Below are 54606 nucleotides of genomic sequence, written 5' to 3'. Positions count from 1 at the left end.
CCCCACGGAGCCCGGCACCACTGAAGACAGACCCACCGAGGACGACACCCCCACGTCGGCCTCGGCTACACCGCCGAAGAACGCGCTGGACGCGTACTTCAAGATCACTGCTCGGGGATCGACCTTCGGCAACGAGATCCGCGGCGGCCTCACCACCTTCATGGCGATGGCCTACATCGTGCTGCTCAACCCGATCATCCTCAGCGGCGCCGACGTCAACGGCCTGAAGCTGGACCACGCCCAGCTCACCACCGCGACCGCGCTCGCCGCCGCCGTCACCACGATCCTGATGGGCGTGGTCGGCAACGTCCCCCTCGCGGTCGCCGCGGGCCTCTCCGTCTCCGGCGTGATATCCGCCCTGGTCGTCCCGCACACCACCTGGCCCCAGGCCATGGGCCTCTGCGTGATCTACGGCCTGCTGATCGTGCTGCTGGTGGTCTCCGGCCTCCGCGAGAAGATCATGAACGGCATCCCCCTGCCGCTCAAGCACGCGATCACCATCGGCATCGGCCTCTTCGTCGCGCTGATCGGCCTGGTCAAGGCCGGCTTCGTGCACACCGGCGGCCCCACCCCGCTCGCGCTCGGCCCCTTCGGTGAACTCGCCGGCTGGCCCGTGCTGGTCTTCTGCCTCACCGTACTGACGATCTTCGTCCTGCTGGCCCGCAACGTCCGCGGCGCGATCCTGATCGGCATCGCCGGCGGCACCGTGGTGGCCTTCGTCATCAACGCGGTCGCCGACCTCCCGGCGAAGACCTGGGTCAGCTCCGCTCCGGTGTGGCCGGGCAGCCCGGTCTCCGCCCCCGACTTCGGCCTCTTCGGCCACGTCGACCTGTTCGGGGCCTTCGGCGGCAACGGGCTCGGCGCGATCAGCGCCTCGGTCGCCGTCTTCACCCTGGTCCTGGCCGGCTTCTTCGACGCGATGGCCACCATCATCGGCGTCGGCACCGAGGCCGGCCTGGCCGACAAGCAGGGCCGGATGCCCGGTCTGTCCAAGGCGCTGTTCATCGACGGCGCCGGCGGCGCGGTCGGCGGTCTGGCCGGCGCCTCGGGACAGACCGTGTTCGTCGAGTCGGCCACCGGTGTCGGCGACGGCGCCCGCACCGGCCTCGCCTCGACCGTCACCGGCGGCGTGTTCGCCCTGATGCTGTTCTTCTCGCCGCTCGCGGCGATCGTCCCCACCGAGGTCGCCTCCGCCGCCCTGGTCGTCATCGGCTCGATGATGATGAGCCAGGCCCGGCACATCGACTGGTCCGACCGCGAGGTCGCCATCCCGGCTTTCCTCACCTGCACCCTGATGCCGTTCACCTACAGCATCACCGCCGGTGTCGCCGCGGGCGTCATCTCGTACTCCGTCATCAAGGCCGGCACCGGCAAGTGGCGCGAGCCCGGCCCGCTGATGTGGATCCTGACCGCCGTCTTCGTGGTCTACTTCGCGCTCACCCCGATCAAGTCCTGGTTGGGCGTGCACTAGCAGCACCGCCGCCGTACGGGAATCGTTTCCCGTACGGCGGCACCTCCCGTTCCGTCTTCCGAGGTGTTAAGGAGCTCCCCGACATGCACGACATCGCCGAGCAGCTGCAGGCCTGGCACGCGTCCGGGCGTTCCTTCGCCGTGGCCACGGTGGTCGGGGTCTCCGGCAGCGCACCGCGCGACCCGGGCGCCGCACTGGCCGTCGACGCGGCCGGCGAGGCGATCGGCAGCGTCTCCGGCGGCTGTGTCGAAGGGGCCGTCTACGAGCTCTGCCAGGCCGCCATCGAGTCCGGCGAGCCGGTGCTGGAGCGGTTCGGCTACAGCGACGAGGACGCCTTCGCGGTCGGCCTGACCTGCGGCGGCGTCCTGGACGTCTTCGTCCAGCCGGTCGTCCCCGGCGCCGACGCCGCGCTCGACGCCGGCATCACCTACATCGCCTCGGGCACCCCGGTCGCCCTGGCCCGGGTGATCGAGGGCCCCGGCGCGCTGGTCGGCGCCACCGTCGCCGTCACCGCCGACACCCACCACGGGGCGCTGTCCCCCGCGCCCTCGACCGTGGCGGCGCTGGAGCGCGCCGTGGTCGCCGAGGCCCGGGCCATGCTCGACGCCGGGCGCACCGGCCGGCTGGTCCTCGGCCTGGACGGACGCCCCTGCGACGAGCGGGAGCAGGGCACCGCCACCTTCTTCGTCGAGTCCTACGTCCCCGCGCCGCGGATGATCGTCTTCGGGGCGATCGACTTCGCCGCCGCCGTGGTGCGGATCGGCAAGTTCCTCGGCTACCACGTCACCGTCTGCGACGCCCGCCCGGTCTTCGCCACCGAGCGGCGCTTCCCCGAGGCCGACCAGGTGGTGGTCGACTGGCCGCACCGCTACCTGGACTCCCAGCTCGACCGGATCGACGGGCGGACGGTCCTCTGCGTCCTCACCCACGACGCCAAGTTCGACATCCCGCTGCTGGAGCGGGCGCTGCGGCTGCCGATCGGCTACGTCGGCGCGATGGGCTCGCGCCGCACCCACCGGGACCGCAACACCCGGCTGCGCGAGATCGGCCTGACCGAGGCCGAGATCGGCCGGCTGCGCTCGCCGATCGGCCTGGACCTCGGCGCCCGCACCCCCGAGGAGACCGCCGTCTCGGTCGCCGCCGAGATCGTCGCCCACCGGCGGGGCGGCAGCTGCCTGCCGCTGAGCAGCGGCGACGGGCCGATCCACCACGACCTGGCCCGGGCCGAGGCCACCGAGGACGCGCACTCGCACGCGGCCTGACCGCGCCCCGGGGCCGTCCTTCGGCGCACCACGTGCCTTCAGCGCACCACGTGCTCGACCTCCCGGATCAGCGGCGGTGCGGTCGGGATGCCGACCTCCTGGAGGATCGGCATCAGCACCGCCGCGAAGTGCTCCAAGGCCTCCCGGGACTCCCACACGTCGGTGACGTGCCACCCGCCGTCCGCCGTCGGACCGGCCACGTGCACGACCAGCCCGCGCACCGGCCAGTCCGAGGGCGCGTTCAGCCCGGCGCCGCCGGTCAGCCGGTCCACCGCCTCCTCGTACTGGGCCCGGGTGACGCCGGGGAATTCGAAGGTCGCGATGATCGCCATGGGCTGCTCCCGCCTGGTCGGCTCCGTCGCCTCCCATGCAGCCCCGCCCCCGGCCGCGCGGCCATCCCGGCGCCACCACCCGGGTGACGTTGCGTGGCCACTCCGAGCGCGGGACGCTGGAGTTCAGGACTCGCCCCGAGCCCGGGGAAGGAGCACGGACCATGCGCGCCCTGCTGGAAATCACGATGGACACCGAGACCGCCAACAAGGTGATCGCCGACGGCGCCGTCGCCGAGAAGTTCGACCGGATCATGGACGCCCTCAAGCCCGAGGCCGCCTACTTCTTCGCCCGCGGCGGCCGGCGCAGCCAGATCGTCGTCATCGACATCGCGGACGAGGCGTCGCTGCCCGCCGTCTGCGAGCCGTTCTGGCTGGAGTTCAACGCCGAGGTCGACGTCCACCCCTGCATGAACGTCGAGGAACTGCGCACCGGCCTGGGCCGGCTCGGCCGCTGACCTACTCCGAGAGCGCCAGCCGCACACCGAAGCCGACCACCACCGCACCGGTCACCCGGTCCAGCAGCCGGCGCGCGGCGGGCCGGCTCAGCCAGCCGCGCACCACCCTGGCGAAGCCCACCAGCACCGCCGACCAGAGCAGCCCCTCCAGCACGTGGACGCCGGTCAGTGCCACCCCGGCGGCGAAGTGCGGGGCACCCGCCGGGATGAACTGCGGCAGCACCGCGACGTAGAAGACACCGACCTTGGGGTTGAGCAGGTTGGTGAGCGTCCCGCGCCGCCAGCCGGACCGGAAGCCGCCGTCGGCCGGTGCCTGCTCCGGTTCGGCCCCGCCGCCCCGGTTGCGCAGCATGCCGATCCCCATCCAGACCAGATAGGCCGCCCCGGCCCAGCGCAGGACCTCGTACGCCAGCTGGGAGGCGGTCAGCAGCGCCGTCACCCCGGCCGAGGTGAGGGTGCCCCAGATCAGGGTGCCGGTCTGGATGCCGAGCACCACGCCCCAGGCCTGCCGGCGCTCCCCCAGGGCGGAGGTCCGCAGCACCAGCGCGGTGTCGAGTCCGGGCGTGAGCGTGAGCAGCCCGACCACGAGGGCGAAGGACCACAGGGCAGTCGTCATCTCCATGGGCCCTGATCGTAGGGCCTCGGCCGGCCCGGGCGGGCCGGCCGCCGGGTCACAGCGGCCGTACCCGCTCGGCCACCCACCGCCCCTCCTGCTCGGTCGGGTCGTACTGCACCCGCCGGCCCTCGGTGAGGACCCGGTCGCCCTCGCCGACGATCGAGTCGAAGTAGACGTACAGGGCGGGCCCGTCCTCGTCGGGGGTGATCAGGCCGTAGCCGTGGTTCGCGTGGTAGGACTGCACGGTGCCGGTGGCCATGGGGGTTCCCTCGCTTCCGCTGGGTGATGGACCTCATGGCTACCAAACGCCCGGCCCGGATCGGGAGCGACACTCCCTAGGACCGACCCGACCGGAAGGGGTGGACGCCATGCGGGCCGCACGGGCCATCTCCCTGCTGTTGCTGCTCCAGGCCCGACGGACCATGACCGGGGCCGAGCTGGCCGCCGAGCTGGAGGTGTCCGAGCGCACCGTCCAGCGGGACGTCCTGGCGCTGGCCGAGGCGGGCGTACCGGTCTACGCCGACCGCGGCCGGGCCGGCGGCTACCGACTGCTGGACGGCTACCGCACCCGGCTGACCGGGCTGGACCGGGCCGAGGCGGAGGTGCTGCTGCTCGCCGGGCTGCCGGGCCCGCTGGGTGACATGGGGCTCGACGCCCCGGCGCTGGCCGCCCGGCTGAAGGTGCTGAGCGAACTCGGCGAGGCGCCCGCCAGCGGGGTGCGGCGGTTCCACCTGGACGCGCCCGGCTGGTTCCGCACCGCGCCCGCGCCGCCGCTGCTCGCCGAGGTCTCCCGGGCCGTCTGGGGCGAACGGCTGCTGCGGGCCGGGTACCGGCGCGGCGCGGACACCGTCGAGCGGACGCTGCGCCCGTACGGGCTGGTGCTGAAGGCGGGCGCCTGGTACCTGGTGGCCCGGCCGGACGGCGCGGACGGCGCGGACGGCGCCCGGGTGTACCGGGTGGACCGGCTGGTCACCGCCGAGCCGCTGGACCGGCCGTTCGACCGGGACGAGCGGTTCGACCTCGCCGCGTTCTGGGAGGCCAAGGCCGAGGAGTTCGCCCGCTCGCTGCTGCGGGAGAGCGTCCTGGTCCGGCTCAGTCCGCTCGCGGTCGAGCGGCTCCCGCACCTGCTGGAGCCGCACGCCGCCCGGCTGGCGCTGGCCACCGCCGGGGAGCCGGACGGCGAGGGCTGGGTCACCGTCCGGCTCCCGGTCGAGTCACCGGAGGTGGCCTACGACGAGCTGCTGCGCCTCGGGCCCGAGGCCGAACTGCTCGAACCCCCGGCGCTACGGCGGCGCCTGGCGCAGGCCGCGGCCCGCACCGCCGCGCGCTACGCCGCTCAGCGGTAGCCGGCCGGGTCGAGCGGGCCGCCGGCCGTCTCCGCGTCCACCAGGAAGCTCCAGGCGTCCGGGCGGCTGCCGTCCAGGTCGGTGAAGCCGTACTCCTTCGCCAGCGCGCCGCTGGAGAGCGAGGTGCCGTTGAAGCGCGCCACCCCGGGGTCGCAGGCCAGCGCCACCACGGCGCGGCCGACGTAGCCGGGCGACTCCGAGATGCCGAAGTCCGGCTGCTGCCCGGTGGCGTCGCGCCAGGTCTCCTCGGTCACGCCGAAGTGCTCCAGCATCATCTCGGAGCGCAGCCAGCCGGGGGTGAGCGCGACCGCCGTCGCACCGCGCGGGCCCAGCTCGTGGCCCAGCGCGAAGGCCATCCGCAGCACCGAGGACTTGGCGAGGTCGTAGAACAGGGAGTTCCGGTAGCGGGTGGCGTTGTAGTCGGCGGTGCCGTCGGTCATCTCCACCACCAGCCCGCCCGGGCGGCGCAGCAGCAGCGGCAGCAGGTGGTGGTTGGTGATCGCGTGCGTCTCGACGGCCAGGCGCAGCAGCCGCAGTCCGTTGTCCAGGTCGTGCTCCCAGACCGGGCGCTCCCACTCGAAGAGGTTCTCGCCGCCCCAGATGTCGTTCACCAGGAGGTCGAGACCGCCCTGCTCGGCCTCGACCCGCTCCGCCACGGCCGCCACCTCGGCGGGCACGAGGTGGTCCGCCCGTACCGCGATCCCCCGCCCGCCGGCCGCGGTGACCAGCGCCGCCGTCTCCTCCAGGGTCTCGGACCGCCCGTACTCCGACCGGTGCCCCTCGGCACTGCGCCCCGTCGCGTAGACCGTCGCCCCGGCGGCCCCCAGCTGCACCGCGATCCCCCGCCCGGCCCCCCGGGTCGCCCCGGCGACCAGTGCGACCTTGCCCTTGAGCGGCTGTGTCATGTCGTGCCCTTCCGTGGTGCCTGCTTCGACACCACCGATGCTGCCGTGGAATCCCGACACCTGCTGTCGGGATTCCCGAAAGGAGGATCCTCGGGCCGGCCCCGGCCGTCGCGCTGTCCTGCCCGAGATCACTGTTGACACCCTGGATGCGGCGCGAGCCGTCCGGGCTCGTCATCGCGGTCTCGGTCTGGACCTCGCGGATGCTGTCACTGTCGCCCTGGCCGCGGAGTACCGCACCAACGCGATCCTGACCCTCGATCAACGCGACTTCCGCGCGGTCCGGCCTCTGACCATGCACAAGTCGTTCAAGATCCTGCCCCACGACATGTGAGCCGACGCCCGTGGCCCTGCGGTCCTCGTACCGAAGCGTCGAGGATCGCAGGGCCACGGGCCGCTGCCTCAGGTCACGTTGAGGCGGGCCGCCAGGCGCAGCAGGCCCGGGGAGAGGCGGCTCAGGAAGCGGGCGGCCTTCGCCTCGGGGGTGACCGGGACGACCGGCTTGCCGGTGCGGACGGCGTGCAGGATCGCGGCGGCGACCTTCTCGGGCGGGAAGCCGCGGCGGGCGTAGAGCCTGGCGGCGCGGGCCTGCTTGGCGGCCTGCTGGTCGGCGGTGGTGGCGGAGAAGGTGGAGGTGCGGGTGATGTTGGTGTTGACGATGCCGGGGCAGATGGTGGAGACGCCGATGCCGTGCCCGGCGAGTTCGGCGCGCAGGCAGTCGGAGAGCATGAAGACGGCGGCCTTGCTGGTGGCGTAGGCGGTGAGCGCCTTGGACGGCAGGTAGGCGGCGGCCGAGGCGAGGTTGACGATGTGCCCGCCCTCGCCGCGGTCGGCCATCAGCGTGCCGAAGGCCCGGCAGCCGTGGATCACGCCCCAGAGGTTGACGTCCAGGACGCGCTGCCACTCCTTCTCGGTGGTCTCCAGGAACGTCCCGGAGTGGCCGATGCCGGCGTTGTTGACCACCACGTCGGGCACGCCGTGCGCGGTGGCGACCGTCTCGGCGAAGGCGTCGACGGCGGCGCCGTCGCTGACGTCGACGCGGTAGGCGTGCGCCTGCGGGCCGATCAGGGAGGCGAGTTCGGCGGTGCGCCGGGCCGCGTCGAGGTCGAGGTCGCAGACCACCACCCGGGCGCCGTCCTCGGCGAAGGCCAGCGCGGTGGCCCGGCCGATGCCGCTGCCGCCGCCGGTGACGACGACGAGCGGGCCGGCGGCGGCCCGGTCCGGGGCCTGCCCGGCGTCGACGCCGGCGGTGAACTCGCGGACCATCCCGGCCACGGCGGTTCCCTTCTCCAGGAGGGCGGACCAGTGGGTGGCGTGCAGGGAGCGGCGGGTCAGCTTCGGCACCCAGCGCTCCAGCCCCTCGGAGAGGTACTCGCCGACGTAGTGGTCCCGGGTGAGGGTGATCAGCTGGACCGGCACCTCGGTGGGCCGCTCGCGCGGGTTGCGCAGGGTGGGGCGCATGTTGGCCCGGTAGAGCTCGATGCCGCGCACCGCGTCGCGCCGCAGGGTGGGCTGCGGGTGGCCGGGGCGCGGGGTGACGCTCTCCAGGTCCCGCAGCACCCGGGGCCAGGCGCGGGCCAGGCCGAGCCGCCAGAGACCGGGGGCGAGGAAGGGCAGGTGGAAGGCGGTGATGTACCAGGAGTGCGCGCCCTGCGCGAGCAGTTGCTTGAGGTGGCGCGGGGTGGGGCGGCGGTAGCGCTCGCGCATCCAGTACCCGATGTGGTCCAAGCAGGGGCCGGACATGGTGGTGTAGGAGGCGATCCGCTGCTCGGCGCCGGGCGCGGTGACGGCCTCCCAGGACTGCAGCGAGCCCCAGTCGTGGGCGACCAGGTGCACCGGGCGGTCGGGGCTGACCGCGTCGGCCACCGCGAAGAGGTCGGCGGCCAGGTGTTCCAGCCGGTAGCCCTCGCGCGAGACGGGCACCCCGGACTCGCCGGCGCCGCGCACGTCGTAGCGGACCACGTGGTGGTCGCGGGCGAGGTCGGCGGCGATGTCGTCCCAGACCACGTGGGTGTCCGGGTAGCCGTGCACCAGCAGGACGGTCGGCGCGTCGGGGTCGCCGTCCTCGAAGACGGCGAGCGGCAGCCCGCCGGAGTGGACGGTCCGGCGGCGGGTGGTCGTCATCGGGTCGCCTCCTGGGCGGTCGCCTCGGTGTGGGCCGCGGTCCAGCGCCGGACGTGCGGCAGGTCGTCGTCGAGCCAGTGGGCGTCGTCCTCGGTGACCACCAGCAGCTCCTCGAACTTGATGCCCACCGAGCGGAAACCGATGTGCGGCTCCACCGCCCACAGGCCCGGGGTCGGCGCGTGCCGGGACGCCCGGCCGTCCGCCCAGAGCGGGGACCGGCCCTGCAGGCGCTCGCCGATCAGCTCGCGGCCGAGCGTCTGGAGTGTACGCACCCCGAAGCCGAAGAGGTTCACGCCGGCCGGACCGCGGCTGGTCGTCCGGGTGACCTGGTGGCCGATCACCCGGCCCGGGTAGACCCGGTGGCGGTTGTCGTAGCCGTGCGCGGCGATCTGGGCGTCCACCGCCGCGTACACCTCGTCGAGCGGCCGGCGGGCGCGGACCTCGGTGAGGATCAGCTCGCGGTAGACCTGGAGGTCGGCGGCGAGCCGGTCCCAGACCGGGTTCTCGCCGACCTTGCCGCCGTAGCCGATGTCGGCGGTGTAGCCGTCCACGATCGGCGCGCAGTCCAGCACGTAGGGCATGCCCTCGGCCAGCCGGCGGTTGCCGGCGAAGAACTGCAGCGGGGTGTGGAAGTGCCGGAAGGCGGTGCGGTCGCCGAACCAGGCGAAGGGGACGTGGAAGAAGTCCTGCACGCCGGCGGCGACCAGGCTCCGGCGCAGCCGGGCGGTGGCCTGCCGCTCGGTGACGCCCGGTTCGATCCAGGCGGCGACCTCCTCGGCGCAGTGGTAGGCGAGTTGCTGGACCTCGCGGAAGCGGTCGAGGTCATGGTCGGTGTACGGGAAGACGGGGGTGCGGGGCACGGCGGGGCTCCTCTGCTAGGGCGCGTCTTGTGCATCAGGTCGGACGGGGCAGCGGCGTCCGGGTGCGTGCATCGCAAGGCGGAGGCCGGGGGAGAGTCCGTGCGGTGGGGGCACCTCCCGGCCGGAGGCTGGGGGCGTGCGTGCCCGGACGCCGCTGCCCCGGGCTGATCCACATGACACGCCCTAGAGGTCCAGGACGAGGGTCTCGCCCTCGGCGGCCCGGGAGACGCAGGGCAGCAGGGCGCCGGCGGCGCGCTGCTCGGGGGTGAGGCGGCGGTCGCGGTGGTCGGCGGTGCCGGCCAGCAGCCGGACCTCGCAGGTGCCGCAGAAGCCCTGGTGGCAGGAGTACGGCAGGTCGGGCCGCGCCTCCCGGAGCACGTCCAGGGCCGAGCGGTCGGCGGGGACGTCCAGGGCCGGGCCGTCCGCGCCGAGGCGGACGGCGAACGGCTCGCCGTCGGTGATCGGGGCGGCGCCGAACCGTTCGAAGTGCAGGGCCCCGGCCGGCGATCCGTCCAGCGCCCGCTGGACGGCGGCCAGCATCGGGGCCGGGCCGCAGCAGTAGACGGCGGCGCCGCGCGGGGCGTACGCCAGCAGCTCGGCTCCGGTGGGCACGCCGTGCTCGTCGTCGGTGCGCAGGTGCACCCGGTGCGGGTCGAGGGCCCGCAGCGCCTCCGCGTAGGGGAGGGTGTCGGCGCTGCGGCCGACGTGGACGAGGTGCCAGTCCAGGCCGTGGCGCCGGGCCTCGTGGACCATCGGCAGCAGCGGGGTGATCCCGATGCCGCCGGCCAGCAGCAGGACGGCCGGCTCGGCGCAGAAGGCGAAGCCGTTGCGCGGGCGGCGGGCGGTGAGGCGGGCGCCGGGGTGCAGCTCGGCGTGGACCTCGACCGACCCGCCGCCGCCCCCGGGCAGCCGGCGGACGGCGATCCGGTAGGCGGTGCGGTCGGCCGGGTCCCCGCAGAGCGAGTAGTGGCGCTCGCGGCCCGAGGGCAACGCGAGGCGCAGGTGCGCGCCGGGCTGCCAGGGCGGGAGCGCTCCCCCGGAGGGGTCGCCGAGCAGCAGCTCGACCACGTCGGTGGCGATCACCCGGCGGGCGGTGACGACGAGTTGCAGCGGCGGGGTGGGGCGGCCGAGCGGGCGCCGGGGGTTGCGGCGCAGCAGCGGACCGCCCAGGGCGGGGCTGTAGCGGTCGCCGAAGGCGGTGAGGCGCCGCATGAACCGGTCCGCGTGGGGGCGGCCGTAGAGGTCCGGGGGCGGGTTGTGCAGGTCCATCCGGGCGACTCTCCTGGCGTCAGTGGGCGGCGGCGCGGGCGGCCGGGGAGGTGGCGAGGTAACCGAGGGCCTGGCTGGACGAGCCCTCCTGGGTGGGGTGGTAGCCGGGCCGCAGGTAGCGCAGGCCGGAGCGGAGCGAACGGACCGGGTCGGGCAGCAGGCCGCGCTTGGCGAGCCGGTGCGCCTCGCGCCAGCTGGGGCGGAGCCGGCCGTCCAGGGTGGGGTCGGCGGCCAGCAGGAAGCGGGCCCCGCGCACCCAGAGGTGGACCAGCAGCGGCCCGGAGACGGCCATGCCGCGGACCCGGCGGCCGTAGCCGGGGTCGAGGTGGACCATCAGGTCGTAGGCGACGCTGCGGTGCTCGACCTCCTCGGCGCCGTGCCAGCGCAGCAGGTCCAGCATCGTCGGGTCGGCCTTCGCCCGGTCCAGGCCCGGGGAGTTGAGCGCCCAGTTGCCCAGGAAGGCGGTGAAGTGCTCGATCGCGGCGACGAAGGCGACCCGCTCGATGATGTTCTCGCGCTGCCGCACGGGCGGCAGGCCGGGCTTCTCCCCGAGGACGCGCTGGAACAGCCAGGTGATCTGGCGGACGTAGGGGCGCGGGTCGAGGCCCTGGGCGAGCAGGTGGTCCAGCACCTCCTGGTGGGCCTCGGCGTGGATGGCCTCCTGGCCGATGAAGCCCAGGACCTCCTCGCGCAGTTGGTCGTCCCGGATCAGCGGCAGCGCGTCCTTGAACACCTTGACGAACCAGCGCTCGCCCTCCGGGAGCAGGAGGTGCAGGACGTTGATGACGTGGGTGGCCATCGGCTCGTCCGGGATCCAGTGCAGCGGCAGCCCGGCCCAGTCGAAGCGGACGTCCCGGGGCTCCAGGACGAGGCTGTCGTGGACCCGGGCGGCGGGGGCGGCGACGGCGGGAACGGGTGTGGTGGTGCGGGGCATGGAGGCCCTCCTGACCTGGGGGCGGGGTGGCTCGGCTCGCGCGGCTCCAGGCAACTTACTCGCGGGTAGAGCCTGCTACAAGGGGTTCGGCACCTCTTATCGACATCGTGTCTAATAGGTGATGTGCACCGGGCGGCGGCCCGGGAAACGCGAAAGCCCCGCCGAATCCGACGGGGCTTGCGGGCGCGGCCGAGCGCGGCCGGTCAGGGCGGGTCACGGCCGGCCAGGACGGCGCGCGGCCGGTCAGACCGGCTCACGACCGGCCGGGACGGCGCACGGCCGGGACCGCGGGGTCAGACCGCCATCGCGAGCATCAGCGGCGCCGCCCGGGCGGCCAGCAGCTCGGCGGCCGCCTTGAGCCGGTGCACGTTGCCGACCGGCATCGAGGTGGCCAGGCAGCCGACCGTGCTCCCCGCCGTCACCGGCACGGCGGCGCAGACGGTGCCGAGCGCGTACTCCTGGATGTCCAGCACCGGCACGGTGGCCGGCTGGCGCTCCAGACGGTGCATCAACTGGTCGGCGTCGACGACCGTCCGCGAGGTGAGCCGGGCGACCGGGTGGCGGGAGAGGTGGTCCCGGCGGGCGTCGTGGTCGAGCTGGCTGAGCAGGCACTTGCCGATCGCGCTGGCGTGCGCGGTGGCCCGGAAGTCCACCCACTCCTGCACGGCCGGCGCGTGCTCGCCGGCGGCCACCGCCTCCACCGACAACTCGCCGTCGTGGTAGCGGGTGAAGTACACCGCCGCGCCCAACTCGTCCCGCAGCTCGGCGAGCTTGCGGTCCAGCCGGGCCCGCACCAGCTGCTCCCGGTTGCGCTGCCCGAGCAGCGCGAAGGTGCCGCCGAGCACCCAACCACCGTCCTGGCACTGGAGGTAGCCCTCGATCTCCAGGATCTCGGCGAGCCGGCGGACGGTCGGCAGGCCCAGGGACGTCTCCCGGGCGAGGGAGACCAGGGTGGCACCGCCGGGGTGCCGGTCGACGGCCTCCAGCAGTCTGAGGGCGTGCTGCAGGGAGGTGAACGGACCGGGCACGCCCTGGTCCAGCGTGGCGTGGCGACCCGGGGCTGGTGTCGACATGTCGTCCCCTTCCGATGTCCCCCACGGAGTTACCCGCGGGTGTTCTCCAGCCTAACCACCCCGGGGCCCCGGCAGTTGCCGCTCCGCGGATATTCGTGCAGGTACGGTAAAAGAACTTGACCGGCACGGGTACGGGGTGATGGGCGCGGACAGCACAACGGCCCCTCCCCCACTGCCCTGGGGGGAGAGGCTCGGTGTGCGGCCGCCGGGGTGCGGGCCCCGGCGGCCGGTGAGGGTGGTTCGGAAGGGGACGGTGGGTCAGCCCTCGTCGCCGGCGCGGAGCTTGGCGACGGCGGCCTCCAGGCGGGCGCCGTACTCCTCGTCGGCCGCGTGGAAGTGGGCGAGGTTCTTCTCGACGATGTCGTCGCGCGAGACCTGCGCCAGGAAGCCGGCGATGTTGTCGATCAGGCGGGTCTTCTCGCCGGCCGACATCAGCCGGTAGAGCTCGCCGGCCTGGAAGAAGTCGTCGTCCTTGGTGTGGGCCGGCGTGGTGTAGGTGCCGGTGTGGCCGTTGACCGCGACCGGCGCGGCGAGCGCGCTGTCGGTCTGGGCCGGGCCGTCGTACGAGTTGGGCTCGTAGTTCTTGCCGCGGCCGGACTTGTTGACGGCGGCGAAGCCGTCACGGCCGTAGTTGTTCGCCTCGGTCGCCCGGGGGGCGTTGACGGCGAGCAGGGTGTGGTTGACGCCGAGGCGGTAGCGCTGGGCGTCCGCGTAGGCGAACAGGCGGCCCTGGAGCATCTTGTCCGGGGACGGGCCGATGCCGGGCACGAAGTTGTTGGGCGAGAACGCGGACTGCTCGACGTCGGCGAAGACGTTCTCCGGGTTCCGGTTCAGCACCAGGCGGCCGACCTTGACCAGCGGGTAGTCGGCGTGCGGCCACACCTTGGTGAGGTCGAAGGGGTTGAAGCGGTAGTCCGCGGCCTCGGCGACCGGCATCAGCTGGACGTAGAGCGTCCAGCTCGGGAACACGCCGCGCTCGATGGCCTGGTGCAGGTCGCGCTGGTGGCTGTCGGCGTCGGCGCCGAGCACCTCGGCGGACTGGCCGCCGTCCAGCGAGCGGATGCCCTGGTTGGTCTTGAAGTGGTACTTCACCCAGAAGGCGTCGCCCTGCTCGTTGACCCACTGGTAGGTGTGCGAGCCGTAGCCGTTCATGTGGCGGTAGGAGGCCGGGATGCCGCGGTCGCCGAAGAGCCAGGTGATCTGGTGGGTGGAGGCCGGCGAGTGGGCCCAGAAGTCCCAGACGTTGTCGGCCTCCTGGACGCCCGTGAACGGGTCGCGCTTCTGCGAGTGGATGAAGTCCGGGAACTTGATCGGGTCCTTGATGAAGAACACCGGGGTGTTGTTCCCGACGAGGTCGTAGTTGCCCTCCTCGGTGTAGAACTTCAGCGCGAAGCCGCGCGGGTCGCGCACCGCGTCGCTGGAGCCCAGGTTGCCCGCCACGGTGGAGAAGCGCAGGAACAGCTCGGTGCGCTTGCCGACCTCGGAGAGGAAGGCGGCCCGGGTGTACTGCGAGACCTCGTCGGTGACCTCGAAGTAGCCGTAGGCGCCGGAGCCCCGGGCGTGCACGACGCGCTCCGGGATGCGCTCGCGGTTGAACCGGGCCAGCTTCTCCAGGAGCTGCTGGTCCTGGATGAGCAGCGGGCCGTACTCGCCGGCCGAGGCCGAGTTCTGGTTGTCGGCGACGGGCGCGCCGGACTCCGTGGTCAGGATCTTGGACATGGAGGGTCCTTCAGGGTCGATAAGGCGTGCGTGGAGAGAGGGGTGACGGCGGTTCAGATGCCGAGCAGGCGCCAGACGGCCGAGCGGCGGCGGGAGGAGTGCTCGCCGTCCGGTCCGTCGCCCGGCCGCAGCGCGGCGACGGCGGCGGTGGCCGCGGCCCGGTCCGCCAGCGGGCGGGCGGCGGTGAGCGCGGCGGCCTCCTCGCCGGTGAGACCGGCCTCGGTGAGCGCGGCGACGGCCTCGGCGGCCGGGACGGCGTCGAACCAGCGCAGTGCGAGGGCCGCGCGGCCGGCCTCGGTCAGGCGGCCGGTGAGGCGCAGGCGGGCGAGGCCGCCGTCCGGGTGGACGTTGATCCGCACATGGGTCACCGGGCGGCCGACGTCGAGCCGGAAGCGGTGCCGGGTGTCGGGCTGGAGGCGGGTGCGGGGCAGGATCTCGAACCAGCCGTCACGGTCGGCGCCGGGATCTCCGCCGGCCGAGGCGTCGTAGCCGGCCAGGTCGGCCCAGCCGGGGGCGTTGGCGACGAAGTGGGTGGTATCCACCTCGGCGGCCAGGACCTCGCCGCCCCCGGCCAGGGCGATCTGCACCCAGTCGTTGGCCTTGTCGCGCCGACGCCGGGTCTCCCAGCCCTCGCCCATGACGGAGGCGCGACCGGGAGCGTTCAGGTTGTGCGGGGAGGAGAAGTAGCGGTCGGACGCCGCCTCGGCCACGCCGCCGTACTCCTGGGCGGCCAGGTCGAAGGTGAGGCCGTCCAGCTCGCGCGGGTCGGGCAGCACCTCGCCGTGCACCCGCAGCCGGGCGACCCCGCCGTCCGGGAAGATGTTGAGGCGCACGTGGGTGAAGCGGGTGTCGTTGCGTATCGCGAACTCGTGCGCGGTGTTGCCCTGGAGCGGGGTGCGCGGCAGCAGTTCGACCCACTCGGCCGCCGCGAGCTCGGCCGGCGACGGGTGCCCGGGGACGGCGGCGGCCTCGACCGAGGCGCTCTCCGGGTAGTTGCCGGTGAAGTGCGCGGTGTCGACGATCAGACCGCGGATCACGCCGCCGACGCCGAGCCGGACGACCGCCCAGTCGTGGTCCTCGTCCGTGGGGTGCGGCTGGTCGGCGCCGACGCCGCGGCGGCGCCTGGACTCCCAGCCGTCCATGATCTGGCCCTTGTGGCCGAAGGTGTGCGCACGGAACTCGGCGGGCTTGGCGACCAGCAGGTTCTCCGCGTCCGCGAAGGTGTCCTCGTTGGTGGCGACGACGCCCGCGCCGAGCAGCCGCGACGCCAGGTCGACCAGCTCGGTGAACGGGGCGCTCGGGGTGTTGACGGTGCTCACTGGGTCTCCTGGTGACGCGTGATCAGGCGGCCGAAGGGCTCGGCGGCGGTGTCGACCACCCGGCCGCGCAGCCAGGTGGTGCGGACGGCGCCGGTCAGCGTGCGGCCCGCGTAGGGGGTGACGGGGTTGCGGTGGTGCAGCTCGGCGGCGTGCACCGCGAACGCGCCGTCGGGGTCGAAGGCGACCAGGTCGGCGTCGTGGCCGACCGCGATGGCGCCCTTGGTGCCGGTGAGGCCGACCAGGGCGGCCGGGCCGCTCGCCATCCAGCGGACCACGTCGGACAGGGTGTGGCCGCGGCGGCGGGCTTCCGTCCAGATCGCCGGCAGGCCGAGCTGGAGGGAGGCGATGCCGCCCCAGGCGGCCGCGAAGTCGCCGCTGCCGCCGAACTCGGGCAGCAGCTTGAGGTCCGGGGTGGAGGGCGAGTGGTCCGAGACGACCGCGATGAACTCCCCGGCGGCCAGGGCCGCCCAGAGCGCGTCGCGGTTGGCCTCGTCGCGGATCGGCGGACAGCACTTGAACGCGGTGTCGCCGTCCGGCACCTCCTCGGCCGCCAGGGTGAGGTAGTGCGGGCAGGTCTCGGCGGTCACCCGGACGCCGTCCGCGCGGGCCTGGCGCAGCAGCGGCAGCACCGCGGCGGAGGAGACGTGCAGGATGTGGACCCGGGCGCCGGTGCGCCGGGCGGTGTCGAGCAGCCGGGCGACGGCCGCGGTCTCGGCGCCGTCGGGGCGGGAGGCGAGGAAGTCGCGGTAGTGCACGCCGGGTTGCTGGGGGGCCGCGGCGAGCACGGCCGGGTCCTCGGCGTGGATGATCGCCAGCGCGCCGATCCGGGCCTGCTCGGCCAGCGCGGCCTCCAGGTCGGCCTGCTCGACGTGCGGGAACTCGTCCACCCCGGACGGGGCCAGGAAGCTCTTGAAGCCGAACACGCCCGCGCGGTGCAGTGGTTCGAGGTCCGGGACGTTGCCGGGGACGGCGCCGCCCCAGAAGCCGAGGTCGACCCAGGCCTGGCCCTCGGCGGTCTTCCGCTTGGCCTCCAGGCCGTCCACCGTGGTGGTGGGCGGGATCGAGTTGAGCGGCATGTCGATGATCGTGGTGACGCCGCCGGCGGCCGCGGCCCGGGTGGCGGTGGCGAAGCCCTCCCACTCGGTCCGGCCGGGCTCGTTGACGTGCACGTGGGTGTCGACCAGACCGGGGAGCAGGGCGGTGTCGCCGAGGTCGGTCACCGGCCGGTCGCCGGCCGGGAGCGTGCCGTGCTCGGCGATCCGCTCGATCGTCCCGTTCCGGATCAGCACGTCGGCGGGACGCTCGCCGTCCGGCAGGACGACCCGGCGGGAGCGGATCACCACCTCGCTGAAGGACGCCTCGCTGGGGGGCATGGGGGACCTCCGAAACCTGGGTACGAGTGGGGTGTGCCGAAGGAATGCCCGGAGCCTAGGGCCGCCTTCAACAAAACGTCAATGTAGGAAGATACGAGAGCCGGACGGCCGCTCAGCCGCTCAGCAGCGCGGCCGCGAGCCGCTCCCCCGCGACCTCGGCCAGCTCCGCCGCCCGGGTCATGCTGTCCCCCGGCTGTTCGGCCAGGTCGGTGAGCGCGTAGGCGGCGGCGAAGCCGGCCGCCCGCCACTCGCGCTCCGACAGCTCCAGCCGTCCGGCCACAGCGGCCACCCGAACCCCCGCCCGGGTGGCCGCCGCGGCAACTCCGGCGGGCGCCTTGCCGTGGAGCGTCTGAGCGTCCAGGCAGCCCTCGCCGGTCACGACGAGGCGTGCCCCACGCACGGCCTCGTCGAAACCCAGCAGTTCGAGCATCAACTCGATGCCGGGTCGCATGGTGGCGCCGAGCAGGGCGAGGGCGGCGAAGCCCACCCCGCCCGCGGCCCCGGCGCCGGGGGCCTCCCGGTAGTCCCGGCCGACGGCCGCGCCGACCACGTCGGCGAAGCGGGCCAGCCCCTCCTCCAGGACGACCAGGTCGTCGCCGTCGGCGCCCTTCTGCGGCCCGTAGACGGCGGTCGCGCCGCGCGGGCCGAGCAGCGGGTTGTCCACGTCGCAGGCCACCACGACCTCGACGCCGGTGAGCACGTCCGCCACCGGTCCGAGGTCGATCCGGGCCAGCTTGCGCAGCGCCCCGCCGCCGGGCGGCAGCTCGCCGCCGTCGGCGTCCTGCAGGCCGACGCCGAGCGCCTGGACCATGCCCGCGCCGCCGTCGGTGCAGGCGCTGCCGCCGAGGCCGAGCACGATCCGCTTGGCCCCCAGGCCCACCGCCCGGCCGATCAGCTGGCCGACCCCGTAGGAGCCGGCCGCGAGCGGGGCGGTCCGGCCGCCGGGGAGCCTGGCCAGCCCGGAGGACTGCGCCAGCTCGACCACGGCGGTGTCGCCCCGGACGGCGAGCGCGGCGTCCACCGGCAGACCGGTGGGGCCGGCCACCTTGGCCGGGATCCGGGTGAACCCGGCCGCCAGCGCGGCGGCCAGGGTGCCCTCGCCGCCGTCGGCGACGGGCAGTTCGCGGATCTCGACACCGGGTGCGGCACGGCGGATGCCGGCGGCGATCCGGGCGGCGACCTCGGCGCCCTCCAGGGTGCCCTTGAACTTGTCGGGAGCTACGACCACATGGCCCTGGGTGGGGGTGGCGGGCATGGTGCGGGCCTCACTTCCGGACGGTTCTGGCGCTGGTTCGTCAAGCATGTGCCCCGTGGGGCCGGGGTGCGGCCCCCTCCCCGCCGTTCCCCTCGTCCCGCTTCCGACGTACGAGAGGCTCCCCTCGGCGAGGGAGGGGGCCGGGCGGCGCGTCGGCACGACCGAAGTGCCCCCGACAGGGAGTGCGCGCCGCCGTTTGGTCGATCGGCAGGAGGCGGATGAGCCCCGGCCCGCCTGCCGATCGGGTCTGGCCTCCTGGTGGCGCGGGCACGACCGGATAGGTACACGCCACCAGGAGGAGTCAGTGGTACCGCGAGATCTAGACCTCGCGGCCGGAGAGCCGCTCGACGCCGCGCAGCAGCGCCGAGTGGTCCAGCGAACCGTCGCCGTTGGCACGGGCGGAGGCGACCAGCTGGGCGACCACGGCGCCGACCGGCAGCGCGGCGCCCACGGCGCGGGCCGCGTCGGTGACGATGCCCATGTCCTTGTGGTGCAGGTCGATCCGGAAGCCCGGCGCGAACTCGCGGTTCAGCATGTTCGCCTTCTTGCGGTTCAGCACGGTGGAGCCGGCCAGGCCGCCACCGAGCACGTCCAGCGCCGCGGCGAGGTCGACACCGGCGTTCTCCAGGAACACCACGGCCTCGGCCAGCACCTGGATGTTGACGGCGACGATCAGCTGGTTGGCGGCCTTGACGGTCTGGCCGGCGCCGGCCGGGCCGACGTGGACGACCGTGGTGCCCAGCACGTCGAACAGCGGCTTGGCCTCGGCGAAGTCCTCGGCCGCGCCACCGACCATGATCGACAGCACCGCCTCGACGGCGCCGGCCTCGCCACCGGAGACCGGGGCGTCCAGGGTACGGACGCCCTTCTCCTTGGCGGCGGCCTCCACCTTGATCGAGGTCTGCGGGGTGATGCTCGACATGTCGATGACGAGCGTGCCGGGCTGCACGTTCTCCAGCACACCGCCCTCGCCCAGGACGGCCTGCTCGACGTGCGGGTCGGCCGGGACCATGGTGATGACGACCTCGGCGTCCTTCACCGCGTCCGCGATGCTGCTCGCACCGTGGCCGCCGGCCGCGACCAGGGCGTCGATCTGCGGCTGGGTGAGGTTGTAGCCGGTGACGTGGTGGCCGGCCTTGACGAGGTTGGCGGCCATCGGGCTGCCCATGATGCCGAGGCCGATGAAGGCGATCTTGCGGCTCATCGCGTCGTTCCTTTGTACGTGGAGGGGTGGGGTCGGGGGCTACTTCGCGGCGCGGTGCTCGCGCGGCAGCCACTCGAAGGCGTCGGCGCCGACTCCGCCGGCCGGGCGGTACTCCAGGCCGATCCGGCCGGTGTAGCCGGCGGCGGTCAGCCGGGCGAAGAGGTCCTCGAAGTCCAGCTCGCCGGTGCCGGGCTCGTTGCGGCCGGGGGTGTCGGCGATCTGGACGTGGCCGAAGCGGTCGGCGTAGGTGTCGATGACGGCCGCCAGGTCCTCGCCGTTGCGGGCCAGGTGGTAGAGGTCGCAGAGGAACTTCGCGTTGCCCAGGCCGGTCGCGGCGTTGACCTTGTCGACGACCTCGACCGCGGCGGCGGCGGAGACCAGCGGGTAGTCCGGGGACTCCGGCTTGTTCAGCGCCTCGATCAGCAGGACCGCGCCGATCTCGTGGGCGGCCTTCGCGGCGACGACGAGGTTCTCCAGCGCGAGCGCGTCCTGCTCGGCCGGGTCCACGCCCTCGATCCGGTTGCCGTAGAGCGCGTTGAGCGCCGTGGTGCCGAGCGAGGCGGCCAGCCCGGCCGCGACCGGGACGTTGGCGCGGAAGCGCTCCTTCTCGGCCGGGACCGAAACGGTGCCGCGGGCGCCCTTGGTGAGGTCGTCCAGGAAGTTGAGGCCGGTGAGCTGCACGCCGGCGTCGCCGAAGGCCTTGCGGAGCGCGTCCTGCTCGGCCTCGGACGGGGCGTGCTCCTCGCCGAACGGCCACCACAGCTCGGCGGCGGTGAAGCCGGCGGCGGCAGCGGCGGCCGGGCGCTCCAGGAGCGGGAGCTCACCGAACAGGATCGACAGGTTGACGGTGAAGCTGTGCGCGGCGGCGGCAGTCACGTCAATCACCTCACATCTCTCTTCCGTCTGTCCGCAACTTCCACGATCCGGAAGAGCGATTCTGCTTGGTGGAAGCATGTCCGGCCCGTCGAGCGAGTGTCAAGAGCGCCGCAACAATTTGTTGAAGAGGCCGAAACCGACCCCCCGCCCGGCGGCCGCCCTGTTCGATCGACCAGCCTCCGACCGTCCGATGACCGGGCGCACCCCCGCTCGCTACAGTGAGCAGGTGCGATTGATGGTGGAGTTCACGACAGAACCGTTCGAACTGGACACGTTCCCGGAGCACGCCGTGGCGGCCCGGAAGGTGGTCGACGAGGCCGGCCTGGCCGTCGCGGTCGGCCCCTTCGGAACCGGCGCGGAGGGCGAGGCCGACCAGGTCCTGGCCGCCGTGACCAAGCTGCTCCGGGAGACCCTGGACGCCGGCGCGACCCGGATCTCGGTCCAGGTCAGCGTGCTCGGCGAGGGGGGCGGTACGCCGTGACCGAGCACGTGGACCACCCGCTCGCCGCGGCCGTGAAGCCACTGCTGGACGCCGTCGGCGCGACGCCCGTACCACTGGCGGAGGCGAAGGCCGAGGACGTCCTGCTGGAGTGGGAGGGCGTCCCGGCCCTGGCCGTCCGGCTGCCGCACCTGAGCAGTGCGCTGGACCGGCTGCTGGCCGAGATGACCCGCCAGTTCGACGGCCGCCCGCTGGCCGAGCTGGACCGCTGGGAGAAGCAGCGCGTGGTCGCCCTGCTGGAGGAGCGGGGCGCCTTCACCGTCCGCCACGGGGTGGAGACGGTCGCCTCGGCGCTCGGCGTGAGCCGCTTCACCGTGTACAACTACCTCAACCGCCAGGACGGTACGAAGTCCGGCTGAGCCTGCGACACCCCGGTCCCGCCGAGGCGGCCGACCGGGTGTGCCCCGCCGGCCCGGCCAGTCTTCACCAGCCCCCGGCGGGGCACACTTGTCTCATCGCACACGAAACGGCCCGGCAACCGGGGGCGGTTCAAAACGTAACCACCAACCGTTCAACAAAGTGTTGACGGCCCGGTTGGGTGGATCTAGCTTGTGCGGGTGGCACCACTCTTCAGGAGGTCCACCCGTGACCAACCACCCCCACACCCTTGACGCCCTGGCGGCGGCCGACGCCGCCGAGCTGCGAGGGATCCTGCTGGAGGTCTGCTCCAGCCCCACCTGGGCCGACGCCGTGGCGTCGGCCCGGCCCTGGTCCGACCGCACGGCCCTGCTCGACGCCAACGCGTCGGCCATGGCCGCACTGACGGTCGCCGACCTGCACGACGCGATGGCCGGCCACGCCCGGATCGGCACGCCCAAGGCGGGCGACGCCACCTCCGAGCGCGAACAGGCCGGCATCCGGGGAGTGGGCACCGCACTCCTCGACGAGCTGCACGAGGCCAACGCCGCCTACGAGGCCAAGTTCGGCCACGTGTTCCTGATCTGCGCCACCGGCCGCACCGCGGACACCATGCTCGCCGCCCTGCGGGAGCGCTACCCCAACGACACCGCCGCCGAGGCGGAGATCGTCCGGGGCGAGCTGCGCAAGATCAACGACATTCGGATCAACCGCCTGCTCAACGAGAACTGACGTCTCGTCACGTAGGTTCGACGCATCGTCACACCTGCCATCAGTAAGGTCACTTCACCCATGACTGGCATCTCCACCCACGTGCTCGACACCAGCCTCGGCCGCCCGGCCGAGGGTGTCCCGGTCGAGCTCGCACTGCACACCGAGGGTGGCTGGAAGGTGCTCGGCACCTCCGCCACGGACTCCGACGGCCGGGCCAAGGACCTGCCGGCCGCGGAGGCGGGCTCGGTCGTCCGGCTGCTCTTCGACACCACCGCGTACTACGCGCGCACGTCGCAGGAGCCGCCGTTCTTCCCCGAGGTCTCGATCGTCTTCACGGTCGCGCCCGCGCAGCACCACTACCACGTGCCGCTGCTGCTGAACCCGTTCGGATACTCGGTCTACCGCGGAAGCTAGACCGCTTGATTGATTGGGAGCCTGTCATGGCCCACGTGCTCGGTCAGAACCAGTACGGCAAGGCGGAGAACCGCATCGTCCGCGTCTACCGTGACAGCACCCGTCACGAGATCAAGGACCTGAACGTCTCGGTCGCCCTCTCCGGCGACCTCGACGACGTCCACCTCACCGGCTCGAACGCCAACTGCCTGCCCACCGACACCACCAAGAACACCGTCTTCGCCTTCGCGAAGGAGTACGGGATCGAGTCCGCGGAGCAGTTCGGCATCACGCTGGCACGCCACTTCGTGGACAACAACGAGCCGATCCACCGCGCCCGGATCCGGATCGAGGAGTACACCTGGGACCGGATCCGGACGCCGGACAACTCGGCCCGCTTCATCGGCTCCGAGGAGGTCGGCCACTCCTTCGTCCGCCAGGGCCAGGAGACCAGGACCAGCGAGATCGTCTACGACGGCGAGACCGTGCAGGTCATCTCGGGCCTCAAGGACCTCGTGGTGATGAACTCCACCAACTCCGAGTTCTGGGGCTACATCAAGGACAAGTACACCACCCTCCAGGAGGCCTACGACCGCATCCTCGCCACCCAGGTGACGGCGCGCTGGAAGTACGGCTTCGACGGCCGGGACGGCGAGGCCCAGCCCAACTGGAACCGCTCCTACACCCATGTGAAGCGGCACCTCCTGGAGGCGTTCGCCGAGACCTACTCCTACTCGCTGCAGCAGACCCTGCACTCGATGGGCACCCGGGTCCTGAACAACCGCGCCGAGGTGGACGAGGTACGCCTGGAGCTGCCCAACAAGCACCACTTCCTGGTCGACCTGGAGCCGTTCGGCCTCAAGAACGACAACGAGGTCTACTACGCCGCCGACCGGATGTACGGCCTGATCGAGGGCACCGTGCACCGCGAGGGCGTCGTCCCGGTGATCCCGCTCGCCTGACCCGCCCCCACCCATGAACCCCGCCCGGCATCACCGCACCCTCCGGCCTCCCACGGCCGGCTGGTGCCGGACGGTCCGCAGTACCCGCAACTCCTGCACCAGAAGTTTCTCCACCCCCCACCCACCGGAGATCGTGCCCGCCTCGCGGCGGCCGGCCCGGGGTGCTGGAGAAGCGTCCCGAGGGATCCTTGCTCCGCCGTCCCGCCCTCGGGGGATCTCCAGCGCCGCGGGCGCGCCGAGAGCCAGGGCACAAGAGGGGCTCGACATGGCACTCCGTTCCACCCGCACCACAGACGGCGGTTCCACCCCTGACAGACCCCCCGGTCCGGACGGTGTGTCAACCAACCTCCCCGACACCCCTTCCGGGCCGGGAGTCCACCCCGTGGACGAGCTGCTGCCGCCGGTGAAACTGATCTCCACCGGTCTGCAGCACGTCGCCGCGATGTACGCGGGAGTCGTTGCTCCCCCTCTCATCGTCGGCGCCGGCGTGGGGCTCTCCCCCACCGAGCTCGCCCTGCTCATATCGGCCAGCCTGTTCACCGCCGGACTGGCCACCCTCCTGCAGACCCTCGGCATCTGGAAGATCGGCGCGCGGCTGCCGTTCGTGAACGGCGTCTCGTTCGCGGGCGTCGCGCCCATGATCGCCATCGCCAAGGAGCACGGACCGAAGGACGCCCTCCCGGTGATCTTCGGAGCGGTGATCGTCGCGGGGCTCCTGTGCTTCCTCGCGGCGCCGTACTTCTGCAAGCTGATCAGGTTCTTCCCGCCGGTCGTCCAGGGCACCGTGATCACCCTCATCGGGGTGTCCCTGCTGCCGGTGGCGGTGAACTGGGCGCGCGGCGGCTCGCCGGGCGCCCCCGGGTACGGCTCCATGCGGGCCATCGGCCTCGCCGCGATCACCCTCCTCGCGGTGGTGCTCTGCAACCGGCTGCTGCGCGGCTTCTGGCAACAGCTCTCCCTGCTCGTCGGGCTGGCGATCGGCACCCTGCTCGCCTTCCCGCTGGGCCTCGCCGACTTCGGCGCGGTACAGGACGCGAAGGTCTTCGCGCTCCCCTCCCCGTTCCACTTCGGCGCCCCCGTGTTCGACGCGGCCGCGATCGTCTCGCTCTGCATCGTCATGGTGGTCTCGATGACCGAGTCCACCGCCGACATGCTGGCGCTCGGGAAGATCGTCGACCGCGAGGCCGACGAACCCACGCTCGCCGCCGGCCTGCGGGCGGACGGGCTGGCCACCGCGCTGAGCCCGGTCTTCAACGGCTTCGCCGCCAGCGCCTTCGCCCAGAACATCGGGCTGGTGGCGCTGACGAAGATCCGCAGCCGCTTCGTGGTCGCGGCCGGCGGAGGCATCCTGATCCTGCTCGGGCTCTTCCCGGTGCTCGGGTCGGTCGTCTCCCTGGTGCCGCAGCCCGTCCTCGGCGGTGCCGGGATCGTGCTCTTCGGCACGGTCGCGGCGAGCGGCATCCGCACCCTCGCGGAGGCCGGCATGGAGTCCAGCTCGAACACCATCCTGGTGTCGGTCGCCCTCGGCGTCGGCATCATCCCGATCGCGGTGCCGACCTTCTACGACGCGTTCCCGGAGGCCGTCCGCACCCTGCTGCACTCCGGGATCTCGGCCGGCAGCGTGATGGCCGTCCTGCTCAACCTGCTCTTCCACCACGTCGGGGTAGCCCGCCGGTCGCCGGCCGACGGGACACCCGCCACGACGGTGCCGACGGCGACACCGTCCTGACCGGTTGACGGGGGGCGCGTGCCGCTCATCGCGCGCCCTTCGTCAACCCTCCCCCCATAGGAGTAACACCATGGCAGTCCAGCCCCCGCCCGCCGACCAGCGGATCGTGATCGAGAACGTCGCGATCGCGACGGTCGACGCCAACGACACCGAGTACGCCCGCGGCCACGTGGTCGTCCTCGGCAACAGGATCGAGTCGGTCGGCGACGGCCCCGCCCCGCAGTGGCTGGACAACGTGGTGCGCCGGATCAACGGCGAGGGCCACCTCGTCACCCCCGGACTGGTCAACACCCACCACCACTTCTACCAGTGGATCACCCGCGGCCTCGCCCAGGACAACATCCTCTTCGACTGGCTGGTCGCCCTCTACCCGACCTGGGCCCGGATCGACGACAAGCTGGTGCACGCCGCCGCCCAGGGCTCGGCCGCCGCGCTGCTCAAGTCCGGCTGCACCACCGCCGCGGACCACCACTACGTCTTCCCGAAGGACGGCGGCGACATCCTCGGCGCCGAGATCGAGGCCGTCCAGGAGCTCGGTATGCGCTTCACCGCGCTGCGCGGCTCGATGGACCGCAGCAAGAAGGACGGCGGCCTGCCGCCGGACCACGCGGTCGAGAACACCGAGGAGATCCTGATCGCCTCCGAGGCGGCCGTGGACCGGTACCACGACTCCTCCTCCGACTCGATGCTGCAGATCGCCATCGCGCCCTGCTCGCCCTTCTCGGTCTCCACCGAGCTGATGCGCGAGGCCGCGCTGCTGGCCCGCCGCAAGGGCGTCCGGCTGCACACCCACGGCTCCGAGACCGCCGAGGAGGAGGCGTTCTGCAAGGAGCTGTTCGGCATGGGCCCGACCGACTACTTCGAGTCGGTGGGCTGGCTGGGCGAGGACGTCTGGATGGCGCACTGCGTCCACATGAACGACTCCGACATCGCCAAGTTCGCCGAGACCGGCACCGGTGTCGCGCACTGCCCGTCCTCCAACGCCCGTCTGGCCGCCGGCATCGCCCGGGTGCCCGACATGCTGAAGGCCGGCGTCCCGGTCGGCCTCGGCGTGGACGGCACCGCCTCCAACGAGTCCGGCGAGCTGGGCACCGAGCTGCGCAACGCGCTGCTGATCAACCGCCTGCACGGCTACCCGACCGCGCTCACCGGCCGCCAGGCGCTGCGCCTGGGCACGATGGGCGGCGCCCGGGTGCTCGGCCGGCAGAACGAGATCGGCTCGATCGAGGTCGGCAAGCTGGCCGACCTCGCCCTGTGGAAGATCGACGGCATCATGCACTCCTCGATCGCCGACCCGATCGCCGCCCTCACCCTCGGCGCCCTGCCCCCGCTGGCCGCCCTCTTCGTCAACGGCAACGCCGTCGTCGAGAAGGGGCAGCTGACCACGGTGAACGAGGACCGGATCGCCCAGGCCTGCGCCCGCGCCGCCAAGGAGCTCGCCGCCCGCCCCGTGTAACCCCTGAACTCCGGGCCGCCCAGGGACGGTGCGTCACCCGGACTCCGCGAGCCGCCTCCAACCGGGCGGCGAGCGGACCGCAGCCCCGGACCCACGGCGAGGGTCCGGGGCTGTGGCGTGCCCGGCGGCCCGCTCCCACCCCCGTGGGGCGCGGGCCGCACGATCAACGGGCGACCGCCGCCGGCTCCGCCCCCCGGGTCGCGGCCGGGAGCGCGGCGCCCGCGAGCACGAAGACGCCCGCCAGGACCGCCCAGCCGGCCCGGCCGTGATCGACCACGGTCAGGCCGACCACCAACGGGCCGATCACGTGAGCCGCCGCCTGGCCGCTCATGAACACCCCCTGGTACTCGCCGTGGGCCCGCGGATCGGCCAGGTCCAGACTCAGCGTCCAGCCGCCGGCGGAGGTGAGCAGCTCACCCAGGCTGTGCACCAGCGCCCCGGCCAGGATCGCCCCCGCCGCCAGGGTGGCCGAACCGCGCGCGGCCGCCGCGTAGAGCAGACAGCCCGCCGCCAGCAGCAGAGCGCCCCGGGCACAGGCCCGGGCCGCGGACGCGACGTCGGCCACACCGCGGCTGGCGCGGACCTGGAACACCACCACCAGAAGGCAGTTGACCACGTTGACGGCGGCGACGGCCGCCGCCGGAGCGTCCGTCGCGAGCACGATCCACAGCGGGATCCCCACCGTGAGCACCGCGAACTGGAGCTCCAGCACCGCGTGCAGCGCGGTGATCACCAGGTAGCGGCGGTCACGCAGCGCCGTGCGCCGCCGGCCGGAGCCCGCCGGGCCGCCCTCCTGACGGGTCGTCACCTCTGCGGTCGGCAGGCCGGCCAGCAGCGCCGTCGCGCCCAGGAAGCTCAGGGCGTCCAGGACCATCACGACGACGTACCCGGCGTAGCTGTCGGACTGCAGCGCCAGCGCCGCACCACTGGACCCGATCACCAGCCCCGCGTTCATCACCGAGCGCAGCAACGCCCGCGAACGCACCTGGCTCTCGGCCGGCAGCATCCGGGCGATCAGCGCGCTGCGCACCGCCGCCGCGCCGCGTTCCAGCACCGTCGCCACGCAGGCCAGCGCCACGAAGGCGGCGAACGAGTGCACGAACGCGTAGCCGACGACGGCGACCGCCTCCAGCGGCCCGACCACCGTCAGCAGCCGCCGGGCGCCCACCCGGTCGGCGAGCCGGCCCATCGGCACCCCGGCGAACACCCCGCAGACACCGGCCATGCTCAGCCCGAGCGCCACCCCGCCGGGCGTCAGGCCGACGGAACGGGTCAGGAACAGCACGCTGACCGTCACGAACAGGCCGTTGCCGACGGTGTTCACCAGGCTCATCAGGGCGAGCCTGCGCAGCAGTGGGTCGGCCGGCAGCAGCCGGCGAACGCCCGAGGGGGGCACCGCGGTGGAAGTCATGGCAGATAGGACAGCGGGCTTCCCGGAGCGGCGGAACTCATTTACCGTTACGGTCAATGTTCGAGTTCCGTTTGGGCGTCGACGACCTCGCCGCCACCTGGTTCGGCTACTCCGCCCTGCAGGAGACGGTGTTGAGCATGCGCGCCCGCCGCTCGCCGGGCCGCTACCCGGAACAGCAACCGTGGATCGCCGGCTGGCAGGAGCGCTACGAGACGCTGGACACCGAGCTGTTGGAGTCGATGATCGCGCCGGTCGGCTTCGTGCCGGACTTCCTCACGCCACGGCCCGCCGGGCCGCGCCCGGACTTCGCGGCCGAGCTGGCGCGACTGGCGGCCACCCCGGCGGAGGTGGTGCGGGCCGACGTGCTGGAGGCGTACCGGGGCGGCGGGACGGCGAGCCCGCTGCCGCCGGTACTGGCCGCGCTGATCGACGACCCGGCGGCGCTGACCGCCCGGGTGGCCGAGGCGCTGGACGCGTACTGGACGCGCTGCCTCTCCCCCGCCTGGTGGCCGCGGGCCCGGTCGGTGCTGGAGGCGGACATCGCCCACCGGGGCCGGATGCTCTCGGAGCGCGGGGCGGAGGGACTCTTCGCCGACCTCGACGACCGGCTGACCTGGCACGCCGGGGTGCTGCGCCTCGTCGACCCGCACCCCGCCGTGAAGGCGGTGGGCACCACGGTGGACGTCGCCGGGCGGGGGCTGGTGCTGATCCCGACGCTGTTCGGGCTCGGCGCGCAGACCGACGTCACCCAGGCCGGGCCGCCGCTGGTCTGCTACCCGGCGCGGGGCAAGGCGACGATGGCGGAGGGGCTGGGCCCGCAGCGGCCGGAGCGGGCGGGCGGAGCCCTGGAGGGGCTGATCGGAGCGCCGCGGGCCCGGCTGCTGGCGATGCTGACCGTCCCGGCGAGCACCACGGAGCTGGCCCAGCGGCTCGGGGTCACACCGGGCGCGGTCAGCCGCCACCTGGGCGCGCTCGCCTCGGCGGGCCTGCTGGACCGCACCCGGCACGGCCACCGCGTGCTGTACCGGCGCAGCCGGCTCGGCGACGCGCTGGCCGCGGGCGGGGACGGGTGACGGTGACGGGTTACGGGTGACGGCCGCCGCCCCCGGCGTCCGCCGGATGTTCGCCGCCCCCGGGCGGGCTCAGGCCGTGCGGCCGAGGGTGGCGAGGTAGGCGCGCCAGCCGCCGTACCCGGTGATCTCGCGGTGGACGCCGCGCTCGGCCTCGCCCCGGGCGAGGAGCATCGAGAGGCAGGCGGAGCCGTCGGCGAGCTCGATCACACCGAGCTCCAGCTCGCGCGGCTCCCCGGGGAGGATGACGTCGCGCAGGTGTTCCAGGGTGATGTCGTACAGCTCGCCCTCGATCGCGGTGTCGACGGCCGGGTCGGCGAGCAGACCCGGGCAGACGTCGCCGATCGAGAAGAAGCGGTAGCCCGGCGCGGTGCGGACGGGGCCGACCAGCGCGTCGGCGACCGAGGCGTGGAAGGGGCCGCCGACCATCGCCTGGCCGTTGAAGAAGATGTGTGCCACGGGGGTTCCTCCGGACATGACCGTTCCGTACGGCGACGGGGAGGACAGGTGGATTCGTCGCCGTACGGAACGGAGCAAAGGGGCGCGGTCACTGCTACAAGCCGGCAGGCGGCAGCGGATGCGCGCGCGGATAGATTGGGCTCAGCCCAGCAGGGGCAGCGCGGGAAGGGTCAGGAAGTCCGCGAACTCCTCGGCCAGGGCGACCTGTTCGAAGAGCTTGGCGGCCTCGCGCCAGCGCCCACCGGCGTAGACGTCGTCGCCCAGCTCGGCCCGGAGCCCGGCGAGCTCCTCGGCCACCAGGCGGCGCACCAGCTCGGCGGTCGCCTTCTCCCCGGTGTCGGAGAGCACCACGCCGTTGTGGATCCACTGCCAGATCTGCGAGCGGGAGATCTCGGCGGTGGCGGCGTCCTCCATCATGTTGAAGATGGCGACGGCACCGAGGCCGCGCAGCCACGCCTCGATGTAGCGGACGCCGACCTGGACGGCGTTGTGCAGGCCCGCGTGGGTGCAGTGGCCGCCGGCGCCGGCGATGTCGAGCAGCTGCGCGGCGGTGACGGGCTCGGCCGGGCCGGGGTTCCCCTTCTGGTGCGGGCGCTCGCCGAGGACGGCGTCGAAGGAGGCGCGGGCGACCAGGACGAGGTCCGGGTGGGCGACCCAGGAGCCGTCGAAGCCGTTGCCGGCCTCGCGGTCCTTGTCGGCCTTGACCTTCTCCAGGGCGGCGGTGTTGACCTCGGGGTCGCGGCGGCTGGGGATGAACGCGGCCATGCCGCCGATGGCGTGCGCGCCGCGCCGGTGGCAGGTCTGCACCAGCAACCGGGTGTAGGCGGCCATGAACGGGGAGGCCATGGTGACGGTGTTGCGGTCCGGCAGGATGTAGTGCTCGCCGGCGTCGCGGAAGTTCTTGACGATCGAGAACAGGTAGTCCCAGCGGCCCGCGTTGAGCCCGGCCGCGTGGTCGCGCAGCTCGTAGAGGATCTCCTCCATCTCGAACGCGGCGGTGATGGTCTCGATCAGCACGGTGGCGCGGACGGTGCCGTGCGGGATGCCGAGCGCGGCCTGGGCGTGCGTGAAGACGTCGTTCCAGAGCCGGGCCTCCAGGTGGCTCTCGGTCTTCGGGAGGTAGAAGTAGGGGCCGGAGTTCGGGTCCTCGGCGCCGCGGGCGAGCAGCCGCGCCGCGTTGTGGAAGAAGTAGAGGCCGAAGTCGAGGAAGGCCCCGGCGACCGGCTTGCCGTCGACCAGCAGGTGGTTCTCGTCCAGGTGCCAGCCGCGCGGGCGGACCACGACGGTGGCCAGCTCGGCGGCGGGCCTGAGGGTGTAGGCCTTGCCGGCCGAGGAGGTGAAGTCGATCCGGCCCTCGAAGGCGTCGATCAGGTTGATCTGGCCGCCGACCACGTTCTCCCAGGTCGGCGAGGTGGCGTCCTCGAAGTCCGCGAGCCAGACCCGGGCGCCGGAGTTGAGCGCGTTGATGACCATCTTGCGGTCGGTGGGGCCGGTGATCTCGACCCGGCGGTCCTGGAGGGCGCGGGGGGCCTCGGCCACCGTCCAGTCGGCCTCGCGCACCGCGGCCGTCTCGGGGAGGAAGTCCAGGGTGCCGGTCCGCGCGATCTCGGCCCGGCGGGTCTTGCGGCGCACCAGGAGCTCCTGCCGGCGGTCCTCGAAAGCGCGGTGGAGGCCGACGACGAAGGCGACCGCCTCCGGAGTGAGCACCTCCTCGGCCCGATGGACTCGCGGACCGGCGACAGTGACGACCGGAGCGGCGGGGGAGGCGCCGGCGGGTCCCTGATCTGTAGCCATGAGCAGGACACTCCTAAGACGGTTGAGCATGGCGAAGGCAGTTCCGGTGGGAACTTCCTTGATCTGAACCGATCTGAACCCCACCTGTCGGAGGGTTCGATTCTGTAAGGTGGAGACTAGTTTCCGCGATACAGAATTTCAACGGTTTGTTGAGGTGATCGCTGGGACTCTACTCCTCCCCCGACAGCGAAGGGAACGCCGGTGGTTGCGACCCCCGACACAGCATCGACGACGGGTGCGGACCGCGCGAGCGGCGGTGTGCAGTCCGTCGAGCGCGCCTTCCTGCTGCTGGAGGCGCTGGCCGACTCCGGCGGCGTGGCGACGCTCAGCGAGCTCTCCACCTCCTCCGGGCTGCCGATGCCCACCATCCACCGCCTGGTTCGTACCCTCGTGCAGCAGGGCTATGTCCGCCAGGACACCGCACGCCGCTACACGCTGGGCCCGCGGCTGATCCGGCTCGGCGAGACGGCCGGGCGGCTGCTCGGCAGCTGGGCCCGCCCCTACCTGGCCGAACTGATGGAGGCCACCGGCGAGACGGCCAACCTGGCCGTGCTGGAGGGCGGCGAGGTGGTGTACGTCGGGCAGGTGCAGTCGCGGCGCTCGATGCGGATGTTCACCGAGGTCGGCCGCCGGGTGCAGCCGCACTGCACGGGCGTCGGCAAGGCCCTGCTGGCCCAGCTGCCGGAGGAGGAGGCGCGGGCGGTGCTCGGCCCCAACCCGCTGCCGGCGCACACCTCGTACACCGTGACCGATCCGCAGGAGCTGTTGCTCCAATTGGCGGAGGCGCGCGAGCGCGGCTACGTGGTGGACGACCAGGAGCAGGAGATCGGGGTGCGCTGCATCGCGCTCGCCGTACCGGGCGCGCCGACCCCGACCGCGCTCTCGGTCTCCGGCCCGGAGGCCCGGATCCGGGCGCTGGAGGAGCAGGCGGGCGCGGCCTCCCTCGTCCCCGTGATGCACGAGATCGCGGCCCGGCTGGGGCAGGTCCTCGCCCCCTGACGCAGCATCACCGGTGTTCTCCGTGGCCGGAGGTCGGCGCCGTCGGCCTCCGGTACTCGTGTTCGCCCGTTCGAGCGGCCCGAGGGCGGGTTGCCCCGGCGGCGGCGGACGGGTCGGTCACGCTGGGTCGGGACGCCCCCCGACGGTGCGGGGCGCACGGACGCAGAGAGCAGGGTGAGCGCGATGTCGCGCAGCGGGTCGATGAGAAGGTCCCTCGGGAGGTCCCTGACGGTGGGGACCGCGCTGGTGGCGCTGGCCGCCGGGCCGGCGTGGGCCACCACCTGTCCGGTGGCCGAGCGGGACCCGGCCGCCGGGGCCATGGCGCCGCCGCCGGCCGCGGCACCGGCACCGTCCGACTCCGACCTCCAGGTGGTCCGGATCGACCCGGACCCCGCCGCGCCCGGCGGCACCACCACGGTGCACGCCTTCGTCAGCAACCTCGGCCCGGACCGGACGGCCTCCTCGTTCACCGTGGTGGTCACCCTGCCGGAGGGGGTGACGGCCGAGGGGCCGTTCTTCCCGGAGAACTGCTACGAGTTCCAGAACGGCCACCGGGTGCGCTGCACCTTCCCGGCCGGGCTGGCGAAGTTCCGGAGCGCCACGGCACTGATCCCGGTCCGGCTCGCCCCCGAGGTCCCCCTCGGCAAACTGAGTGGCGGCTACGTCGCGGTGCGCAGCGACGACGACCGGAACGAGACGAACAACAGGCAGCCGTTCGAGATCCCGGTGGTGGAGACCACCGAGGGCTGAGCCGTACCGACCCGGGCCGTACGGTCCAGGGCCGGAGTGCCCCTGGACCGTACGGCCCGGGTCGTTCGGTGCCGGCCGTCAGCGGTAGACGCGGACGTAGTCCGCGGCGAAGGTGATCGGAGCCGTGCCCTGGGGCGCCGGGTGGTACTGCCCCGCGCTCAGGGACAGGTTGAGGATCAGGTACGCCGACCAGTTGGCGCCGACGCCCTTGCCGTCCGCGAAGACCTTCACCCCGTTGATGTACCAGTCGACCGAGTTGGCGCCGTACTGGGTGCCGACGGTGACCCACTGGTCGTGGGCGATCGCCTTCGCGTCGGTGACGTACTTGTGGTCCGCGTTGACGTGGTTGGTCAGCTCCAGCAGGTTGGCGTTGTCCGAGTGGTACTCGAACGTGTCGATCTCGCCGTGGTTGCCGCTGGTGCCGTTCCACGTCCACAGCGCCGGCCAGGCGCCGGTGCCGGCCGGGAGCTTGACCCGGGTCTCGACGTAGTCGCCGGTCTTCACCTTGAAGCCCTCGCCGGAGTACTCCGTGGTGAGCAGCCCGGTGTCCCAGGCCTGCTTGCCGTTCTCCAGCGTGTGGCTGCTCGGCCTGGCGGTGAAGGTGGCGGCGCCGCCGGAGACGGCGACGTTGTTCTTGTTCAGCCAGTCGAGCTTGTTGTCGTTGGGGTTGTGGTCGCCGTAGTGGTACGAGCTGCTCTTGTCGGCGGTCCAGCGCGAGCCGAGGGCGAGGTTGTCGAACTCGTCGGACCAGGTCAGCGACTTCCCGGCGACCGGGGCACCGGTCGCGGGGGTCGACGGCGCGGGGGTCGACGGGGTGGCGGTCGGGGTGGGCTTGGGGGTGGCGGTCGCGGTCGGCGTCGGGCTCGGGGTGGCCGTGGCGCCGGAGACCACGAGCTGGCGCGAGGGCAGGTTGTGCCAGGCGCCGCCGAGGTCCTGCCAGAAGCCGAACTGGGTGTACGTCCCGGCGGGCAGGGTGCGGGCGCCGGTGGTGACCGACAGGCCGGTGGGGCAGATCTGCGCGTTGGAGGCGCTGCCGGGGAAGTCGAGGTTGCGCCCGGCCGCGTCGCGGACGCCCACGCCGACGGTCTTGGCGGTGAAGCAGGCCGAGGAGTGGACGGTCAGCGCGGCCGTGGTGGCCTTGCCCGCGACCATGGTGGCCGGGGCGAGCTTGTCCTGGGTGACGGTCGGCACGGTGGCCGCCTGGGCGCCGGTGAGCGCCGGGACGCCCAGCAGTCCGGCGCCGCTGATGGCGAGCGCGCCGGTGGCGGCGAAGGCGGCCTTGCGGCCTCGGTGGGAGGGGCGGGCGTGGCGCGGGGTCGCGCGCCGGGCAGGCTTCTGCATGGCGGTGTCCTCTGTGACGCCTGCGAGGTGAGCTGTCGGGTTCGGGCTGAGGTCGCCCGGCCGCCTGTGGAGCGGCTTCACCCCTAGCCTCGGCCGGTGCGCGGGAGCGCACGGGCCGGGCACTGACCTGGGTCCCCCGCTCCCGTCCACTGTGGTGCTCGACTGCCGACCGGCGGGTGGACAGGACTCGGCGTCCCGGCGGCGGGGTCCGCGAAGACGGACTCGTGCAGGCTAGGCAGGCCGCCGGGAAGGCGACAACCCGACAGGGGGTGTTGTCGCGCAGCTCACAGTGGGGCGGGGCGGAGTTGATCAAGTCGCCGGTGGAGTTGATCAGTTGGCGGCCGGGCCGGGGCGGGGCGCCGGAGGGGGACGCCGGCGGGGCGGGTCGGACGGGCGGGCGGCGGGGCGGCCGGTGGGCCGGGCGGCGGGGCGGCCGGCAGGGCCCGACGGCGTGGGCGCCGGCCGGTAGCGGGTGCCCGCCAGTCCCCCGCGAAGGTGGGCCGGTCGGATAGGTTGGGGGTCCAGCCGTATCCAGCCGTACCGCACAGACGAGAGACGAGGACCAGTCCCGCCATGACCGCGCCCCTGCCCGCCTTCGCCGGCCGCACCTACCTCTTCCAGGTCGACAACGGCGCGGCGTTCCGCAACGCCTACTCGCCCGACGGCAAGCGGCTGCGCTGGGAGGGCCTCGGCGAGTCGGCCGGCCAGTGGGAGGACGTGGCGCTGCACATCGCCGAGATCGGGCCGGAGCTGTACTTCGTCAGCTGGACCGAGCAGAGCGGCATCACCGTCAGCCATGTGATGGACCTCGGCAGGCTGACGGTGCGCGCGTTCTGGACGTACGAGGGCGAGGGCGGCCGGGTCGGCGAGCTGCACACCGGGACGCTGGAGCCGGTGGCCTGAGGCGGCGGCCCGGGGCGGTGACCTGAGGCGGCGGCCCGAGCGACCGGCCGGCGAGCCGGCGGGCCGCGCCGATGGCCCGAGCCGGTGGCCCGGGGCGCCGGCCGCCGTACCGCCCGGCTCCTCCCGGTCAGACCGTGCGGTCCGGCACCCTGAGGCGCTGGGAGAGCCACTCCAGCGAGGACGGCAGCAGCCTGCTCCAGGTCTCGAAGTTGTGGCCGCCGGTCTTCATCATGCTGTAGGAGACCTTCATCGGCCCGTGCGCGGCGGCGATGAACGCCTCGGTGTCCCGCCGGTAGTCGCCGTCGCCCTCCCGGGTGCCGGCCAGCAGCACGGACACCTCGGGGTGCGGCAGGTTCTTCAGCCGCCACATCAGGTCGGCCTCGTTGCGACGCTGCTGGCTGCCCTTGAAGAGGTCCCCGGTGGTCGGGTCGTCGGCGGCCTGGTAGTAGCCCGAGAGCGAGACGGCGGTCGGGAAGACCTCCGGGTGGCGCATGGCGAGCTTGAGGGCGCAGTAGCCGCCGGTCGAATTGCCCATGAAGCCCCAGGCCTGCGGGTCGGCGGAGACCCGGTACGTCGCCTGGATCGCGGCCGGGACGTCCTTGGTGAAGTACGTCTCCGACTGCGCGCCGCCCGGGATGTCCTCGCACTCGGTGTCCTGCGGGAGCGCGGGCGAGGGGCGCATCAGCACCATCACGGTCGGCTGCATCCGACCCTCCTGGAGCAGCTTGAGCGCCGCGCCCGGGTAGTTCAGCCGGGTCACCAGGTTCTTCGCGATCCCGGGGAAGCCGGTGCTCACGATCACCGCCGGGAACTGCTTCTGCGCGTACTCCGGCTGGAAGTACTGCGGCGGCAGGTAGACGTACCCCTCGGTGGAGAGCCGTGTGGTCGCGCCGTCGATCCGGACCTCGCGGATCTCACCGGACTGCTTGGGGTCGCGGCCGAGCGCCCCGCCGCCCTGGACGGAGGCGTGGCCGATGGTCTCCACCTGCAGCCGGCCGGAGGCGTCCGCCTTGTTCTGGATGACGACCGGGCCGTTGTCGCCGGTGCCGAGCAGGTCGTCCCAGCTGCTGTAGAAGGCGAAGTAGTTGTTGGCCACCAGACCCAGCGCGGCGAGCACGGTGAGCTGGGTGGCGAGCAGCGCACCGATCCGGCCGAGCACCGCCTGCCAGGACTTCTTCGCCAGTCTCGGCCACAGCCAGACCGTGCCGGCCATCATCACGACGGCGATCAATACGGTCAGCGCCAACACCTTGTGGCTCGTCAGACCCATGTCCTGCTTGCTCCCACGCCTCGAACTCCCCCGCCCCCGCGGTAACGACGCCCGGGACGGCCGCCCCGGTTCCCCCGTCCACCACGGAAGCCACCGCCGAGGCTCGATCGACAACCCTAGCGGTCCGCCGGGCCCGGCCGGACCCGCCGACCAGCGGGGATGGCGGGCGTGGCGGTGGGGGGCGGCGTGACGCCGGGGGCGGGACGGGGTCAGGGCGGGGTGGGACCGGGGCGGGGCCGGCGCTGAAGCCGAGTCAGCTGACGCTGACCCAGAGGCGCAGGCCGGCGGTCAGTTCGCGCATGCACCGGGCACCCAGTTCCTGGGGCGAGCCCGGCCCGGTGGCGGGGGCGTCGGAGAAGGCCCACTCCTCCAGGGCGACCCGGATGGCGGTGGTCGCGGCGGCGGCGGCGAGCCGGATCTCCAGCTGGTCGGTGCCCCGGGGGCAGCGGGCGGTGAGCACCGCGCGCAGCCGTTCCTCCGAGTCGGCGTGCACGCGCTGCCAGACCGAGTCGAGGCGGGGGTCGCGGAGCAGGTCGCGGGTCCAGTGCATGGCCTCGACGGCGGGGGTGTCGGTCGGCGTCAGCGACTCGACCGCCGACCGCTCCAGGGCCTCGCGCACCGGCAGATCGGCCGAGCTCTCCGCGAAGAGCAGCACCCAGCGGCGCCCGCCGGCCGCCAGCAGCGGGGCGACGGCGTCCTCCTTCACGGAGAAGTAGCGGTAGAAGGTGCGCACCGAGATGCCGGCGGCGAGGGCGATCTCCTCGGCCGTGGTCGCCTCGGCCCCGCGTTCGGCGAAGAGCGCGGCGGCGGTGCGGGCGATCTCCAGCCGCGTGGTGTCACGGCGGCGCTGGTTCAGGGTGGGGCGTCCGATCACGGGGCTCAGCGTACGCGGGCCGGTCGGTGGATCGGCGCGACGTGCCGCAGTGGCGCGGTCTGCCATGACGGCGTGATCTGCCACGGCGGCGTGTCGTGCCGAGGTGGCGCGACATGCGCGGGCGGGCGGGGCGGCACGGCGCGCCGGGGTGGCTTCAGATGCCGAACCGGCAGGTCAGGGCAGGGTGGCGCATCGTGCCAGATTGGCACGTCATGACTTATTGGCACGTTGTGCCACTTCGGCGTACCGTGTCAGGCGAGGTCGCGAGACCACGAACGAACGGAGTACCACCATGGAGCGCTTCAGCGGACGGAACGTCCTGATCACCGGCGGCGGCTCGGGCATCGGCCGGGCCACCGTGCACCGGATCCTCGCCGAGGGCGGGCGGGTCGTCGCGGTGGACGTCAACGAGGACGGACTGGAGGCCACGCTGGACCGGGCGGCCGCCGACGGTACCGCCGACCGCCTGACCACGTCGGTCGTGGACATCGCGGACGAGGCGGCCGTCCGCGCGGGCGTGGCCGGGGCGGTCGCCGCACTCGGCGGGCTGGACGTCCTGGTGAACGCGGCCGGGATCCTGCGCTCCTCGCACACCCACGAGACCAGCCTGGAGTTCTGGAACAGGCTGATCGCGGTCAACCTGACCGGCACGTTCCTGATGACCCGCGAGGCGCTCCCGGCCCTGCTCGCGGGCGGCCGGGGCGTGGTGGTGAACTTCAGCTCCACCTCCGCGACCTTCGCCCACCCGTACATGGCCGCGTACGCCGCGACGAAGGGCGGCATCCAGTCGTTCACCCACGCGATCGCCTCGGAGTACGCCAAGCAGGGCCTGCGCGCGGTCTGCGTCGCCCCCGGCAGCATCGACAGCGGCATGACCAACAACCCGGGCCTGCCCGCGGACGCCGACTTCGGCCTGCTCGCCAAGCTCTCCCCCGCGCTCGGCCAGGGCTTCGCCGGGCCGGAGACGGTGGCCGGCGTGATCGCCATGCTGGCCTCGGAGGACGGCGCCTTCGTCACCGGCACCGAGATCCGGATCGACGGCGGCACGCACATGTGACACCGGGCATGTCACACGGGCTGTGACGCCGGGCCGGGGCACCGCGTCGGCCCGGTGTCCCGGCGGGGCTGTTCCGGGGCGCCGAGGTGGCCTTTACTGGAAGGGAGGGAACCCGAGCCGGCGGACGGGCGCCGCACCGCGACACCGCCGTCGGTGGTTCAGCGGCTCGCCCGACAGGAGGCCGTGCCATGAACTCACCTCCACGCGAACAAGCCCCACCCCGTCTCGTCGTCGACAGTCCGGACCGGCTCCGGGGCCAGGTCTTCGTCCTCGACGACCAGCCGATGCTGGTCGGCCGGGACGCCTCCTGCCAGATCCGGGTGGGCGATCCCGGCGTCAGCCGGCGGCACGCCGTGGTGTGGCGGTCCGCCGGTCACACCACCGTCGAGGACCTGGCCTCCACCAACGGCACCCGGCTGAACGGCCACCCGGTCCAGGGGCAGCAGGAGCTGCACGCCGGGGACATCCTGGACTTCGGGCCGTTCGAGGTGCACTACGAGGACCCGGACGAGGCCGTCACCGTCCCCGGCATCGGTGCCCAGGGCCCGTCGGCGGTCACCCGGACCGCCGCGCTGCCGCTCCCGCAGGAGCAGCACGAGCCGCAGCGGCCCGCGCCGGCCGTGCCGCCGGCGCCCCCGCAGCGGTACCCCCCGCCGCGACCGCCCGCAGTGGGCCGGCCACCACCCGACCGGCCGCCACCGCAGCCCGGGCCGCCCGCTCGACCGGTGGCACCACCGCTCGGGGCGGAACGCCGGTTCGACGTGGGGCAGCAGCAGGCCGGCAACCTCGCCAACATCGCCGGCAACCAGTACAACGTGCAGGCCCGGGAGAGCTTCTTCCGCGAGGTCGCCGCCACCCGGACCAGGGCGCGGCACCTGATCGTGACGGGGTTCCTGCTGTTCGTGGTCGGCGGCGCGGTCTACGGCTGGGCGATCATCAGCTTCATCGCCAAGACCAACGACGCGACCCGCTTCGACCGCCCCGAAGTCACCGTGCCCAATGTGCTCGGACCGGAGATCGGCGGGATGCCGGTGGGCGCCATCGGCTTCGCCGTGGCCGCGATCGGCAGCGTGCTGATCATCGTCGGAATCGTCCTGCACATCGTGGCCACCTCCCGGCGGCGCCGCTTCGAGTCGGAGGAGGCACTGCGACTGCAGGCGCCACCACCCCGCTGAGTCCCCGCGGGCACCCCCACCGGACCGACTCCCCACCGGAGGCGCGCCATGGTCTTCAACATCGGCAACCAGCAGGGCGGCGTGGTCAACAACGTCGCCGGCGACCAGACCGTCCGGGGCGGCCAGTCGGGCCACTTCACGGCCGACGGGCAGGACGTGCGCGGGCTGGTCGGTGAGCTCCGCACCGCCGTCGAGCAGGCGCAGCTGCCACCGGCGGTCGCACCCGAGGTCCGGACCGAGCTCGACGCGCTGGACACCGAGGTCGCCCGGCCGGAGCCGGACCGCGAGGCGGTGGCGGGCCGGCTCACCCGGATCACCCGGCTGCTCAGCTCGGCCGGGGCGCTCGTGGCGGCCGGCACCGGGCTGCTCGGACCGCTCTCCGCGCTGGCGGGCTGGCTCGGCGCCCTGGGGCAGCCGATCCTGCGGACCCTGGGCGGCTGAGCGGGGTCGCGGCCGGGCGCGCGCACGAGTGGGCGGACGCCCGACCGGGTGTCAGGAGCCCCTCAGCGGGCGGTGCGGGGGACGGCCAGGGCCTCGGCGGGGTTGGTGACCAGCACCCGCCGGCGCAGGTCCGACCCGAACTCGCGGTCGAGGCGCGGCCCGAGGGCCGTGAGCAGGTGGGTGGGCCCGGGGCTGTGCCGGGCGGTGCGGGTGGTGGTGTCGCCGCCGAGGAGGAGCCGGTCGGCGTGGCCGGCCTCGACCAGCGCGGCGACGGTGTCGAACAGGTGGTGGTCGGTGGCGTGGTGGGCCCGGGAGGGGCCGTCCAGGGCCAGGTAGGCGCCGGAGCCGGCCAGGTGCCGGTGCAGGCGCAGATCGGGCAGGCGGTTGAGGTGGCCGAGGATCACCCGGTGGGCCGGCACGCCGTACTGCCCGCAGAGCAGGTCGAGGACGTCCGGCGCGGCGGTGCCGAGTTCGTGGTGGACGGCGATCGGGGCGCCGGTGGCGTGGTGCGCCTCGGCCGCCGCCGCCAGCACCCGGCGGGTGTGCCGGCCGAGGCCGTGGTAGTCGCCCGCCACCTTGATCAGCCCGGCCCGGACGCCGGCGGGCGCGCCCTGCAGACCGGTGGTCAGCTCGGCGGTGAACAGCTCGGCGAGCCCCTCGTAGAGCCCGGCGAGCAGCTCGGGATCGTAGTGGACGGCCTGGTGCAGCCCGGTCGCCGCGACCAGGTGGACACCGGTCGCCCGGGAGAGCCCGGCGAGGGCCGAGGCGCCGCGGCCCATGCCGTACGGGGTCCACTGGACCAGCGCCCGGCCGCCGGCCGCCGCGAAGTCGCGCAGCACCTGCTCGGCGGCCGCCGGGTCGTCCAGCTCCTCGCCGGGCAGTCGGGGGCTGCGCAGGAAGAGGTGGTCGTGGGCGTCGCAGACACCGAACTCGGCCGGGTCGAGGTCGCCGAGGACGGTGCGGATCACGCTGCTCCCGGCGGTGGCGGCAGGAACGGCGGCGGCCGTGGCGGCGCTCACGCGGCCCGGCTTCCGGTGTCGCCCCCGGCGGGGCCGGCGTCCGCCTCGGCGAAGGTGTCCCTGGCCACCCGCAGGCCGGCCAGGGCCTTCGGCACGCCGACGTAGGGCGCGAGGTGGACCAGCACCTCGATGATCTCCGCCCTGCTCAGCCCGACCCGCAGGCTGTTGCGGACGTGGTCTGCGAGCTGCGGCTCCACCCCGCCGAGGGCGGTCAGCGCGGCCAGGTTGGCCACCTGACGGTCGCGCAGCGCCAGCCCGGGCCGCTGGTAGGTGCCGCCGAAGAGGCTGGTGACGATCCAGTCGGCGAAGCCGGGCGCCAGCTCGTCCAGCCCGCGCAGGGTGACGGCCTGGGTCTGCGGAGCGGCGAGTTCGTCGAGGAGCGCGTAGCCGGCGGCGCGGTCGAGCGGGGCGGGGACGAGGTCGACGGGGTCCATGGCGGGAAGTGGTCCTTTCACCAGTGGCGGCCGGCGGGCAACCGGTCGAGTTCGGGGCTGGACAGGTGCAGCACCCGGTAGCGGGTGCCCGGGGCGGCCGCGGGCGCGGGGCCGTGCCAGAGCGCGATGCGCAGCAGCTCCCAGCGGTCGGGGTCGACGGCCACGGCGGCCGTGTGCAGGGTGGGGTCGTCGGGCAGGGACGCGAGGGCGGCCTCGACGGCCTCGGCCGGGTCGCCGCCCTCCGGGAGCCGTTCGAGGTGGCGGGTGGCGGAGGTCGCGGTCCCGTCCGCGGCGCCGCGGCGCAGACCGGCGCCGAGCCAGTGCCGGACGGCCGGGCGGCCGAAGTCGGCGCTCAGGCCCCGGAACCCCGGGCCCCAGAGGAAGCTGTTCATGCCCTCGGGGGTGCGCCAGAGATAGAGCGGGGCGTACTGGTTGACGGGCGAGAGGTCCTGGCCGCGCTCGCGGACCAGGTACGCCTTGAGCCCGAGGCCGGGGTAGTCGTCGAGCAGGTGGCCCTTGTCGGCGACCCGCCGGTGGACGATCCCCATGTCGTAGTCGGCGGGGAGGGTGATCTCGTACTGCATGGCGTGCACGGCGGGCTCCTCGCAAGGGGTTCGGGCCTGGCTGGGGCCGGCCCGGCCGGGCGGTCCTCAGCCGGTGCGGTGGGGCCGGGGCGGGCCTGGCCGGGCGGTCCTCAGCCGGTGCGGTGGGCGGCGAGCAGCCCGAGGGCGCCCCGCACGGCCTGGTCGAACGGCTCGGCCCGGCCGGCCGCACGGGCGAGGACGTAACCGCCCTGGACCACGGCGACCACGGCGGCGGCGGTGTCGGCCGGGTCGGCGGCGGGGGCGAGTTCGCCGGCCGCCTGGCCCTCGGCGATCACCTCGGCGAGCCGGCCGCGCAGCCAGTCGAAGGTCTCCTCGACCGGGGCGCGCAGCTGCGGGTCGGCGACGACGTCCGGATCCTGCGCCATCCGGCCGATCCGGCAGCCGCGCAGCACGTCGCGCTCGCGGCCGAGGTAGCCGGCGATCCGCTCGTAGGCGGTGCCGGGGGCGGCCAGATCCGCCTCGGCGACGGCGCGCAGCTGCTCGGCGCTGCGGCGCAGCGCGGCGGCGGCGAGGTCGGGCTTCCCGCCGAAGTGGTGGTACATGCTGCCCTGGCCGACGCCGGCGCGCTGCTGGATGGCCTTGGGGCTGGTGCCGACGTAGCCGCGTTCCCAGAGGAGTTCCTGGGTGCTCTCGATGAGGCGGTCCTGGGTTGCCATGCGGACACTGTACCTACTGGTACGTACAGCTGTACATACCAGTAGGTACAGAACCTCGGCGGGTCAGCGCAGCTCGCGTCGGATCACCGGGGCGACCTCCGCGGCGAACAGCTCCAACTGCTCGTGCTGGACGTCCTCGGCGAGCGCGTCCACACCGATGCCGACGACCTCGTTGCCGAACGCCTCGTGATAGCGGTGGATCTTCTCGATCACCTGCTGCGGACTGCCGACCAGCGCCGAGCCGCGCTCCAGCGCGTCCTCCAGCGACGCGAACGGCGAGTTGTTGTGCTTGCCGGCCGCCGAGGCGAACAGCGCGTTCCAGTACGGGCGGAACCCCTCGACCGCGTCCTGCGAGCGCCTGGCGACGAACAGGCCCCCGAAGCTCGTGCCGACCCGGGCGTCCTTCGGGTCGCGGCCGTAGTGCTCCCAGCGCTCGCGGTAGTGGTCGACCAGCGCCTTGTACTTGGCCAGCGGGTGGAAGGAGTTGGCGGAGAACAGCGGGTCGCCGAAGCGGGCGGCCAGGTCGGTGGACTGTTCGCTGGTCGCGCTGCCGTGCCAGACCGGGATCGGATCCTGGAACGGGCGCGGCGAGGTGGTGACCTCCCTGAGCGGCGGCCGGGTGCTCCCCTCCCAGCTGACCTTCTCCTCCCGCCAGAGCCGGTGCAGCAGGGCGTAGTTCTCGGCCAGCGCGTCCCACTGGCGCTCCTCCGGCAGCCCGAACAGGTCGAAGTGGCGCGGGTCGTTGCCCTTGCCGATGATCAGTTCGAGGCGGCCGCCGGAGAGTTGGTCGAGCACCGCGTAGTCCTCGGCGACCCGGACCGGGTCCAGGATGCTGAGCACCGTGACGGTGGTGAAGAGCCGGATCGTGGTGGTGCGGGCGGCGATGGCGCTGAGCAGCACCGGCGGCGCCGGGGAGAGGAACGGTTCGCCGTGCCGCTCCCCCACCCCGTAGCCGTCGTAGCCGAGCCGCTCGGCGGTGACGGCCTGGTCGATGACGTTGTGCAGCTTCTCGTACGGGGTGCGCTGCACACCGGTGACGGGGTCGGGTCCGTTGGCGACGAGGGACGAGACGGTGAACCGCACGGCGGTCTCCTTGGGGGCGCTCGGTGTCCGCTCGGCGAGGTGCGCCGGCGGCGGGGATCAGCGGGGATCAGCGGGGATCAGCAGGATCAGCGGGAGCTACGGGGATGAGCTGTGATCAGCGGGCATCGGCAGGGTTCCGCGGGACCGCGCAGGACTGCCCGCACCGTGCGGGAGTCCGGCGCGCGCCCGCGCCCGGGCGGCCTCCGGCGCCTCGACGGGTACCGCGTGCCCCGACGGGCCCGGCCGCGCTCGTACGGGAGCAGCGGTGGGGCGGGAAGGCGGGGGGCCGGCGCGGAGGCGGTGTCAGCGCGAGGCGGCGACGGGGCGACAACAGCGCAGGAGGGCGGCGCAGATGGTCATATCAGCTCCCCTTCGCCTCGCACACACACGATCCACCGCGAGCATATGCACCGGTCAGAAGCGGGGCAAGAGCTTGATCGGGGCGGCAGTCCTGGCAGGATGTCCGGCATGACGTACCTCGCCGCGGATGACCGCTATGCCTCGATGACCTACCGCCGGGCCGGCCGCAGTGGCGTCCAGCTGCCCGCCGTCTCGCTCGGCCTGTGGCACAACTTCGGTGACACCCAGCCGCTGGAGGTGCAGCGGGCGGTGCTGCGCCGCGCCTTCGACCGGGGCATCACCCACTTCGACCTGGCGAACAACTACGGTCCGCCGTACGGCAGCGCCGAGCGCAACTTCGGCTACCTCTTCGCGCAGGACTTCAAGCCGTACCGCGACGAGCTGTTCATCGCCTCCAAGGCGGGCTGGGACATGTGGCCCGGCCCGTACGGCGACGGCGGCAGCCGCAAGTACCTGCTGGCCAGCCTGGACCAGTCGCTGGGCCGGATGGGCCTCGACTACGTGGACGTCTTCTACTCGCACCGCCACGACCCCGACACCCCGTTGGAGGAGACGATGGGTGCGCTGGACCGGGCGGTGCGCTCGGGGAAGGCCCTGTACGCGGGGATCTCCAACTACCCGGCGGAGCAGCACCGGGAGGCCGTGGCGATCCTGCGCGAGCTGGGCACGCCGGTCCTGCTGAACCAGTCCGCGTACTCCGTCCTCAACCGCTCCGTGGAGGATGGGGTGCTGGACGCGGTCGGCGACACCCGGACCAGCCTGATCGCCTACTCCCCGCTCGCCCAGGGACTGCTGACGGACCGTTACCTCTCCGGTGACGTGCCGGCCGGGTCGCGGATGTCGGTCGGGCACTTCCTCAAGGAGGAGGCGCTGACCGGGCAGAAGCTGGAGCAGCTGCGCGCGCTGAACAAGGTCGCCGAGCGGCGCGGCCAGACCCTCGCCCAGCTGGCGCTCTCCTGGGTGCTGCGGGACGACCGCGTGGTGTCGGTGATCATCGGCGCGAGCAGCGTCGCCCAGCTCGACCAGAACATCGACGCGCTGAACGGCGGCCCGCTGACCGCCGAGGAGCTGGCGGAGATCGACGCGCTCAGCCGCTGAACCACCCCGCCCCGGCAGGCCGCGCGGTGCACCGAGCCCGCTCGGGCCGCACCGCGTGACCTGCCGGGACCTGGGGCGTTGTACCGTCCGCACACGTCCTTCGAGACCCGGGAGTCCCCGTGCGGACGATCCTCCTGCGTGCCCTGGCACGCTTCGCCCGGCAGCTGGCGCTGACCTCGCCGATGCCGTTCCCCCTCCTGCCGGGGGCCTCCCCCCATCCGCTAGCGGCGGCCGACACCCAGCGCGGGTAGCACCGTCTCGGCGACCCGGTGGGCCTCTTCGAGCAGCGGATTGCCGGAGAGGATGAAGGTGTCCACGCCGAGCGACTCGAACTCCTGGAGGCGCTCGACGACCTGGGCGGTCGAGCCGACCACCGCCGTCCCGGGGCCGGGGCGGAACAGGCTCATCCCGGGCCAGAGGTTCGGGTAGCTCTCCAACTCCCGTGCGCGGGCCGGTACTTTGCCACCGTGCTGGCGGAACTGGCGCTGCCAGCCGACGCCGTCCTCACCGGCGGCCCCGCCGAGCTGGCGGGCGTAGGTGGCCTCGCCGGTGACGTCGAGCAGCCGGTCCGCGGCGGCCCAGGCCTCGTCCTCGGTGTCGCGGACGATCAGGTGCAGCCGCAGGCCGATCCGCAGGGTCCGCCCGTACGCGGCGGCGCGCTCCCGGACCAGGTCCAGCTTCTCCTTGAGCTGGTGCGGCGGTTCGCCCCAGGTGAGGTAGACGTCCACGTGCTCGGCGGCCATCTCGATGCCGGCCGCCGAGCTGCCGCCGAACCAGAGCGGGATGCCGCCCGGCTGGACGGGGGTGAGTTCGCGCAGGCTCGCACCGGCGTTCTTCAGGTCATAGAACTCGCCCTTGTGGTCGAAGACCTCACCGGAGGTGAGCCGCCTGACGATCGACCAGTACTCGGCGCTGAGCCGGTACCGGTCGTCGTGCTCGACGTCCAGGCCGTACTCGCGCAGCTGCGCGGTGGAGCCGTTCACCACGTTGAACCGCAGCCGGCCGCCGTGCAGGTGGTCGAAGCTGAGGGCCATCTTCGCCAGCAGGGTGGGCGAGATGAGCCCGGGGTGGACGGCCAGCAGCGGCTTGAACGCCGGGGTGGTGGCGGCGGCCAGCGCGTTGCCGAGGTCCCAGACGTCGTAGAGGTCGGTCGCCAGCAGGGCGCCGGTGTAGCCCAACCGCTCCACGCTGCCCGCGAGTTGCTGGAGGTAGCGGAGGTCGACCGGGCGGCGGCCGGCCGGCTCCCAGGGGTAGTGGCCCTCGCGCGGGATGATGTACCAGAGGACTTCGGAGGCCATCGGGTCAGACCGCCTTGGCGAGTGCGGCGGCCACCGGGGCCTCCAGGGCGGGCAGATGGGCGTCGGCGACGGTCAGCGCACGGTCGATGAAGCCGACGCCGTGGAAGATGTCCGCGGCCTCCTGCTGCTCGGCGACGAACTCGGCGGTGGCGGGCTCCAGTTGCCACGGCAGGGCGGCCAGCGCCTGCTCCCAGTCCTCGACCGCGCCGCCCAGGTCGGCGGCGGCGATCGCGGCCGCCTCGGCCGGGTGCGCGGCCACCCAGGCGTCCGCCCGCCGCAGCGCGGCACTGATCGCGGCGACCACCTCGGGGCGCTCGGTGGCGAAGTCCCGGCGGGTGAAGAACACCGAGCGGTCGGTGATGACGTCACCGGTGCGGATCAGCTCGCGGAACTGCCCGCCCCGGCGGGCGGCGGCCAGTTCGGCGCCCTGGGCGATCCAGCCGAGGATCTCGCCGTCGCGCAGCCGCTGCGCCTGGTCCTCGTCGACGGCCGGGCGGGCCGGGGTGATGTCGGTCGCGTACGAGAGGCCCTCGGCGTGCAGCGCCTTGGCCAGCAGGTGGGTCTGCCAGGACCCGATGCCCAGCACGACGGTGCCGCCCTTGAGATCGGCGACGGACGCCACCGGGCCGTCGGCGAGCACCAGGAGCGCGCCGTGGTCGGGGCGGGGCGCGGAGACCGCCGCGTACACCAGGTCGTGGCCGGCGGCCTGGGCGGTGACCGGCGGAGTGGAGCCGGTGCCGCCGAAGTCGATGGTGCCGTCGGCGAGCAGGGCGCCGGTGCGGGTGCCGTCGGCGTAGCGGTGGAAGGCACCGGTCTCACCGAGCGGGGCCAGCTCCTCGTCCAGGTAGGTCAGGCGGGAGAGGTAGTAGAGCGAGGGGTTGCTGGCGTGGACGCCGAGGGTGATGGCCATGGGGATCTCCGGTGGGCTTGCGGGGGCCGGCGGGGAGGCCGGCGAGCGGGTGGGCGGGCGAGGGGGTCAGTGGACGCCGAGGTCGGCGAGCAGGCGGCGGCGCAGCTCGGCGAAGGCCGGGTCGGCGGGGTCCCGGGGCCGGTCTACGGCGACCCGCTCGTCGCGGACGAGCCTGCCGTCGCGCAGCACGGCGACGCGGTCGGCGAGCCGGACGGCCTCCTCCACGTCGTGGGTGACCAGCAGTACGGCCGGGCGGTGGCGGCGCACCAGATCGCCGACCAAGTCCTGCATGCGCAGTCGGGTGAGCGCGTCCAGGGCGGCGAACGGCTCGTCCAGGAGCAGGAGTTGGGGCTCCCGGACGAGCGCCCGGGCGAGGGCCGCACGCTGCGCCTCGCCGCCGGAGAGGGTGGCCGGCCAGGCCTCGGCGTGCTTCTCCAGCCCGACCTCGGCGAGCGCCCGCAGCGCGGTCTCCCGGGTCGCGGCCCCGCGCGGCAGGCCGACGGTGACGTTGGCGAGCACCCGCTTGGACGGGACCAGCCGGGGCTCCTGGAAGACCACGGTGCGGACCGGCGGGACGAGTACCGTGCCGGCGTCGGCCTTGTCCAGGGCGCCGAGGATCCGCAGCAGGGTGGTCTTGCCGGTACCGCTGGCGCCCAGCAGGGCGACGAACTCGCCCCGGGCGATGGAGAGATCGACACCGTCGAGGACGGCCCGGGTGCCGAACACCCGGCGCAGACCGCGCAGGTGGACGGCGGGGGTGCCGTGGTCCGCCTCGCCGGCGGGAGCCTCGGGGGCGAGGGTGGTCGGGGTGCTCATCGGCCTGCTCCTTGGGTGGCCTTGCGCCAGGGCATCAGGAAGCGCTCCAGGAGGCGGACGACGCCGTCCGCGGTGAGGCCGAGCAACCCGTAGATCAGGATGCAGACGGCGAGGATGTCGGTGCGCGAGAAGTTCTGCGCCTGGGCCATCAGATAACCGATGCCCTCGGTGGAGTTGATCTCCTCGGCGGCGATCAGCGCGATCACGCTGAGCGTCATGGACAGCCGCAGCCCGGAGAGCAGCGAGGGCAGCGCGCCGGGCAGGACGACGGTGCGGACGATCGCCCAGCGGCCGAGGCCGAAGCTGCGCATCGCCTCGATCAGCTTGCGGTCGGTGTTGCGCACGCCCCCGGAGGTGGAGACGTACATCGGAAAGCTGGTGGCGACGCCGATCAGGGCGATCTTCGCCGTCTCGGTGATGCCGAACCAGACCATGAAGAGCGGCACCAGGGCGAGGAACGGCACCGTGCGCAGGACCTGCACGGCGGAGTCCAGCAGCTCCTCGCCCAGCCGGAAGAACCCGGTGACGACACCGAGCACCAGCCCGACGCCGGCCCCGAAGACCAGGCCGAGGCCGGCCCGGGTGAGCGAGACGGTGAGCGCGTCGGCCAGCTGGCCGTTGCCCCAGAGTTCGCCGACCGCGTCGGCCACCTGGGCGGGCGAGGCGAGCACGTCCTGGGTGAGCGCCCCGGTGGCGGAGGCCAGCGCCCAGCCGCCGAGCAGGGCGAGCGGGCCGATGGTGCGCAGGATCACCGCCACGGCGCGGGGGCGGGGCGCGGACAGCCGGGTGCGCGGGGCGACCAGGCCGGCTTCGAGCGCGGCGGCGGTGCCGTCGTCGACCGCGGCGGCGGGGGTGTCGGTCACGGTGCTCACTTGGCGCTGCCCGCGAGGGTGGTGACGTCGATCAGGTACGGCTTGACGTCGACCAGCTGCTTGGTGACCTTCTGGTCGGCGAAGAACCGGGCCACCGTGCCGAAGCGGGCGGTGTCGGCCTCGGCGATGACGTCCGCGGTGGCGCTCTGCCGGGTCACGGCGACCGCGACCTCCTTCTCGGCCGGCGTGACGGCGGTCGGGCCGGAGTCGGTGAACACGTTGAGGTAGGCGGCCGGGTCGGCCTTCTCCTTCAGACCGCCCTCGTGCAGGTAGCCGTAGAAGGCCTTGACCACCTCCGGGTGCTTCTCGGCGAAGCCGTTGCGCACCGCCCAGACCGCGTAGTTGTCGGAGCCGACCTCCTTGCCGTTGACCAGGAAGTGCGCGCCGGAGTTGGCGATCGACGGGGTGGAGAAGGTGTTCCACGTCGCCCAGGCGTCCACCTGGCCGGAGTTGAAGACGCCCGAGGTCTGGTCGGCGCGCAGGTAGACGCGTTCGACCTGGTCGGCCGGGACGCCGTTCTTCTCCAGCGCCTTGAGCAGCAGGTACTCACTGGTGCCGCCCTGGCTCACCGCGACCTTCCGGCCGACCAGGTCCTGGACGGACTTGATGGGCGAGTCGTTCTTCACCAGGATGCCCTCGCCCACGCCGTCCGGCGCCGTCTGGGCGAACAGCTTGAAGCCGGGCTTCTGGGCCAGCGCCGCCACGGCCGAGGTGATCGACCCCTGGGCGACGTCGAGCTGGTCGGCGGAGAGCGCCTGGGCGGCGGGCGCGAACGGGCCGGCGCTGCCCGTCCAGGCGACCTTGGCATGGACGGCGGCGAGGGCTCTGTCCAGCGAGCCGTCCTTCTTGCCCAGTGCGAGGAAGCCGGTGTTGCCCGGGTCGGGCAGGCGCAGCACCACCTCGGCGCCGCCTCCCCCGTCGGCGGAGGCCTTGGCCCCGTCGGCGGACGAGCCGCAGGCGGCCAGGGTGGTGGTGGCGAGCAGTGCGGCGGCGGCGAGGACGAGGCGGGGGGTCTTCACGGTCAACTCCTGGGGGGATCGGCAGGTGGTCGGGGCGGCGCGGACGGCGCGGGACGGCGGACGGACGGCGGGGCGGGGCGGGTGCGTCAGACCGGCCCGGCCGCGCGGCGGCGGTCGGCGAGCAGGGCGCGGGCGGCGCGCAGCGGCTCGGGATCGGCCCAGCCGCGGACGTCGACGGGGGCGGCCAGGAAGCCCTGGTGGCGCAGGAACCGCTCCTGCTGCTCCAGCAGGCCGAGGCGCTCCTCGGAGAGGTCGAGGTGCAGGGTGCGGTGGCTGCCCGCCGCGTACGCCCCGGCGACGCCCTCGGCACCGGCGCCGGTCTCGGCCTGCAGGATCCGGGCCACCTCGGCGGGGTTCCCGGCGGCCCAGTCGGCGGCCTCCAGCAGCACGGCCAGGAAGCGGACGACCAGGCCGGGGTGGTCGTCCAGCAGCCGCTGGTGGACGGTGACCGGGCGCGGCGTGCCGTTGTTGACGCGGGTGCGGCGGTCCGGTGCGGCGTCCAGCTCGATCGCGACCTCGGCGCCGAACCGGCGGGCCGCCTCGACGGCCAGCGCCCCCTTGACGTAGACCGCGTCCACGGCGCCGTCGCGCAGCGCGGCCAGTTCGGCGGCCCACTGCCCGCCGCCCGGGGCGGCCGGGACGTCGACCAACTCGGCGTCGTCCAGGGTGAGTCCGGCCGGGGCGAGGGCGCCGTGCAGGCCGGCCAGGGCCATCGCCCGCCAGAAGTCGATGCCGATCCCATGGCGTGGGACGGCCAGGCGCAGGCCGCGCAGCTGACCGGCCGAGGTGATGCCGCTGCCGGCCCGGACCAGGACGACCTGGCGCTCCTCGATCCAGGTGAGGCCGATCAGCCGGGTCTGCTCGCCGCGCGAACGGGCCCAGAGCGCGGGCACGTTGCCGCCCTCGCGGAACAGGCCGGTGAGGGCGTGGGTGTAGTGGTGGTCGGCGGCCACCTCCGGCGGGGCGTCCTGGAGCGAGCGGACGGTGATGCCGTCGGCGGCGAACTCCCGGGCGAGGCGCCCCTGGTCGGCGGCGATGCCGGTGGCGGTGGGGACGGGGCAGCGGGTGAACCAGAGGGTGTCCGGGGCGTCGGGTGCCGCCTCGGCGGCGGCGGAGCGGGCGTGGCTGGGCACGGTGGCGGGTCCTCTGCGGCTGGGTGTGCACGGGTGCGGCGGAGCGCGGCACCGGGCGTGGGTTCGTCGGGGGGCGAGGGGCTGCGGCGCAGCCGTCCGGTGGCGCCCGCGACGGTGCGGGAGGCGGCCGGGAACTGCGGGGACGTGGGAGGAGGTACGGCGTTCCGGCGGGCTCGGGGGCCTCGGCAGGGTCAGCGACAACAGGCGCAGGGGGCGGGGCACCGGTGGGTCGTCACGGCGCTGCTCCTTCCTGCCGATCGGGTGAAGCGGGGTCAACTCGGGCGCCGGACGGGGCCGTCCGGTGCGATGTGCCGAGCGTTCCACGGCGAGGGAGCGCGAAGCAAGCTTTTGCCACATGGTGGGATCACTTGTTCATCAATGCCATCCCATTGCAACGCCGCCGACACAATCCCGCAGCACCCCCTGCCATAGTCTGGGACCGACTCCGGTGGACCCGCCGGGGCGCCGGACCGAACGCGAGGTGTCATGGCCGAGGCCGCCACCGCCGTCCAGAGCCCGCCGGCCGGTGCGCAGGCCGTCCAGCGGGCCCTCGGGCTCCTGCACTGCTTCCACGACAACGGCCCCGACCTGAGCGCCTCGGACCTGGCCCGCCGGATGGACCTCTCGGTCTCCACCGCGCACCGCCTGGCCCGCACCCTGGTCAGCGCCGGCTTCCTGGAGCAGGACGAGCAGACCGCCCGCTACCGGCTCGGCCCGGCCGTCGCCGAACTCGGCCAACTCAGCTTCCACCAGCGGGGGCTGCACCTGGCCGCACCCGAACTCGACCTGCTCGCCAAGCGCACCGGCGCCACCGCGGACCTCGCGATCCGCAGCGGCCCGCACGCGGTCATCCTGGTCGGCGCCTCCGTCCGCCCGGAGACCGGCCTCGGGCTGCGGCGGCCACTGCACTCGACCGCGCTGGGCAAGGTCCTGCTGGCCTGGCCGCGCCCCGGCGAGTCGCAGCCGGCGGCGATCGGTCCGCTGCTGCCGTTCACCGAGCGGACCATCACCGAACCGGACCGGCTGGCCGAGGAGTTGGCCAGGGTACGGGCCGCCGGCCACGCGCTCAACGACGGCGAGTCCGCCGCCGGGGTCCGCACGGTGGCCGTCCCCGTCCTGGACGGCGCCGGGCAGGCCCGGTTCGCGCTGGCCGTGCGCTCGACACCGGCGCACCTGACCGACGACCGGCTGGACTGGTTCCTCGGGCACGCGCGGACCTGCGCGGCCGCCCTCGCCGTCCTGCTGCTACCGCCCGACCAGCGGGCCTGACGCAGCGTCACCGTACAGGTACGGGCCGGGCGTTCGAAGGAACGCCCGGCCCGCACGGCAGGAGTCAGCGGCGGTTCACACCACCGGGGTGTACTTGTAGCCGACCCGGCGGACGGTCACGATGCTGTCGCGGTAGGCCGCGCCGAGCTTGCGGCGCAGCCGCGCCACGTGCACGTCCACCGTGCGGCCGTCACCGACGTGGCCGTAGCCCCAGACGGCGGAGACCAGGTGGTCACGGGTGTGCACCCGCTGCGGGTGCTCGGTCAGGTGCGCCAGCAGCTCGAACTCCAGGTAGGTGAGGTCGAGCAGCCGCCCGTCGACGTAGGCGTTGCGGCGCTCGACGTCGACGGCGATGCCGTGGCCGGCGGGCCGGACCGGACGGACCGCGGCCGGCGCGGCCGGCTGCGCCTCGGCCCGGTCCTGGACCTGGCCGTTGACCCGGCCCTGGCTCTGCACCGGGTGCGGCTGCGCGGCCGGGGCCGGCCCGACCTGGACGGGAGCCGCGGGGACGGCCGCGCCGAACGGCGCACCGCTCTCGGCGGGCACCAGCACCAGGTAGCCGACCATCGGGTGGCCGGCCGCGCCGCCGAACTGCGCGCCGTACTGGGCGAGCAGAGCCTGCGGCAGCGCGCCCTGCGGGAGCGCGGCGACGACGGTGGCCCCCTCCGGCAGTGCGGCGAGCAGGGCCTGCGGCGGCTGCGCGACCTGGCCGGCCTGCGGCGCCGGGGCCGGCGTCGGGGCGTGCGTCAGGAAGTTCGCCGGGGCCTGGCCGGCGGCGGGGCGCTGCCCGGCCGCCTGGTGCTGCGGGGCGGTGGAGTGCTGCGGGATGGTCCCGCCGTGCCATCGTTCGGCGCTCGACGGGACGGAACGGACCGCGCGCAGGTGCGGGGTCGCGGCGGGCAGGGGAAGGGTGGCCGTGGAGGAAGAAGACATGGTGCCGCTCATTTCGCGCGTGACGGACGGGGTGGAGTCGTCTGCGCGTCGACCGGGCGTACTGCCGGAGGCTGAACCGAGGTCAGCGGGCGGAGAGCCGGGACGCGCTGGGCGAACCCGGACACGTCTGGTCGAACAGGTGCGGCTGCCGGGACGGCCAGAACGGCTCGAGGTCGAGGTGACCTCGGCTGCTGTCCACGACGTTGCTCATGCGCCTATTGAACCATGTGAACGGACCGTTGCACCGCGCTCGGTGCGGCGCTCCCGGTGCGCCGACGGACTCGGCGGCGGCGGGGGTGGACATGGGGCAGGCGAGGTTCACTGGTGCTCTCCGCGAAGCGGGCCTGGGCAACGGCGACGCGCCGGACAGGGCGTCCGGTGCGACCGGGTCGACGAGTTGACGGATCGTCAGGACGTGAGGGCGCGGCAGCCGGGGAGGCGGGTCGGGCCGGGGATCCGTCGGACTACCGAGGGACGGGCTGATCCGTCACCGACAGCAGGCGCTGCAGATCAGCGCGTGGTCGATGTACCGGCGGATCGTCAGGGCCGGCGTGACCGGGGCGGGCGCGGCGGCGGCGCGGCGATGGTCGACGGTCACGGCACTGCCCTCCCCCTGGTCCCTGGACACGGCTGAGGGCAGCCGTGCCGTGTGGCGCGCCGCGGCGGTTCCTGCGGCGTTCCGGTGTGCTCCGAGGCACCCCGACGGCAGGGCCGGGCGGCCTTCGTCCACAGAGCCTTCCACGCCGGACCGGGTCAAGGCAACCTTCCGGTCGTCGGAAGTCCGGCATGCGGACGCCCGAATGAGACGTCGGTTTCCGGCAGTGCGCCGGTCAGGCCCGTGCCGGGGTGCCCCGGCGCCGCGCGTCGACGTGCTCGACCAGGGCGACCAGGACGTCCTTGCCGTCCTCGCGCCGGCGGGCGTCGCACAGCAGCACCGGGATCCCCGGGTCCAGGTCGAGTGCGTCCCGGACCTCCTCCGCGGCGAACAGCTCGGTGCCGTCGAAGCAGTTCACGGCCACCACGAAGGGGATGCCGCGCTGCTCGAAGAAGTCCACCG

55 protein-coding genes, 1 pseudogene and 1 riboswitch (2 of these 57 running past the window's edge) are annotated in these 54606 nt (G+C 73.7%); of the genes and pseudogenes, 21 read left to right on the top strand and 35 right to left on the bottom strand.

What is annotated here, in order from left to right:
• A protein-coding gene (locus ACWDRR_RS08415; protein ID WP_449771385.1) for an NCS2 family permease crosses the window boundary here: on the top strand, window positions 1–1471 show its 3' portion. The gene continues 11 nt to the left of window position 1, outside the view; only the last 1471 of its 1482 coding nucleotides appear in the window; its start codon lies off the left edge, out of view; the stop codon is at window positions 1469–1471.
• An 83-nt stretch (window positions 1472–1554) separates the two neighbouring features.
• Window positions 1555–2733, top strand: a complete 1179-nt coding sequence (locus tag ACWDRR_RS08410) for an XdhC family protein (RefSeq protein WP_449771384.1) — start codon at window positions 1555–1557, stop codon at window positions 2731–2733.
• 38 nt (window positions 2734–2771) lie between these two features.
• Here the strand turns inward: ACWDRR_RS08410 and ACWDRR_RS08405 are convergent, their stop codons facing one another.
• On the bottom strand, window positions 2772–3065 hold the full coding sequence (locus tag ACWDRR_RS08405; RefSeq protein WP_449771383.1) for a hypothetical protein: 294 nt from the start codon (window positions 3063–3065) through the stop codon (window positions 2772–2774).
• Window positions 3066–3226: 161 nt separating this feature from the next.
• Between ACWDRR_RS08405 and ACWDRR_RS08400 the strand changes: the two genes are divergently transcribed.
• Complete coding sequence (locus ACWDRR_RS08400) at window positions 3227–3520, top strand: hypothetical protein (RefSeq protein WP_449771382.1); 294 nt, start codon at window positions 3227–3229, stop codon at window positions 3518–3520.
• 1 nt (window position 3521) lies between these two features.
• Here ACWDRR_RS08400 and ACWDRR_RS08395 read toward each other — a convergent pair whose 3' ends face one another.
• Together ACWDRR_RS08395 and ACWDRR_RS08390 are read right to left on the bottom strand one after the other, a co-directional pair.
• A complete protein-coding gene (locus ACWDRR_RS08395) occupies window positions 3522–4142 on the bottom strand; it encodes a LysE family translocator (RefSeq protein ID WP_449771381.1) in 621 nt (206 codons plus the stop codon).
• Window positions 4143–4191: 49 nt separating this feature from the next.
• A complete protein-coding gene (locus ACWDRR_RS08390) occupies window positions 4192–4395 on the bottom strand; it encodes a cold-shock protein (RefSeq protein WP_449771380.1) in 204 nt (67 codons plus the stop codon).
• A 109-nt stretch (window positions 4396–4504) separates the two neighbouring features.
• Between ACWDRR_RS08390 and ACWDRR_RS08385 the strand changes: the two genes are divergently transcribed.
• Window positions 4505–5482 (top strand): helix-turn-helix transcriptional regulator, encoded by a 978-nt coding sequence (locus ACWDRR_RS08385; protein WP_449771379.1) that lies wholly within the window; start codon window positions 4505–4507, stop codon window positions 5480–5482.
• On the opposite strand, the gene ACWDRR_RS08380 is transcribed toward ACWDRR_RS08385, so the two are convergent.
• On the bottom strand, window positions 5473–6387 hold the full coding sequence (locus ACWDRR_RS08380; RefSeq protein WP_449771378.1) for an SDR family oxidoreductase: 915 nt from the start codon (window positions 6385–6387) through the stop codon (window positions 5473–5475). The genes ACWDRR_RS08385 and ACWDRR_RS08380 overlap by 10 nt on opposite strands.
• Before the next feature lie 37 nt (window positions 6388–6424).
• Here ACWDRR_RS08380 and ACWDRR_RS08375 point away from each other — a divergent pair, with 37 nt between their 5' ends.
• On the top strand, window positions 6425–6718 hold the full coding sequence (locus ACWDRR_RS08375) for a PIN domain-containing protein (RefSeq protein ID WP_449771377.1): 294 nt from the start codon (window positions 6425–6427) through the stop codon (window positions 6716–6718).
• A 68-nt stretch (window positions 6719–6786) separates the two neighbouring features.
• Here ACWDRR_RS08375 and ACWDRR_RS08370 read toward each other — a convergent pair whose 3' ends face one another.
• The 11 genes and pseudogenes from ACWDRR_RS08370 to ACWDRR_RS08320 all read right to left on the bottom strand — a co-directional run bounded on the left by ACWDRR_RS08370 (window position 6787) and on the right by ACWDRR_RS08320 (window position 20399).
• Window positions 6787–8508: an SDR family oxidoreductase gene (locus tag ACWDRR_RS08370; protein ID WP_449771376.1), complete on the bottom strand. Its 1722-nt coding sequence runs from the start codon at window positions 8506–8508 to the stop codon at window positions 6787–6789.
• Window positions 8505–9368 carry a M24 family metallopeptidase gene (locus ACWDRR_RS08365; protein WP_449771375.1) on the bottom strand — a complete coding sequence of 288 codons (864 nt, stop codon included), beginning with the start codon at window positions 9366–9368 and terminating at the stop codon, window positions 8505–8507. The genes ACWDRR_RS08370 and ACWDRR_RS08365 overlap by 4 nt, the downstream gene beginning before the upstream one ends.
• Window positions 9369–9551: 183 nt before the next feature.
• Window positions 9552–10637: a PDR/VanB family oxidoreductase gene (locus ACWDRR_RS08360; RefSeq protein ID WP_449771374.1), complete on the bottom strand. Its 1086-nt coding sequence runs from the start codon at window positions 10635–10637 to the stop codon at window positions 9552–9554.
• A 19-nt stretch (window positions 10638–10656) separates the two neighbouring features.
• A complete protein-coding gene (locus tag ACWDRR_RS08355; RefSeq protein ID WP_449771373.1) occupies window positions 10657–11571 on the bottom strand; it encodes a metal-dependent hydrolase in 915 nt (304 codons plus the stop codon).
• 293 nt (window positions 11572–11864) lie between these two features.
• Window positions 11865–12644, bottom strand: a complete 780-nt coding sequence (locus ACWDRR_RS08350) for an IclR family transcriptional regulator (protein WP_449771372.1) — start codon at window positions 12642–12644, stop codon at window positions 11865–11867.
• Between the two features lie 258 nt (window positions 12645–12902).
• Entirely contained in the window at window positions 12903–14363 is a 1461-nt protein-coding gene (locus tag ACWDRR_RS08345) for a catalase (protein ID WP_449771371.1), read from the bottom strand.
• Window positions 14364–14629: 266 nt separating this feature from the next.
• Window positions 14630–15757, bottom strand: a pseudogene (gene alc / locus ACWDRR_RS08340) (allantoicase); the annotation flags it as partial.
• On the bottom strand, window positions 15679–17055 hold the full coding sequence (gene allB, locus ACWDRR_RS08335; RefSeq protein ID WP_449771370.1) for an allantoinase AllB: 1377 nt from the start codon (window positions 17053–17055) through the stop codon (window positions 15679–15681). The pseudogene alc and the gene allB, both read right to left, overlap by 79 nt.
• Before the next feature lie 112 nt (window positions 17056–17167).
• A complete protein-coding gene (locus ACWDRR_RS08330) occupies window positions 17168–18310 on the bottom strand; it encodes a glycerate kinase (RefSeq protein WP_449771369.1) in 1143 nt (380 codons plus the stop codon).
• Between the two features lie 319 nt (window positions 18311–18629).
• Complete coding sequence (locus ACWDRR_RS08325; RefSeq protein WP_449771368.1) at window positions 18630–19514, bottom strand: 2-hydroxy-3-oxopropionate reductase; 885 nt, start codon at window positions 19512–19514, stop codon at window positions 18630–18632.
• Between the two features lie 39 nt (window positions 19515–19553).
• The gene (locus tag ACWDRR_RS08320) at window positions 19554–20399 is read right to left on the bottom strand and encodes a TIM barrel protein (RefSeq protein WP_449771367.1); all 846 of its coding nucleotides are present in this window, start codon (window positions 20397–20399) and stop codon (window positions 19554–19556) included.
• Between the two features lie 226 nt (window positions 20400–20625).
• Between ACWDRR_RS08320 and ACWDRR_RS08315 the strand changes: the two genes are divergently transcribed.
• The 7 genes from ACWDRR_RS08315 to ACWDRR_RS08285 all read left to right on the top strand — a co-directional run bounded on the left by ACWDRR_RS08315 (window position 20626) and on the right by ACWDRR_RS08285 (window position 26500).
• Window positions 20626–20871 carry a thiamine-binding protein gene (locus tag ACWDRR_RS08315; RefSeq protein ID WP_449771465.1) on the top strand — a complete coding sequence of 82 codons (246 nt, stop codon included), beginning with the start codon at window positions 20626–20628 and terminating at the stop codon, window positions 20869–20871.
• Entirely contained in the window at window positions 20868–21248 is a 381-nt protein-coding gene (locus ACWDRR_RS08310) for a helix-turn-helix domain-containing protein (RefSeq protein ID WP_449771366.1), read from the top strand. Before ACWDRR_RS08315 ends, ACWDRR_RS08310 begins: the two co-directional genes overlap by 4 nt.
• Before the next feature lie 226 nt (window positions 21249–21474).
• Window positions 21475–21978, top strand: coding sequence for a 2-oxo-4-hydroxy-4-carboxy-5-ureidoimidazoline decarboxylase (uraD, locus tag ACWDRR_RS08305; RefSeq protein ID WP_449771365.1), 504 nt, complete (start codon window positions 21475–21477; stop codon window positions 21976–21978).
• A gap of 60 nt (window positions 21979–22038) precedes the next feature.
• Window positions 22039–22374, top strand: a complete 336-nt coding sequence (gene uraH, locus ACWDRR_RS08300) for a hydroxyisourate hydrolase (RefSeq protein ID WP_387887513.1) — start codon at window positions 22039–22041, stop codon at window positions 22372–22374.
• Window positions 22375–22400: 26 nt separating this feature from the next.
• Window positions 22401–23315 carry a factor-independent urate hydroxylase gene (pucL, locus tag ACWDRR_RS08295; protein WP_449771364.1) on the top strand — a complete coding sequence of 305 codons (915 nt, stop codon included), beginning with the start codon at window positions 22401–22403 and terminating at the stop codon, window positions 23313–23315.
• Between the two features lie 265 nt (window positions 23316–23580).
• Window positions 23581–25044 (top strand): nucleobase:cation symporter-2 family protein, encoded by a 1464-nt coding sequence (locus tag ACWDRR_RS08290; RefSeq protein ID WP_449771363.1) that lies wholly within the window; start codon window positions 23581–23583, stop codon window positions 25042–25044.
• Window positions 25045–25114: 70 nt separating this feature from the next.
• Window positions 25115–26500, top strand: a complete 1386-nt coding sequence (locus ACWDRR_RS08285) for an 8-oxoguanine deaminase (RefSeq protein WP_449771362.1) — start codon at window positions 25115–25117, stop codon at window positions 26498–26500.
• 163 nt (window positions 26501–26663) lie between these two features.
• On the opposite strand, the gene ACWDRR_RS08280 is transcribed toward ACWDRR_RS08285, so the two are convergent.
• On the bottom strand, window positions 26664–27911 hold the full coding sequence (locus tag ACWDRR_RS08280; RefSeq protein WP_449771361.1) for an MFS transporter: 1248 nt from the start codon (window positions 27909–27911) through the stop codon (window positions 26664–26666).
• 56 nt (window positions 27912–27967) lie between these two features.
• Here ACWDRR_RS08280 and ACWDRR_RS08275 point away from each other — a divergent pair, with 56 nt between their 5' ends.
• On the top strand, window positions 27968–28984 hold the full coding sequence (locus ACWDRR_RS08275; protein ID WP_449771360.1) for a helix-turn-helix domain-containing protein: 1017 nt from the start codon (window positions 27968–27970) through the stop codon (window positions 28982–28984).
• A 69-nt stretch (window positions 28985–29053) separates the two neighbouring features.
• On the opposite strand, the gene ACWDRR_RS08270 is transcribed toward ACWDRR_RS08275, so the two are convergent.
• Window positions 29054–29440, bottom strand: coding sequence for an allophanate hydrolase-related protein (locus tag ACWDRR_RS08270; protein WP_449771359.1), 387 nt, complete (start codon window positions 29438–29440; stop codon window positions 29054–29056).
• 141 nt (window positions 29441–29581) lie between these two features.
• Window positions 29582–31234 carry a malate synthase A gene (aceB, locus tag ACWDRR_RS08265; protein ID WP_449771358.1) on the bottom strand — a complete coding sequence of 551 codons (1653 nt, stop codon included), beginning with the start codon at window positions 31232–31234 and terminating at the stop codon, window positions 29582–29584.
• 201 nt (window positions 31235–31435) lie between these two features.
• On the opposite strand from aceB, the gene ACWDRR_RS08260 reads away from it, so the two are divergent.
• Together ACWDRR_RS08260 and ACWDRR_RS08255 are read left to right on the top strand one after the other, a co-directional pair.
• Entirely contained in the window at window positions 31436–32233 is a 798-nt protein-coding gene (locus ACWDRR_RS08260; RefSeq protein WP_449771357.1) for an IclR family transcriptional regulator, read from the top strand.
• 231 nt (window positions 32234–32464) lie between these two features.
• Entirely contained in the window at window positions 32465–32983 is a 519-nt protein-coding gene (locus ACWDRR_RS08255) for a hypothetical protein (protein WP_449771356.1), read from the top strand.
• A gap of 78 nt (window positions 32984–33061) precedes the next feature.
• On the opposite strand, the gene ACWDRR_RS08250 is transcribed toward ACWDRR_RS08255, so the two are convergent.
• Window positions 33062–34324 (bottom strand): glycoside hydrolase family 16 protein, encoded by a 1263-nt coding sequence (locus ACWDRR_RS08250; protein ID WP_449771355.1) that lies wholly within the window; start codon window positions 34322–34324, stop codon window positions 33062–33064.
• 2 nt (window positions 34325–34326) lie between these two features.
• A riboswitch (cyclic di-AMP (ydaO/yuaA leader) is annotated at window positions 34327–34491 on the bottom strand.
• Window positions 34492–34897: 406 nt separating this feature from the next.
• Between ACWDRR_RS08250 and ACWDRR_RS08245 the strand changes: the two genes are divergently transcribed.
• The gene (locus tag ACWDRR_RS08245) at window positions 34898–35227 is read left to right on the top strand and encodes a MoaF-related domain-containing protein (RefSeq protein ID WP_329490584.1); all 330 of its coding nucleotides are present in this window, start codon (window positions 34898–34900) and stop codon (window positions 35225–35227) included.
• A 127-nt stretch (window positions 35228–35354) separates the two neighbouring features.
• Here the strand turns inward: ACWDRR_RS08245 and ACWDRR_RS08240 are convergent, their stop codons facing one another.
• The gene (locus tag ACWDRR_RS08240) at window positions 35355–36497 is read right to left on the bottom strand and encodes an alpha/beta hydrolase (RefSeq protein ID WP_449771354.1); all 1143 of its coding nucleotides are present in this window, start codon (window positions 36495–36497) and stop codon (window positions 35355–35357) included.
• A gap of 253 nt (window positions 36498–36750) precedes the next feature.
• Complete coding sequence (locus ACWDRR_RS08235; RefSeq protein WP_449771353.1) at window positions 36751–37371, bottom strand: TetR family transcriptional regulator; 621 nt, start codon at window positions 37369–37371, stop codon at window positions 36751–36753.
• A 292-nt stretch (window positions 37372–37663) separates the two neighbouring features.
• Here ACWDRR_RS08235 and ACWDRR_RS08230 point away from each other — a divergent pair, with 292 nt between their 5' ends.
• From ACWDRR_RS08230 to ACWDRR_RS08220, 3 genes are all read left to right on the top strand, one after another.
• On the top strand, window positions 37664–38428 hold the full coding sequence (locus tag ACWDRR_RS08230; protein ID WP_449771352.1) for an SDR family NAD(P)-dependent oxidoreductase: 765 nt from the start codon (window positions 37664–37666) through the stop codon (window positions 38426–38428).
• A 188-nt stretch (window positions 38429–38616) separates the two neighbouring features.
• Entirely contained in the window at window positions 38617–39603 is a 987-nt protein-coding gene (locus ACWDRR_RS08225; protein WP_449771351.1) for an FHA domain-containing protein, read from the top strand.
• Between the two features lie 48 nt (window positions 39604–39651).
• On the top strand, window positions 39652–40044 hold the full coding sequence (locus ACWDRR_RS08220) for a hypothetical protein (protein WP_449771350.1): 393 nt from the start codon (window positions 39652–39654) through the stop codon (window positions 40042–40044).
• Between the two features lie 62 nt (window positions 40045–40106).
• On the opposite strand, the gene ACWDRR_RS08215 is transcribed toward ACWDRR_RS08220, so the two are convergent.
• The 5 genes from ACWDRR_RS08215 to ACWDRR_RS08195 form a co-directional block, all read right to left on the bottom strand.
• Window positions 40107–41063, bottom strand: a complete 957-nt coding sequence (locus ACWDRR_RS08215; protein WP_449771349.1) for a phosphotriesterase family protein — start codon at window positions 41061–41063, stop codon at window positions 40107–40109.
• Window positions 41060–41497: a carboxymuconolactone decarboxylase family protein gene (locus ACWDRR_RS08210; protein WP_449771348.1), complete on the bottom strand. Its 438-nt coding sequence runs from the start codon at window positions 41495–41497 to the stop codon at window positions 41060–41062. The genes ACWDRR_RS08215 and ACWDRR_RS08210 overlap by 4 nt, the downstream gene beginning before the upstream one ends.
• A 17-nt stretch (window positions 41498–41514) precedes the next feature.
• On the bottom strand, window positions 41515–42090 hold the full coding sequence (locus ACWDRR_RS08205; RefSeq protein WP_449771347.1) for a DUF4865 family protein: 576 nt from the start codon (window positions 42088–42090) through the stop codon (window positions 41515–41517).
• A 101-nt stretch (window positions 42091–42191) separates the two neighbouring features.
• Entirely contained in the window at window positions 42192–42758 is a 567-nt protein-coding gene (locus ACWDRR_RS08200) for a TetR/AcrR family transcriptional regulator (protein WP_449771346.1), read from the bottom strand.
• A 63-nt stretch (window positions 42759–42821) separates the two neighbouring features.
• Complete coding sequence (locus tag ACWDRR_RS08195) at window positions 42822–43841, bottom strand: LLM class flavin-dependent oxidoreductase (protein WP_449771345.1); 1020 nt, start codon at window positions 43839–43841, stop codon at window positions 42822–42824.
• Window positions 43842–44309: 468 nt separating this feature from the next.
• On the opposite strand from ACWDRR_RS08195, the gene ACWDRR_RS08190 reads away from it, so the two are divergent.
• On the top strand, window positions 44310–45299 hold the full coding sequence (locus tag ACWDRR_RS08190) for an aldo/keto reductase (protein WP_449771344.1): 990 nt from the start codon (window positions 44310–44312) through the stop codon (window positions 45297–45299).
• A gap of 221 nt (window positions 45300–45520) precedes the next feature.
• On the opposite strand, the gene ACWDRR_RS08185 is transcribed toward ACWDRR_RS08190, so the two are convergent.
• The 6 genes from ACWDRR_RS08185 to ACWDRR_RS08160 form a co-directional block, all read right to left on the bottom strand.
• Window positions 45521–46597, bottom strand: a complete 1077-nt coding sequence (locus ACWDRR_RS08185) for an LLM class flavin-dependent oxidoreductase (protein ID WP_449771343.1) — start codon at window positions 46595–46597, stop codon at window positions 45521–45523.
• A gap of 4 nt (window positions 46598–46601) precedes the next feature.
• Window positions 46602–47507: an ABC transporter substrate-binding protein gene (locus ACWDRR_RS08180; RefSeq protein WP_449771342.1), complete on the bottom strand. Its 906-nt coding sequence runs from the start codon at window positions 47505–47507 to the stop codon at window positions 46602–46604.
• Window positions 47508–47573: 66 nt separating this feature from the next.
• Complete coding sequence (locus tag ACWDRR_RS08175) at window positions 47574–48323, bottom strand: ABC transporter ATP-binding protein (RefSeq protein WP_449771341.1); 750 nt, start codon at window positions 48321–48323, stop codon at window positions 47574–47576.
• The gene (locus ACWDRR_RS08170) at window positions 48320–49186 is read right to left on the bottom strand and encodes an ABC transporter permease (protein ID WP_449771464.1); all 867 of its coding nucleotides are present in this window, start codon (window positions 49184–49186) and stop codon (window positions 48320–48322) included. Before ACWDRR_RS08170 ends, ACWDRR_RS08175 begins: the two co-directional genes overlap by 4 nt.
• A gap of 5 nt (window positions 49187–49191) precedes the next feature.
• Window positions 49192–50214: an NrtA/SsuA/CpmA family ABC transporter substrate-binding protein gene (locus ACWDRR_RS08165; RefSeq protein WP_449771340.1), complete on the bottom strand. Its 1023-nt coding sequence runs from the start codon at window positions 50212–50214 to the stop codon at window positions 49192–49194.
• A gap of 86 nt (window positions 50215–50300) precedes the next feature.
• Window positions 50301–51347, bottom strand: a complete 1047-nt coding sequence (locus ACWDRR_RS08160; RefSeq protein WP_449771339.1) for an ABC transporter substrate-binding protein — start codon at window positions 51345–51347, stop codon at window positions 50301–50303.
• Window positions 51348–51833: 486 nt separating this feature from the next.
• Here ACWDRR_RS08160 and ACWDRR_RS08155 point away from each other — a divergent pair, with 486 nt between their 5' ends.
• Window positions 51834–52616, top strand: coding sequence for an IclR family transcriptional regulator (locus tag ACWDRR_RS08155; protein WP_449771338.1), 783 nt, complete (start codon window positions 51834–51836; stop codon window positions 52614–52616).
• Between the two features lie 75 nt (window positions 52617–52691).
• Here ACWDRR_RS08155 and ACWDRR_RS08150 read toward each other — a convergent pair whose 3' ends face one another.
• From ACWDRR_RS08150 to ACWDRR_RS08140, 3 genes are all read right to left on the bottom strand, one after another.
• Complete coding sequence (locus ACWDRR_RS08150; RefSeq protein ID WP_449771337.1) at window positions 52692–53549, bottom strand: winged helix-turn-helix domain-containing protein; 858 nt, start codon at window positions 53547–53549, stop codon at window positions 52692–52694.
• Window positions 53550–53631: 82 nt separating this feature from the next.
• Window positions 53632–53760 carry a hypothetical protein gene (locus ACWDRR_RS08145; RefSeq protein ID WP_360632088.1) on the bottom strand — a complete coding sequence of 43 codons (129 nt, stop codon included), beginning with the start codon at window positions 53758–53760 and terminating at the stop codon, window positions 53632–53634.
• Window positions 53761–54379: 619 nt separating this feature from the next.
• Window positions 54380–54606, bottom strand: the 3' end of a protein-coding gene (locus ACWDRR_RS08140) for a GTP-binding protein (RefSeq protein ID WP_449771463.1). 322 nt of this gene lie beyond the right edge of the window; the window shows 227 of its 549 coding nt (coding positions 323–549); its start codon lies beyond the right edge, outside the window; the stop codon is at window positions 54380–54382.

This window comes from Kitasatospora sp. NPDC003701, assembly GCF_053587085.1.
This window is presented reverse-complemented; position numbering and strand designations above follow the sequence as displayed.

Bases quoted from the DNA above. Each gene is read 5' to 3' on its own strand.
- ACWDRR_RS08325 (WP_449771368.1), bottom strand. From the start codon at position 19,514: ATGAGCCGCAAGATCGCCTTCATCGGCCTCGGCATCATGGGCAGCCCG.
- aceB (WP_449771358.1), bottom strand. From the start codon at position 31,234: ATGGCTACAGATCAGGGACCCGCCGGCGCCTCCCCCGCCGCTCCGGTC.
- ACWDRR_RS08410 (WP_449771384.1), top strand. From the start codon at position 1,555: ATGCACGACATCGCCGAGCAGCTGCAGGCCTGGCACGCGTCCGGGCGT.
- ACWDRR_RS08360 (WP_449771374.1), bottom strand. From the start codon at position 10,637: ATGGACCTGCACAACCCGCCCCCGGACCTCTACGGCCGCCCCCACGCG.
- ACWDRR_RS08190 (WP_449771344.1), top strand. From the start codon at position 44,310: ATGACGTACCTCGCCGCGGATGACCGCTATGCCTCGATGACCTACCGC.
- uraH (WP_387887513.1), top strand. From the start codon at position 22,039: ATGACTGGCATCTCCACCCACGTGCTCGACACCAGCCTCGGCCGCCCG.
- pucL (WP_449771364.1), top strand. From the start codon at position 22,401: ATGGCCCACGTGCTCGGTCAGAACCAGTACGGCAAGGCGGAGAACCGC.
- ACWDRR_RS08330 (WP_449771369.1), bottom strand. From the start codon at position 18,310: ATGCCCGCCACCCCCACCCAGGGCCATGTGGTCGTAGCTCCCGACAAG.
- ACWDRR_RS08375 (WP_449771377.1), top strand. From the start codon at position 6,425: ATGCTGCCGTGGAATCCCGACACCTGCTGTCGGGATTCCCGAAAGGAG.
- ACWDRR_RS08405 (WP_449771383.1), bottom strand. From the start codon at position 3,065: ATGGCGATCATCGCGACCTTCGAATTCCCCGGCGTCACCCGGGCCCAG.
- ACWDRR_RS08245 (WP_329490584.1), top strand. From the start codon at position 34,898: ATGACCGCGCCCCTGCCCGCCTTCGCCGGCCGCACCTACCTCTTCCAG.
- ACWDRR_RS08275 (WP_449771360.1), top strand. From the start codon at position 27,968: ATGTTCGAGTTCCGTTTGGGCGTCGACGACCTCGCCGCCACCTGGTTC.
- ACWDRR_RS08155 (WP_449771338.1), top strand. From the start codon at position 51,834: ATGGCCGAGGCCGCCACCGCCGTCCAGAGCCCGCCGGCCGGTGCGCAG.
- ACWDRR_RS08390 (WP_449771380.1), bottom strand. From the start codon at position 4,395: ATGGCCACCGGCACCGTGCAGTCCTACCACGCGAACCACGGCTACGGC.
- ACWDRR_RS08180 (WP_449771342.1), bottom strand. From the start codon at position 47,507: ATGGCCATCACCCTCGGCGTCCACGCCAGCAACCCCTCGCTCTACTAC.
- ACWDRR_RS08315 (WP_449771465.1), top strand. From the start codon at position 20,626: ATGGTGGAGTTCACGACAGAACCGTTCGAACTGGACACGTTCCCGGAG.
- ACWDRR_RS08240 (WP_449771354.1), bottom strand. From the start codon at position 36,497: ATGGGTCTGACGAGCCACAAGGTGTTGGCGCTGACCGTATTGATCGCC.
- ACWDRR_RS08285 (WP_449771362.1), top strand. From the start codon at position 25,115: ATGGCAGTCCAGCCCCCGCCCGCCGACCAGCGGATCGTGATCGAGAAC.
- ACWDRR_RS08290 (WP_449771363.1), top strand. From the start codon at position 23,581: ATGGCACTCCGTTCCACCCGCACCACAGACGGCGGTTCCACCCCTGAC.
- ACWDRR_RS08145 (WP_360632088.1), bottom strand. From the start codon at position 53,760: ATGAGCAACGTCGTGGACAGCAGCCGAGGTCACCTCGACCTCGAGCCG.
- ACWDRR_RS08175 (WP_449771341.1), bottom strand. From the start codon at position 48,323: ATGAGCACCCCGACCACCCTCGCCCCCGAGGCTCCCGCCGGCGAGGCG.
- ACWDRR_RS08220 (WP_449771350.1), top strand. From the start codon at position 39,652: ATGGTCTTCAACATCGGCAACCAGCAGGGCGGCGTGGTCAACAACGTC.
- ACWDRR_RS08355 (WP_449771373.1), bottom strand. From the start codon at position 11,571: ATGCCCCGCACCACCACACCCGTTCCCGCCGTCGCCGCCCCCGCCGCC.
- ACWDRR_RS08230 (WP_449771352.1), top strand. From the start codon at position 37,664: ATGGAGCGCTTCAGCGGACGGAACGTCCTGATCACCGGCGGCGGCTCG.
- ACWDRR_RS08280 (WP_449771361.1), bottom strand. From the start codon at position 27,911: ATGACTTCCACCGCGGTGCCCCCCTCGGGCGTTCGCCGGCTGCTGCCG.
- ACWDRR_RS08385 (WP_449771379.1), top strand. From the start codon at position 4,505: ATGCGGGCCGCACGGGCCATCTCCCTGCTGTTGCTGCTCCAGGCCCGA.
- ACWDRR_RS08250 (WP_449771355.1), bottom strand. From the start codon at position 34,324: ATGCAGAAGCCTGCCCGGCGCGCGACCCCGCGCCACGCCCGCCCCTCC.
- ACWDRR_RS08350 (WP_449771372.1), bottom strand. From the start codon at position 12,644: ATGTCGACACCAGCCCCGGGTCGCCACGCCACGCTGGACCAGGGCGTG.
- ACWDRR_RS08370 (WP_449771376.1), bottom strand. From the start codon at position 8,508: ATGACGACCACCCGCCGCCGGACCGTCCACTCCGGCGGGCTGCCGCTC.
- ACWDRR_RS08200 (WP_449771346.1), bottom strand. From the start codon at position 42,758: ATGGCAACCCAGGACCGCCTCATCGAGAGCACCCAGGAACTCCTCTGG.
- ACWDRR_RS08345 (WP_449771371.1), bottom strand. From the start codon at position 14,363: ATGTCCAAGATCCTGACCACGGAGTCCGGCGCGCCCGTCGCCGACAAC.
- ACWDRR_RS08150 (WP_449771337.1), bottom strand. From the start codon at position 53,549: ATGTCTTCTTCCTCCACGGCCACCCTTCCCCTGCCCGCCGCGACCCCG.
- ACWDRR_RS08380 (WP_449771378.1), bottom strand. From the start codon at position 6,387: ATGACACAGCCGCTCAAGGGCAAGGTCGCACTGGTCGCCGGGGCGACC.
- ACWDRR_RS08185 (WP_449771343.1), bottom strand. From the start codon at position 46,597: ATGGCCTCCGAAGTCCTCTGGTACATCATCCCGCGCGAGGGCCACTAC.
- ACWDRR_RS08225 (WP_449771351.1), top strand. From the start codon at position 38,617: ATGAACTCACCTCCACGCGAACAAGCCCCACCCCGTCTCGTCGTCGAC.
- ACWDRR_RS08210 (WP_449771348.1), bottom strand. From the start codon at position 41,497: ATGGACCCCGTCGACCTCGTCCCCGCCCCGCTCGACCGCGCCGCCGGC.
- ACWDRR_RS08395 (WP_449771381.1), bottom strand. From the start codon at position 4,142: ATGGAGATGACGACTGCCCTGTGGTCCTTCGCCCTCGTGGTCGGGCTG.
- allB (WP_449771370.1), bottom strand. From the start codon at position 17,055: ATGCCCCCCAGCGAGGCGTCCTTCAGCGAGGTGGTGATCCGCTCCCGC.
- ACWDRR_RS08400 (WP_449771382.1), top strand. From the start codon at position 3,227: ATGCGCGCCCTGCTGGAAATCACGATGGACACCGAGACCGCCAACAAG.